This is a genomic window from Pseudomonas thermotolerans DSM 14292 (genome assembly GCF_000364625.1).
In the GTDB taxonomy this organism is placed as follows: domain Bacteria; phylum Pseudomonadota; class Gammaproteobacteria; order Pseudomonadales; family Pseudomonadaceae; genus Aquipseudomonas; species Aquipseudomonas thermotolerans.
Genome location: NZ_KB822605.1, coordinates 113,458 through 168,473, shown reverse-complemented (window position 1 = coordinate 168,473; position 55,016 = coordinate 113,458). Strand labels below are relative to the sequence as shown.

Annotated in this window: 52 protein-coding genes and 2 pseudogenes (1 of these 54 running past the window's edge); 21 read left to right on the top strand and 33 right to left on the bottom strand. The window is 65.8% G+C overall.

The genetic code is table 11. From position 1 onward, the window contains the following. The coding region (locus tag H165_RS0107635; protein ID WP_017938332.1) for an IS5/IS1182 family transposase at nt 1–227 on the top strand (227 nt) is incomplete at its 5' end. 1,053 nt (nt 228–1,280) lie between these two features. Further along, nucleotides 1,281–1,562, top strand: coding sequence for a GNAT family N-acetyltransferase (locus H165_RS0107625; protein WP_017938330.1), 282 nt, complete (start codon nt 1,281–1,283; stop codon nt 1,560–1,562). Between the two features lie 57 nt (nt 1,563–1,619). Here the strand turns inward: H165_RS0107625 and H165_RS0107620 are convergent, their stop codons facing one another. Together H165_RS0107620 and H165_RS18460 are read right to left on the bottom strand one after the other, a co-directional pair. Continuing rightward, on the bottom strand, nt 1,620–2,696 hold the full coding sequence (locus H165_RS0107620; protein ID WP_017938329.1) for a 3-deoxy-7-phosphoheptulonate synthase: 1,077 nt from the start codon (nt 2,694–2,696) through the stop codon (nt 1,620–1,622). Nucleotides 2,697–2,850: 154 nt separating this feature from the next. Then, nucleotides 2,851–3,263, bottom strand: a pseudogene (locus H165_RS18460) (PilZ domain-containing protein). Between the two features lie 2 nt (nt 3,264–3,265). Here H165_RS18460 and H165_RS0107610 point away from each other — a divergent pair. The 5 genes from H165_RS0107610 (at nt 3,266) to cysB (ending at nt 7,309) form a co-directional block, all read left to right on the top strand. Next, nucleotides 3,266–3,649 (top strand): YbbN family protein, encoded by a 384-nt coding sequence (locus H165_RS0107610; protein WP_051059494.1) that lies wholly within the window; start codon nt 3,266–3,268, stop codon nt 3,647–3,649. Further along, nucleotides 3,650–4,603 (top strand): putative 2-dehydropantoate 2-reductase, encoded by a 954-nt coding sequence (locus H165_RS0107605; RefSeq protein WP_017938326.1) that lies wholly within the window; start codon nt 3,650–3,652, stop codon nt 4,601–4,603. A gap of 10 nt (nt 4,604–4,613) precedes the next feature. Further along, nucleotides 4,614–5,519 carry a 5'-nucleotidase gene (locus H165_RS0107600; RefSeq protein WP_017938325.1) on the top strand — a complete coding sequence of 302 codons (906 nt, stop codon included), beginning with the start codon at nt 4,614–4,616 and terminating at the stop codon, nt 5,517–5,519. 193 nt (nt 5,520–5,712) lie between these two features. Beyond that, entirely contained in the window at nt 5,713–6,216 is a 504-nt protein-coding gene (locus H165_RS0107595; RefSeq protein WP_017938324.1) for a universal stress protein, read from the top strand. Between the two features lie 118 nt (nt 6,217–6,334). Then, nucleotides 6,335–7,309: an HTH-type transcriptional regulator CysB gene (cysB, locus tag H165_RS0107590; protein WP_017938323.1), complete on the top strand. Its 975-nt coding sequence runs from the start codon at nt 6,335–6,337 to the stop codon at nt 7,307–7,309. Between the two features lie 93 nt (nt 7,310–7,402). Here the strand turns inward: cysB and queD are convergent, their stop codons facing one another. Together queD and H165_RS0107580 are read right to left on the bottom strand one after the other, a co-directional pair. After that, nucleotides 7,403–7,759, bottom strand: a complete 357-nt coding sequence (gene queD / locus H165_RS0107585) for a 6-carboxytetrahydropterin synthase QueD (RefSeq protein WP_026146446.1) — start codon at nt 7,757–7,759, stop codon at nt 7,403–7,405. Nucleotides 7,760–7,824: 65 nt separating this feature from the next. Continuing rightward, a complete protein-coding gene (locus tag H165_RS0107580; protein ID WP_017938321.1) occupies nt 7,825–8,904 on the bottom strand; it encodes a patatin-like phospholipase family protein in 1,080 nt (359 codons plus the stop codon). Between the two features lie 121 nt (nt 8,905–9,025). Here H165_RS0107580 and H165_RS0107575 point away from each other — a divergent pair, with 121 nt between their 5' ends. Genes H165_RS0107575 through H165_RS0107560 form a run of 4 tightly spaced genes read left to right on the top strand, consistent with a single transcriptional unit; the run spans nt 9,026 to nt 11,654 of the window. After that, nucleotides 9,026–9,331, top strand: coding sequence for a PepSY domain-containing protein (locus H165_RS0107575; protein ID WP_026146445.1), 306 nt, complete (start codon nt 9,026–9,028; stop codon nt 9,329–9,331). Continuing rightward, on the top strand, nt 9,331–9,648 hold the full coding sequence (locus H165_RS0107570) for a PepSY domain-containing protein (protein WP_017938319.1): 318 nt from the start codon (nt 9,331–9,333) through the stop codon (nt 9,646–9,648). Before H165_RS0107575 ends, H165_RS0107570 begins: the two co-directional genes overlap by 1 nt. After that, the gene (locus H165_RS0107565; RefSeq protein WP_017938318.1) at nt 9,649–10,317 is read left to right on the top strand and encodes a response regulator transcription factor; all 669 of its coding nucleotides are present in this window, start codon (nt 9,649–9,651) and stop codon (nt 10,315–10,317) included. It abuts the gene before it with no gap. After that, nucleotides 10,314–11,654: a sensor histidine kinase gene (locus tag H165_RS0107560; protein WP_026146444.1), complete on the top strand. Its 1,341-nt coding sequence runs from the start codon at nt 10,314–10,316 to the stop codon at nt 11,652–11,654. The genes H165_RS0107565 and H165_RS0107560 overlap by 4 nt, the downstream gene beginning before the upstream one ends. 45 nt (nt 11,655–11,699) lie before the next feature. Here the strand turns inward: H165_RS0107560 and H165_RS0107555 are convergent, their stop codons facing one another. Both H165_RS0107555 and H165_RS20320 read right to left on the bottom strand, forming a co-directional pair. Then, entirely contained in the window at nt 11,700–12,296 is a 597-nt protein-coding gene (locus H165_RS0107555) for an NADPH-dependent FMN reductase (RefSeq protein WP_017938316.1), read from the bottom strand. Nucleotides 12,297–12,439: 143 nt separating this feature from the next. Then, nucleotides 12,440–14,584 (bottom strand): methyl-accepting chemotaxis protein, encoded by a 2,145-nt coding sequence (locus H165_RS20320; RefSeq protein WP_017938315.1) that lies wholly within the window; start codon nt 14,582–14,584, stop codon nt 12,440–12,442. A gap of 188 nt (nt 14,585–14,772) precedes the next feature. Here H165_RS20320 and H165_RS0107545 point away from each other — a divergent pair, with 188 nt between their 5' ends. Beyond that, on the top strand, nt 14,773–16,095 hold the full coding sequence (locus H165_RS0107545) for a Na+/H+ antiporter family protein (protein ID WP_017938314.1): 1,323 nt from the start codon (nt 14,773–14,775) through the stop codon (nt 16,093–16,095). A 95-nt stretch (nt 16,096–16,190) separates the two neighbouring features. On the opposite strand, the gene nuoN is transcribed toward H165_RS0107545, so the two are convergent. The 13 genes from nuoN to H165_RS0107480 form a co-directional block, all read right to left on the bottom strand. Continuing rightward, entirely contained in the window at nt 16,191–17,666 is a 1,476-nt protein-coding gene (gene nuoN / locus H165_RS0107540) for an NADH-quinone oxidoreductase subunit NuoN (protein WP_017938313.1), read from the bottom strand. An 8-nt stretch (nt 17,667–17,674) separates the two neighbouring features. Next, nucleotides 17,675–19,204 (bottom strand): NADH-quinone oxidoreductase subunit M, encoded by a 1,530-nt coding sequence (gene nuoM / locus H165_RS0107535; RefSeq protein WP_017938312.1) that lies wholly within the window; start codon nt 19,202–19,204, stop codon nt 17,675–17,677. A gap of 20 nt (nt 19,205–19,224) precedes the next feature. Further along, nucleotides 19,225–21,072, bottom strand: a complete 1,848-nt coding sequence (gene nuoL / locus H165_RS0107530; protein ID WP_017938311.1) for an NADH-quinone oxidoreductase subunit L — start codon at nt 21,070–21,072, stop codon at nt 19,225–19,227. Beyond that, nucleotides 21,069–21,377 carry an NADH-quinone oxidoreductase subunit NuoK gene (gene nuoK, locus H165_RS0107525; RefSeq protein WP_017938310.1) on the bottom strand — a complete coding sequence of 103 codons (309 nt, stop codon included), beginning with the start codon at nt 21,375–21,377 and terminating at the stop codon, nt 21,069–21,071. Before nuoK ends, nuoL begins: the two co-directional genes overlap by 4 nt. Next, nucleotides 21,377–21,883, bottom strand: coding sequence for an NADH-quinone oxidoreductase subunit J (gene nuoJ, locus H165_RS0107520; RefSeq protein WP_017938309.1), 507 nt, complete (start codon nt 21,881–21,883; stop codon nt 21,377–21,379). The genes nuoK and nuoJ overlap by 1 nt, the downstream gene beginning before the upstream one ends. A gap of 12 nt (nt 21,884–21,895) precedes the next feature. Continuing rightward, nucleotides 21,896–22,444 (bottom strand): NADH-quinone oxidoreductase subunit NuoI, encoded by a 549-nt coding sequence (gene nuoI, locus H165_RS0107515; protein ID WP_017938308.1) that lies wholly within the window; start codon nt 22,442–22,444, stop codon nt 21,896–21,898. Between the two features lie 12 nt (nt 22,445–22,456). After that, on the bottom strand, nt 22,457–23,449 hold the full coding sequence (gene nuoH / locus H165_RS0107510; protein ID WP_017938307.1) for an NADH-quinone oxidoreductase subunit NuoH: 993 nt from the start codon (nt 23,447–23,449) through the stop codon (nt 22,457–22,459). Next, complete coding sequence (gene nuoG / locus H165_RS0107505; protein ID WP_017938306.1) at nt 23,446–26,157, bottom strand: NADH-quinone oxidoreductase subunit NuoG; 2,712 nt, start codon at nt 26,155–26,157, stop codon at nt 23,446–23,448. The genes nuoH and nuoG overlap by 4 nt, the downstream gene beginning before the upstream one ends. Before the next feature lie 110 nt (nt 26,158–26,267). Beyond that, nucleotides 26,268–27,620 (bottom strand): NADH-quinone oxidoreductase subunit NuoF, encoded by a 1,353-nt coding sequence (gene nuoF / locus H165_RS0107500; protein WP_017938305.1) that lies wholly within the window; start codon nt 27,618–27,620, stop codon nt 26,268–26,270. Beyond that, a complete protein-coding gene (gene nuoE / locus H165_RS0107495; RefSeq protein ID WP_017938304.1) occupies nt 27,617–28,117 on the bottom strand; it encodes an NADH-quinone oxidoreductase subunit NuoE in 501 nt (166 codons plus the stop codon). Before nuoE ends, nuoF begins: the two co-directional genes overlap by 4 nt. Nucleotides 28,118–28,119: 2 nt before the next feature. Beyond that, nucleotides 28,120–29,901: an NADH-quinone oxidoreductase subunit C/D gene (gene nuoC, locus H165_RS0107490; RefSeq protein WP_026146443.1), complete on the bottom strand. Its 1,782-nt coding sequence runs from the start codon at nt 29,899–29,901 to the stop codon at nt 28,120–28,122. 60 nt (nt 29,902–29,961) lie between these two features. Continuing rightward, on the bottom strand, nt 29,962–30,636 hold the full coding sequence (locus H165_RS0107485) for a NuoB/complex I 20 kDa subunit family protein (protein ID WP_017938302.1): 675 nt from the start codon (nt 30,634–30,636) through the stop codon (nt 29,962–29,964). Nucleotides 30,637–30,646: 10 nt separating this feature from the next. Next, the gene (locus tag H165_RS0107480) at nt 30,647–31,063 is read right to left on the bottom strand and encodes an NADH-quinone oxidoreductase subunit A (protein WP_017938301.1); all 417 of its coding nucleotides are present in this window, start codon (nt 31,061–31,063) and stop codon (nt 30,647–30,649) included. Between the two features lie 482 nt (nt 31,064–31,545). Between H165_RS0107480 and H165_RS19950 the strand changes: the two are divergent. Further along, nucleotides 31,546–31,956 (top strand): annotated as a pseudogene (locus H165_RS19950) (ISL3 family transposase); the annotation flags it as partial. Nucleotides 31,957–32,017: 61 nt separating this feature from the next. On the opposite strand, the gene cspD reads toward H165_RS19950, so the two are convergent. Then, nucleotides 32,018–32,287: a cold shock domain-containing protein CspD gene (gene cspD, locus H165_RS0107475; protein ID WP_026146442.1), complete on the bottom strand. Its 270-nt coding sequence runs from the start codon at nt 32,285–32,287 to the stop codon at nt 32,018–32,020. 226 nt (nt 32,288–32,513) lie between these two features. Here cspD and clpS point away from each other — a divergent pair, with 226 nt between their 5' ends. Beyond that, on the top strand, nt 32,514–32,876 hold the full coding sequence (clpS, locus tag H165_RS0107470; protein ID WP_026146441.1) for an ATP-dependent Clp protease adapter ClpS: 363 nt from the start codon (nt 32,514–32,516) through the stop codon (nt 32,874–32,876). A 31-nt stretch (nt 32,877–32,907) separates the two neighbouring features. Beyond that, a complete protein-coding gene (gene clpA / locus H165_RS0107465) occupies nt 32,908–35,178 on the top strand; it encodes an ATP-dependent Clp protease ATP-binding subunit ClpA (protein ID WP_017938298.1) in 2,271 nt (756 codons plus the stop codon). Nucleotides 35,179–35,238: 60 nt separating this feature from the next. On the opposite strand, the gene infA is transcribed toward clpA, so the two are convergent. The 4 genes from infA to trxB all read right to left on the bottom strand — a co-directional run bounded on the left by infA (nt 35,239) and on the right by trxB (nt 38,058). Next, a complete protein-coding gene (gene infA / locus H165_RS0107460; protein WP_016492441.1) occupies nt 35,239–35,457 on the bottom strand; it encodes a translation initiation factor IF-1 in 219 nt (72 codons plus the stop codon). Nucleotides 35,458–35,619: 162 nt separating this feature from the next. Further along, on the bottom strand, nt 35,620–36,327 hold the full coding sequence (locus H165_RS0107455; RefSeq protein ID WP_017938296.1) for an arginyltransferase: 708 nt from the start codon (nt 36,325–36,327) through the stop codon (nt 35,620–35,622). Nucleotides 36,328–36,381: 54 nt separating this feature from the next. Then, nucleotides 36,382–37,062, bottom strand: a complete 681-nt coding sequence (gene aat / locus H165_RS0107450) for a leucyl/phenylalanyl-tRNA--protein transferase (RefSeq protein WP_017938295.1) — start codon at nt 37,060–37,062, stop codon at nt 36,382–36,384. Nucleotides 37,063–37,110: 48 nt separating this feature from the next. Beyond that, nucleotides 37,111–38,058: a thioredoxin-disulfide reductase gene (gene trxB, locus H165_RS0107445; RefSeq protein ID WP_017938294.1), complete on the bottom strand. Its 948-nt coding sequence runs from the start codon at nt 38,056–38,058 to the stop codon at nt 37,111–37,113. A gap of 148 nt (nt 38,059–38,206) precedes the next feature. On the opposite strand from trxB, the gene ftsK reads away from it, so the two are divergent. The 6 genes from ftsK to cysG all read left to right on the top strand — a co-directional run bounded on the left by ftsK (nt 38,207) and on the right by cysG (nt 45,862). Next, entirely contained in the window at nt 38,207–40,678 is a 2,472-nt protein-coding gene (gene ftsK, locus H165_RS0107440) for a DNA translocase FtsK (RefSeq protein ID WP_420493618.1), read from the top strand. 87 nt (nt 40,679–40,765) lie between these two features. Continuing rightward, entirely contained in the window at nt 40,766–41,392 is a 627-nt protein-coding gene (gene lolA / locus H165_RS0107435) for an outer membrane lipoprotein periplasmic chaperone LolA (protein WP_017938292.1), read from the top strand. 7 nt (nt 41,393–41,399) lie between these two features. Beyond that, the gene (locus tag H165_RS0107430) at nt 41,400–42,722 is read left to right on the top strand and encodes a replication-associated recombination protein A (RefSeq protein ID WP_017938291.1); all 1,323 of its coding nucleotides are present in this window, start codon (nt 41,400–41,402) and stop codon (nt 42,720–42,722) included. Further along, nucleotides 42,719–43,093 carry a fluoride efflux transporter CrcB gene (gene crcB / locus H165_RS0107425; protein WP_017938290.1) on the top strand — a complete coding sequence of 125 codons (375 nt, stop codon included), beginning with the start codon at nt 42,719–42,721 and terminating at the stop codon, nt 43,091–43,093. Before H165_RS0107430 ends, crcB begins: the two co-directional genes overlap by 4 nt. Nucleotides 43,094–43,108: 15 nt before the next feature. Further along, entirely contained in the window at nt 43,109–44,386 is a 1,278-nt protein-coding gene (gene serS / locus H165_RS0107420) for a serine--tRNA ligase (RefSeq protein ID WP_017938289.1), read from the top strand. A gap of 81 nt (nt 44,387–44,467) precedes the next feature. After that, nucleotides 44,468–45,862 (top strand): siroheme synthase CysG, encoded by a 1,395-nt coding sequence (gene cysG, locus H165_RS0107415; protein ID WP_017938288.1) that lies wholly within the window; start codon nt 44,468–44,470, stop codon nt 45,860–45,862. A gap of 43 nt (nt 45,863–45,905) precedes the next feature. On the opposite strand, the gene H165_RS0107410 is transcribed toward cysG, so the two are convergent. The 9 genes from H165_RS0107410 to H165_RS0107370 form a co-directional block, all read right to left on the bottom strand. Next, the gene (locus H165_RS0107410; protein WP_017938287.1) at nt 45,906–46,904 is read right to left on the bottom strand and encodes a glycosyl transferase family protein; all 999 of its coding nucleotides are present in this window, start codon (nt 46,902–46,904) and stop codon (nt 45,906–45,908) included. After that, nucleotides 46,901–47,236 carry a TusE/DsrC/DsvC family sulfur relay protein gene (locus tag H165_RS0107405; protein ID WP_017938286.1) on the bottom strand — a complete coding sequence of 112 codons (336 nt, stop codon included), beginning with the start codon at nt 47,234–47,236 and terminating at the stop codon, nt 46,901–46,903. The genes H165_RS0107410 and H165_RS0107405 overlap by 4 nt, the downstream gene beginning before the upstream one ends. Then, nucleotides 47,233–47,532, bottom strand: coding sequence for a sulfurtransferase complex subunit TusB (tusB, locus tag H165_RS0107400; RefSeq protein ID WP_017938285.1), 300 nt, complete (start codon nt 47,530–47,532; stop codon nt 47,233–47,235). The genes H165_RS0107405 and tusB overlap by 4 nt, the downstream gene beginning before the upstream one ends. Continuing rightward, complete coding sequence (tusC, locus tag H165_RS0107395) at nt 47,532–47,891, bottom strand: sulfurtransferase complex subunit TusC (protein WP_017938284.1); 360 nt, start codon at nt 47,889–47,891, stop codon at nt 47,532–47,534. The genes tusB and tusC overlap by 1 nt, the downstream gene beginning before the upstream one ends. 1 nt (nt 47,892) lies before the next feature. Further along, nucleotides 47,893–48,285 carry a sulfurtransferase complex subunit TusD gene (tusD, locus tag H165_RS0107390; RefSeq protein WP_017938283.1) on the bottom strand — a complete coding sequence of 131 codons (393 nt, stop codon included), beginning with the start codon at nt 48,283–48,285 and terminating at the stop codon, nt 47,893–47,895. A gap of 156 nt (nt 48,286–48,441) precedes the next feature. After that, nucleotides 48,442–49,869, bottom strand: a complete 1,428-nt coding sequence (locus tag H165_RS0107385; RefSeq protein WP_017938282.1) for an efflux transporter outer membrane subunit — start codon at nt 49,867–49,869, stop codon at nt 48,442–48,444. Continuing rightward, nucleotides 49,866–53,036 carry an efflux RND transporter permease subunit gene (locus tag H165_RS0107380; protein WP_017938281.1) on the bottom strand — a complete coding sequence of 1,057 codons (3,171 nt, stop codon included), beginning with the start codon at nt 53,034–53,036 and terminating at the stop codon, nt 49,866–49,868. Before H165_RS0107380 ends, H165_RS0107385 begins: the two co-directional genes overlap by 4 nt. A gap of 112 nt (nt 53,037–53,148) precedes the next feature. Further along, complete coding sequence (mexE, locus tag H165_RS0107375; RefSeq protein ID WP_017938280.1) at nt 53,149–54,378, bottom strand: multidrug efflux RND transporter periplasmic adaptor subunit MexE; 1,230 nt, start codon at nt 54,376–54,378, stop codon at nt 53,149–53,151. A gap of 166 nt (nt 54,379–54,544) precedes the next feature. Next, nucleotides 54,545–55,016, bottom strand: partial view of a LysR family transcriptional regulator gene (locus tag H165_RS0107370; protein WP_017938279.1) — the 3' portion only. The gene runs 443 nt beyond the window's last position; 472 of the gene's 915 nt are visible here — the last part of the coding sequence; its start codon lies off the right edge, out of view; its stop codon occupies nt 54,545–54,547.

Here is a 55,016-nt window from a genome sequence, read left to right as displayed (position 1 = left end):
GCAGCGCCCTGTACAAAGCCAAGCGCAAGATCGAGAAGGCCAAGGCACAAGTGCGAGCGAAGGTCGAGCACCCGTTTCGAGTGATCAAGCGCCAGTTCGGTTACGTGAAGGTGCGCTTCCGTGGCCTGGCCAAGAACACCGCTCAGCTGGTGACGCTGTTCGCGCTGTCGAACCTATGGATGGCGCGCCGACATTTGCTGACTACCGCAGGAGAGGTGCGCCTGTAATGCGGAAAATGGCTGCTGCGAGGTGCTCGCGGCGGCCAAAAAAGGAGAAATGAGTGGGCTATCTGGCCGGTTTTTGATCGACGGCCCGCTTTCAAAAGCAGCGAGGGCTGAAGTCGACCGGAAATACAGGGCTACTTCAGACCTTCCCTAATTGCTTAATCGTTACCTTGGACACTCTCTACCCCTAGTACAATTCCTCGCGCCCGAATTTTGTGCCACTTTTGTGCCACCGAATTGCATAGCTGGTGGTGGACGGTATTGGACGCTGTTGGATGCAAGATTAGCCTGTAAGCCCCGTATTTACTAGGCTTAAGCCTGTCTAGTAGTGTCCGATAGGATCTATGGGAATCCACTAAATAAGCGCATGGGGTGCAAGGGGTCGAGTGTTCGAATCACTCCGTCCCGACCAAAACCTAAAAAGTCCAGCCACTTAGCAGTGGCTGGACTTTTTTCATTTCGGCGCCCTTCGGGGAAGGGGCCTTGATTTCCGGGAAGAAGTAGAGCTGGGCTTGGAAGTCTGCGTTTGATCACCTTGATGCGGTTGTTCACGCCTTCAAGGAGGCTGGCGTGCGGGGGCGTTGTAGTGGTGCTAGGCCGCCGTTCCGGGCGTGCCGCAGCCAGGCCCGCCAGCCCTCCTGCACGCTGAGGCGTACCAGATTTCCTTTGGCGCATCCTTGAGAACGTAGGCTGTGCCAGTGGCTGGTTGGCCGCGAGCAGCTCCTACGACTGTACGGCGTCTATCCTTGGGGGCGGTTGCGCAGCAGCAGTCGGCAAGCTTTGCTTGACCATCTTGCTCGCTGGTTTGTTTTCGCGCTGGAGGTTGACCTGGTCGACCGGGATCAGGTCGATCAACCTGCGCTACTATGTGAAACATGGTTGTATACCACCTCGGTCTGAGGGCAATGCCGTTTTACTGCTCGGCCGAAGACCATGAGGTGGAGAACGGAATGGCCCATCTGACTGTCCAATTCGGCACGGGTGCCGCGGAGATGTTTCTCCGGGTGGAAAAGATTGATAAGGTGAGGGTCTTTAGACCCAGTAAGGAGTAGGGTGATGAGCGAGGTGTTGTCGATCAACCATGATAAGGCCGGTCACCGGTTCGAAGCCGTCGTGGATGGCGATCGAGCGTACCTGGCCTACATGGATCTGGGACAGCAGACTCTGGACATCTACCGCACCTTCGTGCCGACTTCCCTGCGCGGGCGCGGCATCGCCGCGGCGCTGACCGAGGAGGCACTGGCCTACGCGGACCGCATGGGCTACACGGTCATCCCATCCTGCTCCTACGTCGAGCGCTACATGGAGCGTCGCCGACAGCAGGAAGCCAAGGGCTGAGGTTCTCCTGAAAAAAAGAACGCCGGGCAGTGCCCGGCGTTTTCGTCTTTGCTCCGATCAGTTGCGCGACCTCTTGGGCAGCACCTCTTTGAGCTTGGCGTGCATGGCGCGCACGCTCTTGTCGGTGGTGTCCCAGTCGATGCAGGCGTCGGTGATGGAGACCCCGTACTTGAGCTGGCAGAGATCCTTCGGAATGGGCTGGTTGCCCCAGCCGAGGTGACTTTCCACCATCAGGCCGATGATCGAGGTGTTGCCCTCGAGGATCTGGTTGGCGACGTTGTCCATCACCAGCGGCTGCAGGGCCGGATCCTTGTTGGAGTTGGCGTGGCTGCAGTCGATCATGATGTTCGGACGGATGCCGGCTTTGACCAGTTCCTGCTCGCAGAGCGCCACGCTTACCGAGTCGTAGTTCGGCTTGCCGTTGCCGCCGCGGAGCACCACGTGGCCGTAGGCGTTGCCCTTGGTGGTGACGATGGACACGCCGCCCTGCTGGTTGATGCCGAGGAATCGGTGCGGCCGGGACACCGACTGCAGGGCGTTGATGGCTACTGTCAGGCTGCCGTCGGTACCGTTCTTGAAGCCCACGGCGGAGGACAGGCCGGAGGCCATCTCGCGGTGGGTCTGGGATTCGGTGGTGCGCGCGCCGATGGCCGACCAACTGATCAGGTCCTGCAGGTACTGCGGGGAGATGGGATCGAGCGCCTCGGTGGCGGTCGGCAGGCCCATTTCGGCGAGATCCAGCAGCAGCTTACGGCCGATGCGCAGACCATCCTCGATCTTGAAGGAGTCGTCCAGGTAGGGGTCGTTGATCAGACCCTTCCAGCCCACGGTGGTGCGCGGTTTTTCGAAGTACACGCGCATCACCAGGTAGAGGGTATCGGAGACTTCGTCGGCCAGCGCCTTCAGGCGCTCGGCGTATTCGTGGGCGGCCTTGATGTCATGGATCGAGCAGGGGCCGATCACCAGGAACAGGCGGTGATCCTTACCGTCGAGGATGTCACGGATCACCTGGCGACCGGAGGAGACGGTGCGCTGGGCGGCTTCGGTCAGGGGAAGGTCGCGCTTGAGCTGATCGGGAGTGATCAGGGTCTCGTTGGAGGCGACGTTGAGATCGTCGATCGGTAAATCAGCCATCGTGCAATTCATCAGCTCAGAGTTCACGGGGTCCGCCACTGAGCCATTTCCCCGAGGGGGTTAGCGTCAAGGGCGTGACAGGGGATCGCACCTTAGCGCGTACGGGGCGCTTCGACAATGGGGCGAAAGTCCTGCCTCTGGCCGAATGCCGGCTTCAGCCCGGTTGCGGGAAGTCCGCGGCATAGCGCTCGACCCATTGGCGGGCGACGTCCTCCACCGCCAGGGAGTGCCCGGCCTGCTGCTCGCACTGCTGTCGGTAGCGCTCGATCTGGCAGACCTGCTCGACCATCCGCGCGCGGAACAGCGATTCAGCGTCGAGGAAGGCGATGCCGATCAGGTAGTCATCGGCCTGCTTGCGACACCAGGCGACCACGCCCTTGCAACGCGCCGTCTCGCCGAGCACGGGAATGCGCAGTTCGATGGGGGGCCGCGGCGGAAGGCCCGGTTCGAGTTGCAGGCCACGCCGCCCAGGCTGATATTGTGCAGCCGCATCTTGGGGAGAAAGCGTTGTTCGCGCTCGGCCAGCTCGACCGGCAGCTCACTGGGATGACGCATGTACTGACGCATCGATGACCGGCTCCGGGGGATGGCAATTGGATAGCGCCTTGAACAGTATAGTGGCCGAGCTGGAGCTCACCGATCTGGACGCCGATCGATGTCTGCTGGAGCTGCCGGGGATCTCTCTGGTGATCTTCACCAGCGCCGGTTGTGCTGCCTGTCGCTGGGCCAGGCGCCAGCTACCGACCCTGGAACTGCCGATAGACCGGCTGTGCTGGATCGATGCCGGCCGCAATGGCGGACTGGTCGAGCGCTATGCTGTGTTCCATCTGCCGGCCCTGTTCCTGGTGCGTGATGGCCGGTTCCTCGGAGCCCTGCAGGCGTGTCTGGAGTCGACCGGATTGTCCGCTGCCATTGCATCGGCCCTGAATGGGCCTGAAGAGGAGCTTCCCTGAATGTCCGCATCCCCGCGTCCGCGTATCGGTATCATCGGTACCGGTGCCATTGGTGGCTTCTACGGCCTGCTGCTGGTGCGGGCCGGTTTCGAGGTGCATTTCCTGCTGCGCAGTGAGTTCGCCGCGGTCGCCGAGCGTGGTCTGATTCTTAATAGCGTCGTGCATGGCACCCTGGCCCTGCAGCCAGTGCGGGTCTACCGTTCCGCCGTCGAGATGCCGCCCTGCGACTGGCTGCTGGTGGGTACCAAGACCACCAGCAACGCCGCGCTGGCCCCGGCGATCATCCAGGCTGCAGCGCCGCGGGCGCGGGTGGTGCTGATGCAGAACGGCCTGGGCATGGAGGACGAGCTGCGCCCGCTGCTGTCGGAGGGTCTGCACTTGCTGGGCGGGTTCTGCTACATCTGCGTGCACCGTACCGCGCCTGGGGTGATCGAGCACCAGGCGCTGGGCACGGTGAATCTGGCCTATCACTCCGGACCGGCGGCCGAGGCGGAACGCCTGGCGATCGTCGAGGAAGGGGCGAGCCTGTTCCGGGCCGCGGGCATCGACTCGAAGGCGATGCCGAACCTGGAACAGGCGCGCTGGCAGAAGCTGGTCTGGAACGTGCCCTACAACGGCCTGTCGGTGCTCCTCGATGCCGGCACCGCGGCGCTGATGGCCCAGGGCGAGAACCGTGCGCTGATCGCGGCGATCATGGACGAGGTGGTGCAGGGCGCGCAGGCCTGCGGACAGGCGATTCCCGCAGGCTTCGCGGCGCAGCTGCTGGCTGCCACCGAGCGTATGCCAGACTACCTGCCGAGCATGTACCACGACTTCGCCCGGCGCCGGCCGATGGAGCTGCGGGCGATCTACACCGCGCCGCTGGAGGCGGCGGCCCGTGCCGACTGTGCCATGCCGCGCACGGAGATGCTGTACCGGACGCTACGTTTCCTTGAAGAACGCAACCTGGGCTGAGGCTGAAACCATGGGAAAGGGGCTGGGTGACAAGCTGGTGCTGGCGATTTCCTCGCGGGCACTGTTCGACCTGACGGAGAGCCATCGGGTCTACGAGACCGAAGGGGTGGAGGCCTACCGTCAGTACCAGATCGAGCACGAGGAGGAGATCCTCGCCCCCGGCGATGCCTTCCCGCTGGTGGAGAAGCTGCTCGGCCTCAACCAACTGCTCGGCGAGCCGCGCGTCGAGGTGATCCTGGTGTCGCGCAACAGCGCGGATACCGGCCTACGCGCCTTCAACTCGATCCAGCACTACGGGTTGGCCATCTCCCGCGCCGCCTTTGTCGGCGGGCGCAGCCCGGATCCCTACCTGGCGGCCTTCGGCTGCCACCTGTTCCTCTCCACCCACGCCGAGGACGTGCGCAACGCGCTGCGTTCGGGCTTCGCCGCGGCGACCATCCTTTCCGGCGGGGCGCGCCGGGCGGCCAGTACTGAGTTACGCATCGCCTTCGACGGCGATGCCGTGCTGTTCTCCGACGAAGCCGAGCGTGTCTACCAGAAGGGCGGGCTGGCCGCCTTCCAGGACCACGAGCGCCAGGCGGCTCGAGAACTGCTCCACGGCGGCCCTTTCAAGCCGTTCCTCGCCGCGCTCAATCGCCTGCAGCAGGAATTCCCCGACGAAACCTGCCCGATCCGCACGGCCCTGGTCACCGCTCGCTCGGCTCCGGCCCACGAGCGGGTGATTCGCACCCTGCGTGAGTGGGACATTCGCCTGGACGAGTCCTTCTTCCTCGGTGGCCTGGAGAAGTCGGCGATCCTCGAGGCGTTCGGTGCCGACGTATTCTTCGACGACCAGTTGGGCCACTGCGAGAAGGCTCGCGAGCGGGTCGCCACCGGCCACGTGCCGCACGGGGTGAGCAACGAGCCCCTGCCTTGAGCGCCCGCCGGCCGGTCCTTGCGCTTGTCAGGGCGCTGCTAAGCTCAAACAAGACGCGTTAACTCCGGGCTGTCCTGTCCGCAGATCCCGCCGAGGCAGGTGGGCGCACTTCGCCTATGGCCCTTGCTCTCGTGCAGCGACGGGCTCCGATGCGGCCGCAGAGTCCTTGACAGGCCAAGGAATGGGAGGGTGCATGATCCGTTCGATTCTCTACGCGACCGACCTTGGTTTGTATGCCCCCTACGTGCTCCAGCATGCCCTGGCCCTGGCCCAGGCCTTCCGTGCCCCGCTCAACGTGGTGCATGCCGTGGAGCCGATCAGCCTGCTGGCCGAGTCGGTGCTGAAGAGCTATCTGGATCATGACACCCTCGAGGAGATTCGCAGCAAGGGGCTGAGCACCGTGATGTCCAGCATTGAACGGCGCGTGCTGGAAACCTTCCGCGAAGAACTGGACGAAACCGGCGAGGACGTCACGCTGATCCGCGCGGTGCGCGTTCTGCAGGGGGACCCGCCACAGGTGATCCTGGCCGAGGCCAAGCGTCTGGCGGTCGATCTACTAGTGATCGGCAGCCACAGCCAGACCCTGCGCATGGAAGTGCCCATGGGGCGAACGGCTCAGCGCCTGCTGCAGCTGGCGGAGATACCAGTCTACCTGGTACCTATCCTCCAGCCCCACGAGCAGGGGGCGGCCGAGTAGCTAGACAAAAGGCATGCAAATCTGAAAAAAACGCCTAGTTTTATTCATCTAACCATTAATATGGTTATATGGCGTCGCTGGCCGTCCCAGCGCCGTATTTTCGCTCCGAGGGAAATCTATGAAGCTTCAGCAACTGCGTTACATCTGGGAGGTAGCGCACCACGACCTCAACGTGTCCGCTACGGCCCAGAGTCTCTACACCTCGCAGCCCGGCATCAGCAAGCAGATCCGCCTGCTGGAGGATGAGCTGGGGGTCGAGGTCTTTGCCCGGAGTGGCAAGCATCTGACCCGGGTGACGCCGGCTGGTGAGCGCATCATCAATACGGCGGGGGAGATCCTGCGCAAGGTCGAGAGCATCAAGCAGATCGCCCAGGAGTTCTCCAACGAGAAGAAGGGCACGTTGTCCATCGCCACCACCCACACCCAGGCGCGCTATGCGTTGCCGCCGGTGATCAGCGGCTTCATCAAGCAGTACCCCGAAGTGTCCCTGCACATGCACCAGGGGACCCCCATGCAGATCGCCGAGATGGCCGCGGACGGTACCGTGGACTTCGCCATCGCCACCGAGGCGCTGGAGTTGTTCGGCGACCTGGTGATGATGCCGTGCTACCGCTGGAACCGCTGCGTCATCGTGCCCCAGGGCCACCCGTTGGCCAAGCTGCCCAAGCTGACCCTCGAGGCCCTGGCCGAACACCCGATCGTCACCTACGTGTTCGGCTTCACCGGGCGCTCCAAGCTGGACGAGGCCTTCAATCGCAAGGGCCTGTCGCCCAAGGTGGTGTTCACCGCCGCCGACGCCGACGTGATCAAAACCTACGTACGTCTCGGCCTGGGAGTGGGCATCGTTGCCAAGATGGCGGTAGATGCCAAGCTGGATTCCGACCTGGTGGTGCTGGATGCAAGCGACCTGTTCGAATCCAGCGTGACCAAGATCGGTTTCCGCCGCGGCACCTTCCTGCGCGGCTTCATGTGCGACTTCATCGAACGCTTCGCTCCGCACCTGAACCGCGACATGGTGACCAGAGCGGTGCAGTGCCACAACAAGACCGAATTGGAAGAGCTGTTCCAGGACGTCGAGCTGCCCACCTACTGAGCCCCGAAAACGCAGAATCCGCTGCCGGCGGCCTGGCAGCGGATTCCACGGGATGGATCGCCACCGTGTGGCGATTTTCTTTTCGGGCCGGACTCAGTCACCCCGGTATTCGCAACCGCTGGTGCAGGTTTCGTGGACCCGAACCCGGGACAGCTCGGGGAGCAGCGGTTTCAGCTGCTGCCAGATCCATCTGGCGAGCACTTCGCTGGTCGGGTTCTCCAGGCCAGGAATATCGTTCAGGTAGTTGTGGTCGAGCTGCTCGTAGAGCGGCTTGAAGATCGCCTTGATCTCGGCGAAGTCGCGGACCCAGCCGGTATGCGGATCTACGTTGCCCTGGATGTGGATGGCAACCCGGAAGGAATGCCCGTGCAGTCGGCCGCACTTGTGGCCCGCGGGCACGTGAGGGAGGCGATGCGCCGCCTCGAAGGTGAATTCTTTGAACAGTTCCACGCTCTTGCACTCGTCGATCGGGGCCCGGCAGGGCCCGTGGGAAGGGCACTCTAGCAGCTTTGCCATCAGAGCGGCTGCAGACGCTGGGCCAGGCGGCCGGAGTCGGCCAGTTCGAGGAATTCCTCGCCGAGCCTACGGCTCTCGTCCATGGCCTTGCGCCAGTAGCGCTCGCGGCCTTCGTTGTCGCCCAGATAGCGCTTGAAGTCCTTGCGGTCCGGCAACTTGCCGTGGGGCAGGCGGGCCAGGTACTCAGCCGAGGGGGCGAGCAGCAGCACATCCTGCAGTCGCTCGCCGTCGCTGCGGCGCCAGGGCAGCGCCTTGTCGAACCAGCCGGGGATGACCTTGTCGGTGAAGTGCGGGTAGAGCACCACACCATCGCCGTGGTAAGGCAGATCAAGGTGGTAGTCGAGCAGGCCGCCATCGCGGTAGGTGCCGGCCCCGGCTCCGGGGATGTCGCGCACCCCCTCCATAACCATGGGGATGGAACCGGAGGCCAGCAGGGCATGGCGCAGGTTGCCGCTGTCCAGCGGCAGGTAGCGCGAGGGGAAGTCCCTGAGCTCGCCCAGCGGCGGCGCGCTGCGCGCGTCGTGGAGGATGACCCGCTCGAAGTGTCGGGCCAGACGCGGTCGGCCGAGCAGGTTGTCGGCGATCACCGAGGACAGGCCGAGGCCGAGCCGCCGGCGCTGGTCGTGGGCGAGCAGGCCGTGGCTCTTCACCACCACCACGTTGAGGCGGTAGTGGGGATTGGCGAGGATCTGCGCGTCCTGACCGGCGAGAAGGTCGTCCAGCATGCGGCGGCATGTGCGCGAGACCTCCGCGATGCTCGCCTTGCTGCCGAAGCGTTGGCTGGTGTAGAGCTCGCCGAGCCGGCGGAGGCCCTCGGCGGCATCCGGCAGGCAGGCGCTGGCAAACCGCCAGGCCCCGATGGAAGCGCCGATCAGCGCGCGTTCGCGCGGCGCGCGCGGCAGCCATTCGCCGAACAGCGCCAGGTCCAGGCCCTGAATGCCGAGGGCCTTGGGGCCGCCAGCCGCGCCGGGCAGGATACCTACCTCAGCAGGCTGCAGGCCACGCTCGCGGATGCGCTGCAGGGCCCGGCGGCCGGCCTTGAGGGTCAGGGCAGGGAACTTGATGTGGATAGCGCTCATGCCGGCCTCCGCTGAATCGAGGCCGCCGATTATAGGGGATTGGCGATTCAGGTTGAGTTAAGTCCCCGGCGCTAAGGTGGTTCCCGTAGACAACAGACTGCTTCTGCAGGAGATTACCGCCATGAAAAAAACGACTGCTTTGCTTGCCCTGGCCGCCCTGGCCCTGTCCTTCGGCGCGCAGGCCCGTGACCTGGGGCCCGACGAGGCCCTGCGCCTGCGCGACGCCGGCACCATCCAGTCCTTCGAGCAGCTCAACGCCGCGGCGATCGCCCTGCACCCCGGCGCTACCGTTCACGAGAGCGAGCTGGAGGAGGAGTACGGCCGCTACATCTACCAGGTGGAGCTGCGTGATCCGCAGGGCGTCCGCTGGGACGTCGAGCTGGATGCCACCAATGCCAAGGTTCTGAAGGATCACCAGGACGACTGATGAAACCGCTCATCCGCTACAGCGGCATCCTGGCCCTGATCCTGGCCCTTCTGCTGCCGAGCTGCGGCAGCGAGGCACGGGATCTGGATCAGGATGAGGCCCTCAGGCTACGGGAGGCCGGGATCATTCAGCCTTTCGACCGGCTGTGGTCCGCGGTCATGGCCCGCTATCCGGGCTCGCGCCTGCTGGAGGTGGAGCTGGAGGAGGAGAAGGGCATCTATGTTTATGAAGTGGAGCTGATCACTCCTGCGGGTGTGGTACGGGAGCTGGAACTGGATGCCCGGGACGGGCGCATCCGAAAGGACGAGGAAGACTAGATGCGTTTGCTGCTGGTGGAGGATCACGTACCCCTGGCCGACGAACTGCTGGCCGGCCTGGGCCGGCAGGGCTATGCGGTGGACTGGCTGGCCGACGGCCGCGACGCGGCTTATCAGGGGGCGACCGAGCCCTACGACCTGATCATTCTCGACCTGGGGCTGCCAGGCAAGCCGGGCCTCGAGGTGCTCAGGGAATGGCGCGCCGCGGGGCTCGCCACGCCGGTGCTGATCCTCACCGCGCGCGGCTCCTGGGCAGAACGCATCGATGGCCTGAAGGCCGGCGCCGACGATTATCTGACCAAGCCCTTCCACCCCGAGGAGTTGCAGCTGCGCATCCAGGCGCTACTGCGCCGCGCCCACGGCATGGCCAACCAGCCATGCCTGGAGGCGGCCGGCTTGCAGCTCGACGAGGCGCGCCAGTGCGTCAGCCAGCGCGGCCGCGAGATCGACCTGACCGCCGCGGAGTTCCGCCTGCTGCGCTACTTCATGCTGCATCCCGGGCAGATCCTCTCCAAGAGCCATCTGGCCGAGCATCTCTACGATGGCGAGAGCGAACGGGATTCCAACGTCATCGAGGTGCACGTCAACCATCTACGTCGCAAGCTGGGCCGCGAGGTGATCGAGACCCGCCGCGGCCAGGGCTACCGCTTCCACGGGGTTGCCGGGTGAGCTCGATCCAGCGCCGGTTGAGCTTTGGACTGCTCGGCGTGCTGCTGGTGGTCGGCCTGATCGTCGCCCAGGGCAGTTTGTGGCTCGCCGATCTCGGCTTGCGCCGCTATCTGGAAGGCTCGTTGCGCTACGACACCGAGAGCCTGCTGGCGGCCATGGTACGCGGGCCGCAGGGCATCCAGCTGGATGAGCAGCGCCTGATGGCCAGCTACCAGCGGCCCTTTTCCGGTCACTACTTCCGTATCGACTTCGACTCCCAGAGCTGGCGCTCCCGCTCGCTGTGGGACCACGAGCTGCCGGCGCCGGGCCAGACCGGTCTGCAGAAGGCCCTGGGCGACGGCCCGGACGGCCAACTGCTGCTGGTCTACCGTGTCGACTACCGGCGCTTCGGCCAGCCGATCAGGATCACCGTGGCGCGCGACTACAGCCCGGCGCTGAACAGCCTGCGCGGCTTCCAGTGGCTGATGCTGGGCGTCGGCGGCGGGGCGTTGCTGCTGATCCTCTTCCTTCAGCGGCTGATCGTCCGCCGCGCGTTGCTGCCTCTGGAGCGCACCCGCCAGCAGATAGAGCAGCTGGAGGAGGGGCAGCGCACGGTGTTGGACAGCTCGGTGCCGCTGGAGCTGGAGCCGCTGGTACGGCAGATCAACCATCTACTGACCCATACCGAGGAGACCCTGAAGCGCTCGCGCAACGCCCTGGGCAATCTCGGCCATGCGCTGAAGACACCGCTGGCGGTGCTGCTCAGCCTGGCCGAGCGTGACGAGCTGAAGGCCCATCCCGAGCTGCATGAGTCGCTGCGCCAGCAGCTGGCGTTCATCGAGCAGCGCCTGGGCCGCGAGCTAGGCCGCGCACGGCTGGCCGGCGAGCCCCTGCCGGGCGCCTATTTCAATTGCGACGAGGAATTGCCGGGGCTATTCGAGACCCTGGCGATGATTCACAACCGCGGCCTGCAGCTGGACTGGCAGGCGCCCTTGGGGCTACGTCTGCCCTACGATCGAGAGGATCTCCTCGAACTGCTTGGCAACCTGCTGGACAACGCCTGCAAGTGGGCGCGGCGGCGAGTACGCCTGAGCATCGAGGTGGACGAAGGGGGTTACCGGCTGCTGGTGGACGACGATGGTCCGGGGGTCAACGCCGAACAGCGCGAGGAGATCCTCTGCCGCGGCACGCGTCTGGACGAGCAGGTCGCCGGCCATGGTTTGGGCCTGGGCATCGTGCGGGATATCGTGGAGAGCTGGCGGGGGCGACTGCTGCTGCAGGATAGCCCGTTGGGCGGCTTGCAGGTGCGGGTGGAGCTCCCGCGGGACCTGTCGCGCTCCCGGCGCGCGGGGCAGTGAGGCGTAGCCCAGGTACCGCCCCGCGGACCGGTTCATCCGGCCATGTCACATGCCGTTGGCGAACGCCGGGTTGCTCATGTCGATGGCAGCACGCACCGGCTTCAGAGCCTCGGCGTACCGGGCGAGGATGTCCAGGTCGTAGTCGATGCGGGCGCGTAGCAGAGCATCGTCCTCGCTGGCCGGCTCGCCTTCGTTCAGCACCTTCTCGGCGCGACGCACGATCAGGTGCTCGGGGATGTAGCACAGCCGGCAGTTCTTGTAGCCGGAGGATCGCAGCTCGCTGATCGGGTAGGCACCGCCGATCCCGGAGGACACGCCGACCAGCAGGGCCGGCTTGTGGGCCAGCTCGGTCTTGCTCGCGTAGAGGAAGAAGTTCTTGATCGCCGGGCAGGCCATGCCGTGCCATTCCGGGGCGATGACGATCACCGCGTCGGCGACCTGCAGCAGTTCGGCGTACTGGCTCCACGGACCGGTGTCTTCCGCCGGCCAGAGCGGTAGCGGGTTCTGGCCGAGGTCGATGACCTGGCTGAGGTCTTCGCGGGTCTTGCCCAGCTCAATCAGGCGCTGGCGCAAGTAGCGGGCGACCTTGGCGGACTGGCTGTTGGCCCGGCCGGAGCCGGAGACGATGGCGTAGTTGAGCATGTTTCAGGTTCCCTTCATGCAAAGACGCGCAGCTCGAGGTTGCGCGGGAATGTTCGGCAACGCGAGGCATGCAGGCCGGTAGTCGGATGACGCCGGCTCTGTTGGGCGGGTGTGGCCGGGCGAGCCGGCCACCAAGCCTGCCACTATACGCGGAATTGATCCATCAAGCCCTGTTGGTGGTTGGCCAGCTTGTTCAGCGACTGACTGACCTGCGCTGATTCCTCGGCCTGCTGGGACAGCGACTCGGTGACGTCGCGGATGGTCGCCACGTTGCGGTTGATCTCCTCGGCCACCGCGCTCTGCTCCTCGGCGGCGCTGGCGATCTGCAGGTTCATGTCGGTGATCACCGAGACTGCCTCGCCGATGCGGCGCAGCGCGGCCACCGCCTGCTCGACCTGGGCGACGCTGCCCTGGGCCTGCTGATGGCTGCTGTGCATGGAGTCGACCACCTCACGGGTGCCGTGTTGCAAGCCTTCGATCACCTGGCGGATCTCTTCCACCGAGTCCTGGGTGCGCTTGGCCAGGTTGCGGACCTCGTCGGCGACCACCGCGAAGCCGCGTCCAGCTTCGCCGGCACGGGCCGCCTCGATGGCTGCGTTGAGGGCCAGCAGGTTGGTCTGCTCGGCGATGCCGCGAATCACCTCCAGTACCGAACCGATCTGCTCGCTGCTGGCGGCCAGGCCTTCCACCTGGCTCATGGCACTGGTCATGTTGCGCGCCAGGTCGTCGATGGCCGCGGTGGTGCGGTCGATGACGCTGAGCCCCTCGCGGGTCGCCTGGTCGGCCCCCCGGGCGGCGTCGGCGGCCTGAGCGGCGCTGCGGGCGACGTCCTGGGCGGTGGCGCTCATCTCGTTGGAGGCGGTGGCCACCTGTTCGACTTCGCGGAACTGCTGCTGCATGCCGGAGCTGGTCTGGGTAGCGATCGCCGCGGACTGGTCGGCGGTACTGCGGGCGTCCTGCACGCTGCGCTTCACGTCGGCGATGATCGGCTGCAACTTGTCGAGGAAGCGGTTGAACCAGCCGGCCAGCTCGCCGAGTTCGTCCTTGCGCTCGTAGTCGAGGCGGCGGGTGAGGTCGCCTTCGCCGCTGGCGATGTTGCGCAGCATGCCGGCCACGCTGAGGATCGGCCGGGTCACGCCGCGGGCGGTCAGCCACATCAGCACCAGACCACCGAGTACCGCGGCCAGACCGAGGCCGAGGGAGACCAGGCTGTCGTCCACGCGACGCGCATCCAGTTCGCTCTCCAGGCGCAGTGCCGGTTCGTGCAGCAGGTGCTGGGGCACTTCCAGCAGCACGCTCCAGGGCTTCGACTCGGGGATCGGCTGCAGCGGGGTAAGCACGCGCAGCATCTCTTGGCTGTCCAGCACCTGGGCCTGGTTCTGGGCGGTGAGGCGGATCAGTTCGCCGCCTAGGTCGGCGAAGGCGCTGTCGGCGGACTTGCCGAGAATGGTGGCATCCCGGCTGTGGCCGGCGAGGTAGCCCCGCGGACTGAGGATGCTGACGTGGCCCTGGCCGTCGAAAAGCTCCTGGTTGCCCTGCAGGCTGATGTCCTGGAGGCTATCGAGGGTGATGTCCAGGCCCAGCACGCCGATCACCTTGCCATCCTTCTTCAGCGGATAGGCGATGGTGGTCATCAGGATGGGCTTGCCGGTGGCGGTGTCCAGGTAGGGATCGATCAGGCAGATGCTGCCGCTGTCGAACGGACAGGTGTACCAGGTGTTGTAGGGCTGGCCGCTAGTGGAGGGGGTAGTGTCGTGGATCATCGCCTCGCTCACGGCTTCGCTCGACAGCTGGCCGGGAGTGGTCTGGGTCCAGTAGATGGCGAAGCGGCCCTGGTCATTGCTACCCAGCTCGGACTGTTCGACGAAGAGTTCGTCCTTGCCGTCCAGCCCGTTGGGTTCGAAGACCACGTAGAGGCCGAGCAGGCCGGGGTTGGCCTCCAGGGCGGTGCGCACCTGGCGGGTCAGATCCTCGCGCAGGTCGAAGGCATCGAGAAAACGCTTCTCCGCCTGTTCGCGGAGGAACAGGATCTGCCGTGAGAAGCCCTTGCCATACTGGTAGGCATCCATGAAGAAACGCTGGATGCGCAGGGCCTGGGTTTCGCCGCGCGCCTGCATGCGCAGGCGTGCGGATTCCTCTAGCATCTGCGAACTCGACGCCTTCACAACTTCGGCGCTGCGCTTGGCCTGATACAGCGAGGCGCCCACCAGCAGGGTGACTATCGCCAGCAGGGACAGACCGGCCAGCAAGCAGATCTTCCATTGGATGGACAGACGGCTAAAGAGCATTGCGACACACCTTCTAATTGAAATTGTTAGATGGGACTGTTTACCGGTTATCGACCGGACGTCGTTTTTCTTGACTGCCAAAGTCCGCCGCTGGTCATTCATTGCTCCGTCGGGAAGCTTTGACGGCAGCCGAAGGCTTCGGCAAAGTGGCGCCTTTTTGCGCTGCTCGACCGTTAATCGGAGGACATATGAATGCAGTGGTAGTGGCGGTCGCCATCATGCTGGTGCTGAGCCTGTGCCGTGTGCACGTGGTGATCGCCTTGATCGTCGGGGCCCTGGCCGGCGGTCTGCTGGGCGGCCTGGGGCTGGAGAACACCCTCAAGGCCTTCAACGACGGCCTGGGGGGCGGGGCCACGGTGGCGCTGTCCTATGCGCTGCTCGGCGCCTTCGCGGTGGCCATCGCCAAGTCCGGCTTGGCCCACGCACTGGCGGACAAGGCCTTGGCCCTGGTCGGCAAGGAGAATGGTGACGGCGCTGGCGCCGGCATGCTGAAGATGCTGCTGATCCTGCTGGTGCTGGCCGTGTCGATTTCCTCGCAGAACATCCTGCCGATCCACATCGCCTTCATTCCGCTGCTGATCCCGCCGCTGCTCTACGTGTTCGCCCGCTTGCAGATCGACCGCCGGCTGATCGCCTGCGTGATGACCTTCGGCCTGATCACTCCCTACATGTTTCTGCCGGTGGGCTTCGGCAACATCTTCCTCAACGAGATCCTGGTGGCCAACGTGGTCCGCAACGGCGTGGACGTCAGCGAGGTGAGTGTCACCGAGGCCATGAGCATTCCGGCGCTGGGGATGGTCTGCGGCCTGCTGCTGGCCCTGTTCAGCTACCGCAAGAAACGCGAATACGCCGTGGAGCGCATCGCCCAGGTGGAGCAGGTGGTCTCCCGCTACGAGCCGCGCAGCCTGCTGGTGGCCGGGGCGGCTGTGGCGCTCGCCTTCATGGTGCAGCTGTGGCTGGATTCGATGATCGTCGGCGCCCTGGCTGGCTTCGTGCTGTTCTCCCTGTCCGGTGTGGTGCGCTGGCGAGAGGCCGACGACCTGTTCACCGAAGGGATGAAGATGATGGCCATGATCGGCTTCATCATGATCGCTGCCGCCGGCTTCGCCGAGGTGATGAAGGCCACTGGCCAGATCCAGGCGCTGGTCGACGCCTCGGTGGCCTGGATCGGCAATAGCAAGGCACTGGGTGCGCTGCTGATGCTGCTGGTGGGGCTGCTGGTGACCATGGGCATCGGCTCGTCGTTCTCAACCGTGCCGATCATCGCGGCGATCTTCGTGCCGTTGAGCGTCGAGCTGGGCTTCAGCCCGCTGGCCATTGTCAGCATCGTCGGTACCGCCGGTGCCCTGGGCGACGCCGGCTCACCAGCCTCCGACTCGACCCTCGGCCCCACCTCCGGTCTGAACGTCGACGGCCAGCACCACCATATCTGGGACACCGTGGTGCCGACCTTCCTGCACTACAACCTGCCGTTGCTGGTGTTCGGCTGGGTGGCGGCCATGGTGCTGTAGGCACGGAGAGGGCAGGGCGGCGAGCCCTGCCGGCTGAACGCCAGACACAAAAAAACCCGGCCTGAGTGCCGGGTTTTTTGTTGGCGATCTGCGGGTCAGCCGGCGAAGGCCAGGCCGGCGTGCTGCACAAGGTCCAGCAGCGGCTGCGGGTAGACGCCGAGGACGAAGGCCAGGACCGCCACGCACAGCAGCATGATGCCGCCGGCGCGCTGGGCCCAGCGCATGGGCGCGTCGTGGCGGTGCAGGTTGGGCTCGACCAGGAACATCGCCACCATCACACGTAGGTAGTAGTAGACGCCGATCGCACTGCCGACGATCAGGGCGGCCAGCAGCCACCACTGGCCGGACTCGACACCGGCGGCAATCACGTAGAACTTGCCGATAAAGCCGGCGGTCAGCGGAATGCCGGCCAGCGACAGCATCATCACGGTAAGCACTGCGGTGAGGTAAGGACGGCGCCAGAACAGGCCACGGTACTCGTACAGGGCATCCGCATCGCGGCCGCTGTAGGGAGTGGACATCAGGGTGATGACCCCGAAGGCGCCCAGGCTGGTCAGGGTGTAGGTGGCTAGGTAGACGCCGATGGCCTCCACGGCCAGGCCCTTGCTGGCGATCACCGCGATCAGCAGGTAGCCGAAGTGGGCGATCGAGGAGTAACCGAGCAGACGCTTGAGATTGCTCTGGATCAGCGCCAGCAGGTTGCCGATCAGGATCGAGGCGATGGCGATGGCCGACAGCACCAGATTCAGCAAGCCCTCGTTGGCCACCGGGGAGATTTGGAACAGGCGCAGCAGCACGGCGAACACTGCAACCTTGCTGGCAGTGGCCAGGAAGGCGGCGACCGGCGCCGGGGCGCCTTCGTAGACGTCCGGGGTCCACAGGTGGAAGGGCACCAGCGACAGCTTGAAGGCCAGGCCGACCAGCATCATGCCCAGGCCGAGCTGGGCCATGGCGCTGGGCAGACCGTTGGCGGCCAGCTGGGTGCCGATGCCGGTGAAGTTCAGGGTGCCGGCGTCGGCATACAGCAGCGCCATGCCGAACAGCAGGAAGGCCGAACCGGCGGCCGACAGCACCATGTACTTGATGCCGGCTTCCAGCGAGCGCTTGTTGAAGAAGGCGTAGGCCACCATGCCGTAGACCGGCACCGAGAGCAGCTCCAGGCCGATGAACAGGCCGGCAAGGTTCTGTGCGCTGACCAGCAGGATGCCGCCGGCGGCGGCCAGCAGGGTCAGCAGGTAGAGCTCCTCGCGGTTGCCCGGGTAGCCCTTGCCGTCGTCGTGCTCGCCTAGATAGGCGTGGGCGAGGGTCACGCAGGCCAAGGTGGCGATCAGGATCAGCGCGGTGTAGAAGCAGGCGTAGCGGTCCACCTGGACCATCTCGGTGACCGCCAGCGGGGTGGCGCCGAGAGCCGGGATGATGGACAGCAGGGCCAGGTTGAGGCCCAGCACCGACAGCACATAGGTGAGGGTGTGGTTGCGGCGCCAGGCGATGCCGAGCATCACCACCACCGCGGTGGCACAGGTCACCAGCAGTGGCAGCAGGGCGATGAGGTGTTGAGTGGTGAATTCCATAGCGCTACTTACCGAGCCGAAGCGAATTGAGTGAAGGCGGTTCCGAACCACTGCTGCACGCCGTGCATGCTGGCGGCAGAGGTATCGAGCACCGGCTGCGGGTAGATGCCGAGCAGCACCAGCAGCACCGCCAGACCGAGGACCATGCCCAGCTCACGGGGACGCAGGCCGGCGAGCGGGCTGTCATCCTTGGCCGGCCCGAAGTAAGCGCGGTGGATCATGATCAGCGAGTACACCGAACCAAGCACCAGGCCGCTGGTGGCCAGCACGGCGATCCAGGGCACGTACTGGAAGGAACCGATGAGGATCAGGAATTCGCCGACGAAGTTGCCGGTGCCCGGCAGGCCCAAGGCCGCGGCGGCGAAGAACAGGCTCACCGCCGGCAGGTAGGGCATGCGTGCCCAGATGCCACCCATCTGGCGCATGTCACGGGTGTGCAGGCGCTCGTAGAGCTGGCCGCAGAGGATGAACAGCGCAGCGGCGGACAGGCCGTGGGCGACCATCTGCACCACCGCGCCCTGCAGGGCGATTTGGCTGCCGGAGTAGATGGCGATCAGCACGAAGCCCATGTGCGACACGCTGGAATAGGCCACCAGGCGCTTGATGTCGGTCTGCGCGAAGGACAGCAGGGCGCCGTAGACGATGGCGAACACCCCCAGCCACATGACGATGGGGGCGAACTCCGCCGAGGCGTTCGGGAACAGTGGCAGGGAGAAGCGCAGCATGCCGTAGGCTGCGGTTTTCAGCAGGATGCCGGCGAGGTCCACGGAACCGGCGGTCGGCGCCTGGGCGTGGGCGTCCGGCAGCCAGGAGTGCAGCGGCACCACCGGGAACTTCACCGCGAAGGCGATGAAGAAGCCGAGCATCAGCAGGTACTCGGTGCGCGGTGCCAGCTCGGCCTTCAGCAGATCGGCGTAGTTGAAGGTCAGCACGCCAGTCTGGCTGTAGTTGACCAGTACCAGGCCGAGGATCGCCACCAGCATCACCAGGCCGCTGGCCTGGGTGTAGATGAAGAACTTGGTGGCGGCGTTGATGCGGGTCTTGCCTTCGCTGCCGCTATGACCCCAGAGCGCGATGAGGAAGTACATCGGCACCAGCATCATTTCCCAGAAGAAGAAGAACAGGAACAGGTCGACGGCCAGGAAGACGCCGACCACGCCGCCGAGGATCCACATCAGGTTGAGGTGGAAGAAGCCGATGCGGTGCTGGATCTCGTTCCAGGAGCAGAGCACCGAGAGCACGCCGAGCAGGCCGGTGAGGACGACCATCAGCATCGACAGACCGTCCAGCGCCAGGTGGATGGTGATGCCGAAGCGCTCAATCCATGGCACCTGGAACTCGCTGGCCCACTGCGGGGCGACGCCCGGCGCGGGAGCCAGGGTGAAGTCGCCGGTGGCCCACAGCCAGAGGCCGAGGCCGAACAGCAGGAGCATGCTCAGCAAGGCGATCCAGCGGGGCAGGGTAGTGCCGAAGCGCTCACCGTACCAGCACAGCAGGCCGCCGATGAAGGGAATCAGGATTAGCCAGGGCAGAATCATGACGGGCTGTGTTCCTTAATTCAGAAAATCATGAGGGTGGCGAGCAGCAGTACGGTACCGCCGACGATGGACGCTGCGTACCAGCGCAGGTTGCCGGTCTCCGTGAGACTCATGGCATGGTGTCCGCCACGTGCCAGGCGCGGGATGACGCCGATGGTGCGGTCGATCGGGTCACGGCCGAGCAGCCGGCAGAGCAGCAGGTAGGGCTTGACGAACAGCTTGTCGTACAGCCAGTCGAAGCCCCAGGCGGCGAACCACCAGGTCGACAGGAAGCGACCCGGGGCGCTGGCAGCGATGGCGCTGACCAGGCTGCGCTTGCCGAGGAACAGCAGGGCGGCGAGCAGGATGCCGGCGACCGCGATGGCTCCCGAGGCGATTTCCAGGCTGTGTTTGCCCTCGCCGCCGGCGTGACCGATGCTCTCCGGCAGCACTCCGGCCAGCGGCGGGGTGATCAGCGCGCCGACGAAGGTGGAGAGAACCAGCAGGGTCAGCAGCGGCAGGTTGTGGGCGATGCCGTGGCCCGGATGCACCTCGGTCTTGGCCTCGCCGTGGAAGGCGATGAAGATCAGCCGGAAGGTGTAGATCGAGGTCAGGAAGGCGCCCAGCAGGCCGGCGTAGAGCAGGCCGTTGTGACCGCTGGCGAAGGCTTCCCAGAGGATCTCGTCCTTGGAGTAGAAGCCCGCGGTGAGCAGCGGCAGGGCTGCCAGAGCGGCGCCGCCGACGATGAAGCTGGCGTAGGCCAGTGGCAGCTTCTTCCACAGCCCGCCCATCTTGAAGATGTTCTGCTCGTGGTGGCAGGCGTTGATCACCGAGCCGGAGGCGAGGAACAGCAGGGCCTTGAAGAAGGCGTGGGTCATCAGGTGGAAGATCGCCGCGCTCCAGGCACCCACGCCCAGAGCGAGGAACATGTAGCCGATCTGGCTCATGGTCGAGTAGGCGAGGATGCGCTTGATGTCGGTCTGCACCAGGGCGGCGAAGCCGGCCAGAACCAGGGTCACGCCGCCGACGATGCCGACCAGCTCGAGGATTTCCGGGGTGAGCAGGAACAGGCCGTGGGTGCGGGCGATCAGGTAGACGCCGGCGGTCACCATGGTCGCCGCGTGGATCAGTGCGGAGACCGGGGTCGGACCGGCCATGGCGTCGGCCAGCCAGGTCTGCAGCGGCAGCTGGGCGGACTTGCCGACCGCCCCGCCGAGCAGCATCAGGGTCGCCACCCACAGCCAGCTGTCGCCGGCCGCGTACTTCTGCGGTGCCAGCACCAGCAGCTCTTGGATGTTCAGGGTACCGAGGTGCAGGAACAGGATGAACAGGCCGATGGCCATGAACACGTCGCCGATGCGGGTGACGATGAAGGCCTTGAGTGCCGCGTTGCCGTTCGGCACGTGCTTGAAGTAGAAGCCGATCAGCAGGTAGGAGCACAGGCCCACGCCTTCCCAGCCGAAGTACAGGAACAGCAGGTTATCGCCGAGCACCAGGAACAGCATGCTGGCGATGAACAGGTTGGTGTAGGCGAAGAAGCGCGAGTAGCCCTCTTCACCGCGCATGTACCAGCTGGCGAACAGGTGGATCAGGAAGCCGACGCCGGTGACCACGCCGAGCATGGTCAGCGACAGGCCGTCCAGGTACAGGGTGAAGCTGGGGGCGAACTCGCCCACGCTCATCCACTGCCAGAGTACCTGGGTGTAGGCGCCGCCTTCCGGCGGGTTGACGTTGAACTGCCAGATGACCCAGGCGGCGACCAGGGCGGACAGGCCGACCGAGCCGACGCCGATCACGGCAGAGGTGTTTTCCGAGAAACGTCCGCGGGAGAAGGCCAGCACGAGCCAGCCAATCAGCGGGAAAAGGCAGGTGAGGAATAGTAGGTTCATCCGCGCATCTCGCTGGCAGCGTCGATATCGAGGGTGTGGAAGCGGCGATAGAGTTGCAGCAGGATCGCCAGGCCGATGCTGGCCTCCGCGGCCGCCAGGGTGATGATCATGATGAACATCACCTGGCCGTCGGGTTGCGCCCAGCGGCTGCCGGCGACCACGAAGGCCAGGGCGGCGGAGTTCATCATGATTTCCAGGCTCATCAGCACGTAGAGGATGTTGCGGCGCACCATCAGGCCGAGCAGACCTAGGCAGAACAGCACGCCGGCGACGGCCAGACCGTGCTCCAGGGGGATCGAGTTCATCATGGTTCCTTGGCCTCGTGGCGTCCGAGGTGGAAAGCCGCGACCAGAGCTGCGAGCAGCAGCAGGGAAGCGAGTTCGACGAGCAGCAGGTAGGGGCCGAACAGGCTGACGCCCACCGCCTTGGAGTCGATGGTGCTCAGGCCCAGGGCCGCGCCGGTGTCAGACTGGCCGAACAGCACGTAGAGCAGCTCGGCTAGCAGGGCCGCGGCGAGGATCGCCGGCCCCGTCCAACTGCTCGGCTGCAGCCACTGGCGCTCCTGCTGGACGATGGTCTGGCCGAGGTTGAGCATCATCACCACGAACACGAACAGCACCATGATGGCGCCGGCGTAGACGATGATTTCCAGCGCGCCGGCGAAGGGCGCTCCCAGGCTGAAGAAGCACATGGCTACCGCCAGCAGGGAAATGATCAGGTAGAGCAAGGCGTGGATCGGATTGCTGTTGGTGATCACCCGCAGCGTGGATATCACGGCAACGCCTGCGGAGAAATAGAAAGCGAATTCCATCTTCTTTCGTCCTTAGGGCAGCAGGCTCTTCACGTTGATCGGTTCGGCTTCGTTCTGTGCCGCGCCTTTCGGCTTGCCAGCGATGGCCATGCCGGAGACGCGGTAGAAGTTGTAGTCCGGGTTCTTGCCGGGGCCGGAGATCAGCAGGTCTTCCTTCTCGTAGACCAGGTCCTGGCGGCGGAACTCGGCCATCTCGAAGTCCGGGGTCAGCTGGATCGCGGTGGTCGGGCAGGCCTCCTCGCAGAGGCCGCAGAAGATGCAGCGCGAGAAGTTGATGCGGAAGAACTCCGGATACCAGCGGCCGTCCTCGCGTTCAGCCTTCTGCAGGGAGATGCAGCCCACCGGGCAGGCCACCGCGCAGAGGTTGCAGGCCACGCAGCGCTCGTCGCCGTCGGGGTCGCGGGTCAGCACGATGCGCCCGCGGTAGCGCGGCGGCAGGTACACCGGCTCTTCCGGGTACTGCAGGGTGTCACGCTTGCGGAAGGCGTGGCCGAAGATCATCACCAGGCTGCGCAGCTGGGTGTAGGTGCCGTGCAGGATGTGGAGGATTTCTTTGAACATGGTGGTTCCTCCTTACTGGGACGCGGCCAGCACGAGCGCGCCGGTCACCAGCAGGTTGAGCAGGGTCAGCGGCAGGCAGACCTTCCAGCTGAAACTCATCACCTGGTCATAGCGCGGGCGCGGGACGGAGGCGCGCAGCAGGATGAACAGCATGATGAAGAAGGCGGTCTTCAGGGCGAACCAGACGAACGGGATCTGCGGGAGCAGGCCGAACGGGCCGTGCCAGCCACCGAAGAACAGGGTGACCAGCAGCGCCGAGATGAACACGATGCCGATGTACTCGCCGACGAAGAACATGCCCCATTTCATCCCGGCATACTCGATGTGGTAGCCGTCGGCCAGCTCCTGTTCCGCTTCCGGCTGGTCGAACGGGTGACGGTGGGTCACCGCGACGCCGGCGATGAAGAAGGTGCAGAAGCCGAGGAACTGGGGAATGATGAACCACAGGTGCTGGGCCTGGTAATCGACGATGTCGCGCAGGTTGAAGGAGCCCACCTGGGCCACCACGCCCATCAGCGCCAGGCCCATGAACACCTCGTAGGACACCGTCTGCGCCGAGGCGCGCAGGGCGCCGAGCAGGGCGTACTTGTTGGCGCTGGACCAGCCGGCGAACATCACCGCGTAGACCGATAGGCCGGCCATGGCGAAGAAGAACAGCAGGCCGATGTTCAGGTCCGCCACGCCCCAGGTCGGGGTGATCGGAATCACCACGAAGGCGATCAGCAGGGCGCTCATGGCCACCACGGGGGCCAGGGTGAAGATTGGCTTGTCGGCGAACGGCGGGGTCCAGTCCTCCTTGAAGAACATCTTGATCATGTCCGCGCCGAGCTGGAAGGCACCGAACGGGCCGACCCGGTTGGGACCGTAACGGTCCTGCCAGAGGCCCAGCAGGCGGCGTTCCACCCAGCTCAGCAGGGCGCCGCAGATCACCACGGCGAGGAGGATCACGATGGCCTTGAGGACCGCGATGATCACTTCGACCACTTCGGGAGTCAGCCAGCTCATTGCGCGACCTCCTGCAGAGCGGTGGCCGTCTGGCCGTAAAGCCGCGGCGGAATGCCAGGTAGCCCAACGGGCAGGGCGACCAGGCCGACCGCCAGCTCCTCATCGACGCGCACCGGCAGGCGCAGGCTCTGGCCGCCGACCTGCAGGCTGAGCAGCGCGCCGTCGGCGACGCCTAGGCGCTGCGCCTCGGCGCTGGCGAGGGCCACGTAGCTCGCGGGGATGCGGGTCTCGAAGGCCGCCGCGCGGGCGCTGGTCTCCTCGCTGCCGAACAGGTGGTAGAAGGGCACCACCTGCCAAGTGCCGGGCGCCGGGTTGAAGGGCGCCGGGACGGCGGTGAACCATTCCAGGCGATCGCCGTGCGGCTCGATCAGGCGCACGCCGGGGTCGCCGGCGCGCAGGTGGCCGCCCACCTCGTCCTGGAACTTGTTCCAGGCCTGCGGCGAGTTCCAGCCCGGGGCCCAAGCGAAGGGGATCTGCTGGCGCGGCTCGGCGGTGCCGGAATAGCCTTCCATGGAGAAGGCGAAGGGGCTGTCCGGATCCTGCGGAGCGCGCGGTTCGTGCACGCTGATGTTGGCGCGCATGGCGGTGCGCCCGCTGTAGCGCAGCGGCTCACGGGCCAGCTTGAGGCCCTTGATGCGGAATGCGGCGGACGGCGCGGCATCGCGGATGCCGGCGAGCAGCGCGTTGCTGGCGGCGCAGGCGGCGGTGACCTGATCCAGCTGGGTCCAGTCCACGGCCTTGCCCTGCAGCGTACTGTGTAGCGCGTGCAGCCAGCGCCAGCCTTCGCGGATGAGGATCTCGGCGTCGTAGTAGGAGGGCTCGTAGACCTGGAAGAAGCGCTGGGCGCGGCCTTCCTGGCTGACCAGGGTGCCGTCGCCTTCGGCGAAGCTGGCCGCCGGCAGCACCAGATGGGCGCGCTCGACGGTCGGGGTCAGCTGGTGGTCGGCAACGATCACCGCCTTGGCGGCGGCGAGAGCGGCATCCACCCTGGCGGCGTCGGCGCGGCGGTACAGGTCGTTCTCCAGTACCACCACGGCATCCGCCTGGCCGGAGGTCAGGGCGTCCAGCGCCGCGTCCACGGACTCACCGCCGAACAGGGCCAGACCCAGGCTGTTGGCTTCCGGCACCACCAGGCTGATGGAGCCGTTCTTTTCGCGGGCCTTGAGCGCCTTGGCGATGTTGGCGGCGGCCTCGATCAGTGCCTTGTTGCCCAGCGAGGTGCCGGAGATCACCAGGGGGCGCTTGGCGGCCAGCAGGGCCTCGGCGATGCGCTGGGCCAGCTCGGCGGCCTCGCGCTCCAGGCCGACCACCGCCGGGGCGCTGGGGTCGATGGCGTGGGCCACGGCGAAGCCGAGGCGGGCCAGGTCGTCCGGTGCGGCGTGCACGCACTCGGCGGCGACGTCGTCCAGTCGGGTGGCGCTCAGGCTAGCGATGAACAGCGGGTTCTTGGCGTGCTGGGCGATGGTCTTCACCGCGGCGTCCAGCCAGGGCTGGATCTTCAACGCGGCAGCCATTTCCTCGCCCTTGCCTTTGACCGACTGGCGCAGCGCCAGGGCGATGCGCGCGGCGGTCTGGGTCAAGTCTTCGCCGAGCACGAAGACTGCGTCGTGGTCCTCGATCTCGCGGATCGACGGGATCGGCAGCGGGCTGTCCTGCAGGACGCGGAGCACCAGGCGCAGGTTTTCCAGCTCGTCGGCGGCGATGCCGCTGTAGTAGTTGTCTTCGCCGACCAGCTCGCGCAGGGCGTAGTTGCTTTCCAGGCTGGCGCGCGGCGAGCCGATGCCGATCACCCGTTTGCCCTTGAGCAGCTCGGCAGCCTTGTCCAGGGCGGCGTCGATGCCCAGCTTCTGGCCATTGAACAGCGGCTGGCGCGGGCGGTCCTTACGGTTCACGTAGCCGTAGCCGAAGCGGCCGCGGTCACAGAGGAAGTAGTGGTTCACCGAGCCGTTGTAGCGGTTCTCGATGCGCCGCAGCTCGCCGTAGCGCTCGCCGGGGCTGATGTTGCAGCCGCTCGAACAGCCGTGGCAGATGCTCGGCGCGAACTGCATGTCCCACTTGCGGCTGTAGCGCTCGGAATGGGTCTTGTCGGTGAACACCCCGGTGGGACAGACCTCGGTGAGGTTGCCGGAGAACTCGCTCTCCAGCACGCCGTCCTCGATGCGCCCGAAGTAGACGTTGTCGTGGGCGCCGTAGACGCCCAGGTCGGTACCGCCGGCGTAGTCCTTGTAGTAGCGCACGCAGCGGTAGCAGGCGATGCAGCGGTTCATCTCGTGGGCGATGAACGGGCCGAGGTCCTGGTTCTGGTGGGTGCGCTTGGTGAAGCGGTAGCGGCGCTGGTTGTGGCCGACCATCACCGTCATGTCCTGCAGGTGGCAGTGGCCGCCTTCCTCACAGACCGGGCAGTCGTGGGGGTGGTTGGACATAAGCCATTCGACCACGCTCTTGCGGAAGGCCTTGGCTTCCTCGTCGTCGATGGAGATCCAGGTGTTGTCGGTTGCCGGGGTCATGCAGGACATGACCAGACGACCGCGTTTGTCGTTTTCGTCGGTGTACTGCTTGACCGCGCACTGGCGGCAGGCGCCGACGCTGCCGAGTGCCGGGTGCCAGCAGAAGTAGGGGATGTCGAGGCCCAGTGACAGACAGGCCTGTAACAGGTTGTCCGCCCCGTCGACCTCTAGCGTCTTGCCGTCTACGTGGATAGTGGCCATGGTTCAGTCTTCATCTACCCGTCGAAACGGGTTTGGCTAATGGGAATTCTTGTACTGCGGCACGCAGGGGAATGGCCTGACCAACGTCCTGCGTGCCGTCCAGCTAATCGCTAAGCGCCAACCGCCTGCGGCTTGGCTTCGGCCGAACCCTGCGGCCGGGCCACGCCCGCCTCGAACTCGTGCCGGAAGTACTTGATCGCACTGCCCAGCGGCTCCACGGCGCCGGGGGCGTGGGCGCAGAAGGTCTTGCCCGGGCCCAAGCAGTTGACCAGGTGCAGCAGGGTGTCGAGGTCTTCGGGGGTGCCCTGGCCGCGCTCCAGGGCGCGGAGGATTTTCACGCTCCACGGTAGGCCGTCGCGGCACGGGGTGCACCAGCCGCAGGACTCGCGGGCGAAGAACTCTTCCATGTTGCGCAGCAGCGAGACCATGTTCACGGTGTGGTCCACGGCGAGTGCCAGGCCGGTGCCCATGCGGGTGCCGACCTTGCCGATGCCGCCGGCGTACATCTGCGCATCCAGGTGTTCCGGGAGCAGGAAGCCGGTACCGGCGCCGCCGGGCTGCCAGCACTTGAGCTGATAGCCGTCGCGCATGCCGCCGGCGTACTCCTCGAGCAGCTCGCGGGCGGTGATGCCGAAGGGCACTTCCCAGACGCCCGGGTTCTTCACCTTGCCGGAGAAGCCCATCAGCTTGGTGCCCATGTCCTCGCTGCCCGGACGGGCCAGCGACTTGTACCAGTCCACGCCATTGCCGACGATGGCCGGCACGTTGCACAGGGTCTCGACGTTGTTCACGCAGGTCGGCTTACCCCAGACGCCGACGGCGGCGGGGAAGGGCGGCTTGGAGCGCGGGTTGGCGCGACGGCCTTCCAGGGAGTTGATCAGCGCCGTTTCCTCGCCGCAGATATAGCGGCCGGCACCGGTGTGGACGAACAGTTCGAAGTCGAAGCCGCTGCCGAGGATGTTCTGGCCGAGCAGGCCGGCGGCCTTGGCTTCCTCGACGGCGCGGTTGAGGTTGCGCGCCGCGTCCACGTATTCGCCGCGTAGGAAGATGTAGCCACGGTAGGCCTTGAGGGCCCGGGCGCTGATGATCATTCCCTCGATCAACAGGTGCGGCAGCTGCTCCATGAGCAGGCGGTCCTTCCAGGTGTTCGGCTCCATCTCGTCCGCGTTGCACAGCAGGTAGCGGATGTTGAGGGATTCGTCCTTGGGCATCAGGCCCCACTTGACCCCGGTGGGGAAGCCTGCGCCGCCACGGCCCTTGAGACCGGAGTCCTTGACCACCTGGACGATGTCGTCGGCGGCCATCTCGGCTAGCGCCTTGCGCGCCGCTGCGTAGCCGTTCTTGGCCTGGTATTCCTCCAGCCATACCGGCTGGCCGTCCTCGCGCAGGCGCCAGGTCAGCGGGTGAGTTTCCGGGCTGCGGGCCATCAGGTTGGCCGGCCCGAAGGAAGTCAGTTTCTTCATGGGTAGGCCTCCAGCAGTTGCGCCACGCTGCCCGGCTCGACGTTGCCGTAGGTGTCGTCGTCGATCATCAGCGCCGGGGCCTTGTCGCAGTTGCCCAGGCAGCATACCGGCAGCAGGGTGAAGCGGTCGTCGGCGGTGGTTTGGCCGAGGCCGATACCGAGCTCTTTCTGGATCGCCTGCAGGACGGACTCGTGACCGCCGATGTAGCAGACCATGCTGTCGCAGACGCGGATGATGTGGCGGCCCACCGGCTGGCGGAATATCTGGCTGTAGAAGGTAGCCACGCCTTCCACGTCGCTGGCGGGAATGCCGAGGATCTCGCCGATCGCCGGGATGGCGCCGTCCGGCACCCAGCCGCGGTGCTTCTGAACGATCTTCAGGGCCTCGATGGACGCCGCGCGGGGGTCCTCGTAGTGATGCATTTCGTGCTCAATGGCAGTGCGTTCGCTGTCGCTGAGGACGAAACGGTCGGTCTGAATGAGAGTTGCCTGGCTCATGGTTAGCGGTCCACGTCGGCCATAACGAAGTCGATGCTGCCCAGGTACGCGATCAGGTCAGCCACCATGCTGCCGCGGATCACCGAGGGAATCTGCTGCAGGTGCGCATAGCTGGGCGTACGGATGCGGGTGCGGTAGCTCATGGTGCCGCCATCGCTCGTCAGGTAGTAACTGTTGATCCCCTTGGTCGCCTCGATCATCTGGAAGGACTCGTTGGCCGGCATCACCGGGCCCCAGGAGACCTGCAGAAAGTGGGTGATCAGGGTTTCGATGTGCTGCAGCGTGCGCTCTTTCGGCGGCGGCGTGGTCAGCGGGTGGTCAGCCTTGTAGGGACCTTCCGGCATGTTTTTCAGGCATTGCTCGATGATGCGGATGCTCTGGCGCATCTCCTCGACACGGACCATGCAGCGGTCGTAGGCGTCGCCGTTGTGGCCGAGCGGCACTTCGAACTCGAAGTGCTCGTAGCCGGAGTAGGGGCGGGCCTTGCGCAGGTCGAAGTCGAGGCCGGTGGCGCGCAGGCCGGCGCCGGTGACCCCCCACTCCAGGGCTTCCTTGGTGTTGTACTGGGCGACGCCGATGGTACGGCCGCGCAGGATGCTGTTCTGCAGGGCGGCCTTCTCGTATTCGTCGAGGCGTTTGGGCAGCCAGTCGACGAACTCCTTGACCAGCTTGTCCCAGCCGCGCGGCAGGTCATGGGCCACGCCACCGATGCGGTACCAGGCCGGGTGCAGGCGGAAGCCGGTGATCGCCTCGATCACCTTGTAGGCACGCTGACGGTCGGTGAAGGTGAAGAACACCGGGGTCATGGCCCCGACGTCCTGGATGTAGGTGCCGAGGAACAGCAGGTGGCTGGTGATGCGGAAGAATTCGGCGAGCATCACGCGGATGACGTTGACCCGGTCCGGCACGGTGATGCCGGCCAGCTTCTCCACTGCCAGGACGTAGGGCAGGTTGTTCATCACCCCGCCGAGGTAGTCGATGCGGTCGGTGTAAGGGATGAAGCTATGCCAGGACTGGCGCTCGGCCATCTTCTCGGCACCGCGGTGGTGGTAGCCGATGTCCGGTACGCAGTCGATGATCTCCTCGCCGTCCAGCTGCAGGATGATGCGGAAGGCGCCGTGGGCGGAGGGGTGGTTGGGGCCGAGGTTGAGGAACATGTAGTCCTCATGCTCGCCATGGCGCTTCATACCCCAGTCTTCCGGCTTGAAGCGCGCCGCTTCCTCTTCCAGCTCCAGCTTGGCGCGGGTCAGGGTGAAAGGATCGAATTCGGTGGCGCGCGCCGGGTAGTCCTTGCGCAGCGGATGACCTTCCCAGGTCGGTGGCATCAGGATGCGCGACAGGTGCGGGTGGCCGGTGAAGCGGATGCCGAACATGTCCCAGACTTCACGCTCGTACCAGTTAGCGTTGGGCCAGATGGAGGTGACGCTAGGCAGGTTGAGGTCGTTCTCGGACAAGGCGACCTTGATCATTACGTCACTATTACGCTCCAGCGACATCAGGTGGTAGAACACTGAGAAGTCGGCGGCCGGTAGACCGCGGCGCTGGGTGCGCAGACGCTCGTCGACCCCGTGCAGGTCGTAGAGCATCACATAGGGTTTGGGAAGCTGGCGCAGGAAGGTCAGGACTTCGATGAGCTTCTCGCGCGGCACCCAGAGAACCGGCATGCCGGTGCGAGTCTCCTGAACCGTGAAAGTTTCGGCGCCGAAGCGGGAGTTGAGTTCAACGACGACGTCTTGATCGTCAGCCTTGTAGGGCGGAATGTACAGAGCGCTGTCTGCAGTCATGGTCTCGGTCGCTATCAGTCAACGTAAAGGGTGAGCGGGCTTTCTTGTGGAAAGCCGATGTCACACTTCGTCGGGGCTGCGCAGGTTGGTTACCTGGATACGCTGTTCACGGCGCTGTTCCCTCTGCGACGGCATTTCGGCACGGTAGATGCCTTGGTCGCCGACGACCCAGGACAGCGGGCGGCGCTCCTGGCCGATGGAGTCCTGCAGCAGCATCAGAGCCTGCAGGAAGGCCTCGGGGCGTGGAGGGCAGCCGGGTACGTAAACGTCCACAGGGAGGAACTTGTCGACCCCCTGAACGACCGAGTAAATATCGTACATGCCACCGGAATTGGCACAGGAACCCATGGAAATGACCCACTTGGGTTCGAGCATCTGCTCGTAGAGACGCTGGATGATGGGCGCCATCTTGATGAAGCAGGTGCCGGCAATGACCATGAAGTCAGCCTGGCGGGGTGATGCACGGATCACCTCGGCGCCAAAGCGGGCGATGTCATGCGGCGCGGTGAAGGCGGTGGTCATCTCCACGTAACAGCAAGACAGGCCGAAGTTGTACGGCCACAGGGAGTTCTTGCGGCCCCAGTTGACGGCATTGGTCAGCACGTCCTGGAGCTTGCCCATGAAGATGTTGCGGTGGACCTGACCCTCGAGGGGATCTGCTACGGTCTCCCGCTCGCCGATCGGATACTGCTCGTTGGGCGCATCCGGATCGATCCTGGTGAGTTTGTATTGCATCGCCAAAGCCTCATTGTTTTAGCTTCGCCTGCCGCTTGCGACGCCCTTCGGGAGCCCAGTCGAGCGCCCCGATGCGCCAAAGGTAGACAAGACCTGCCAACAGAATTGCTATGAAAACGGTAGCCTCGATCAGGCCGGCCCAGCCGCTTTCGCGTACGGACACCGACCAGGCGAAGAGAAACAGGGCTTCGACGTCGAAGATCACGAAGAGCATCGCGACCAGATAGAACTTTGCAGAAAGGCGCAGACGAGCGCTGCCGACTGGGAGCATGCCGGACTCGAAGGGCTCGTTCTTGCTGCGGCCCCAAGCCTTGCTGCCGAGGAGGCTGGAGACGCCGAGCATGAAGGCACACAGGCCGATGACACCCAACAGGAAAATGGCGAGGCCCCAGTTCTGGGACATGGCAGCAATAGCTTCAGCGGACATGCCGTGGCTCCTTAAAAACAAGAGGCGGCGAATCGAGATTCGTAATTATCTTTTTGACGGGGTCTGCTAGCCGTCGATCTAAGCTTCTAATTCTATGCGTGTCTGCCGCGACAAGTAAATTTTTCCTTATAAAAAATTAACTTGACGGTCCAGTTGATGCCCGCCAGGCAGGCACAAGGCCAGAAATGACGGGCCCTACGGGCAAAATCCTTCCTTAGTAGTATGGTCGTGTTTTAGCCGGGATGGTCCGGTTTTGATTATGGAGAATGATATTTATTCTTACTTGCGGCTCTTCTTTGGTTCTTCGCGCAATCCGGGGGGGGGGGGGGGGTAGTGGTTGGCGGTTCGGAGGTTGGTGGATTGGCAGTCGCCAGGCCAGTCGATCTCCTTCCTATGCCCCGCCATGCGTGATGCTGTGTTGAGCGTGGTCTTCTGGGGCTGCGCCTCTCTGAAGCCCTTCTTACCGTCCGCATGTGGTCGCTCACACTATCAAGTGCGTCGACCATCGGCGTTTGCAGGTCCGTCACGGTGCTTTCGATGCGCAGGGCGTGCGTCGGTTGGTGATGGACGAGTTCGCGCTGCACAAGGGGCACCGCTACGCAACGGTGATCATGGATGCCGAGTGTGCTGTGGGTGGACAAAGGCAACGGTCGCGAGGCGATCCGGCCATTTCTTCGAAGGGCTGGGCAAAGAGGGCTGGGGACATATCGAGGCGGTCGCGATGAATATGAGTACCGTGTTCGATCTGGAAGCGCATGCCCAGTGCCCGAGCGTCGAAGTGGTCTATGACCTTTTACGGCATTGCCCGCTAGGTGATCGAGCGGGTGCGCGTCGATCAGGCCAATGCCTTGCGCAGTGCGCCCGCACAACGTCAGGTCATCAAGCGCTCGCGCTGCAGGACTCGGCACTCATCCCCCGGAGCGCTGGGTAGGGGGCAGGTGGCGGAGCAGGAGATCAGGCCTCGACGGTAGAGTCCTGCTTCTGGGGAGCAGCAGCTGTTGCCGGCGTTTCGCTGGTGGCGGGGGTCGTGCAGATGTTCACTGCGTGCAGCCCCTTCGGCCCCTGGACGATATCGAATCTTACCGGCTGGCCTGCCTTCAGTGTCTTGTAGCCCTCCATCTGGATAGCCGAGTAGTGGGCGAACAGGTCCTCATCTCGGCCGTCTGCCAGGATAAATCCGTAGCCCTTGGCGTTGTTGAACCACTTGACCTTACCGCTAAGCATTCTGATATCCCTCTGCAAAGGACTCCATCGCTGGAGTATCATCCACAATGATTCCGCTCAACTGACCGCTTGGGATGAGGCGCGGAACTCCTGATACCCATGTATGGGTATCTCTGTTTGTAACACCCTTTTGCCGATAGTCAAGGCGAGGCGACGAGTGCCCGCCACATGGATCAGAATCCCATCTGCAGCCTTGATTACCCCGACATCGACCTTTCAAGCAGCCATGCGTTCAACTAGCCAGATTCGACTAACATTCAATCAGGATCATCCTGCGTCCCACGGGGACGACTCCACCGGACTGGCAGTGCAGGAGGCCAAGCCGAAACTGCAGGCGCCACCGCTGTACAAGGTGATCCTCCTGAATGACGACTACACCCCAATGGACTTCGTAGTTGAAGTGCTGGAGATGTTCTTCAACATGAATCGGGAACTGGCGACCAAGATCATGTTGACGGTTCATACGCAGGGGCGGGCCGTATGTGGGGTCTTCACTCGCGACATTGCTGAAACCAAGGCCATGCAGGTCAATCAGTACGCCCGAGAGAGCCAGCATCCGCTACTGTGTGAGATAGAGAAGGACGGTTGATTCGCGACCGTTTGGGGTATGAGGTGAAGCCATGTTAAACCGCGAGCTCGAAGTCACACTCAACCTGGCCTTCAAGGAGGCGCGTACCAAGCGTCATGAGTTCATGACGGTCGAGCACCTTCTGCTGGCTCTGCTCGACAACGAAGCCGCAGCCAGCGTCCTGCGCGCCTGCGGTGCCAATCTGGACAAGCTTCGCCACGACCTGCAGGAGTTCATCGATTCCACGACTCCGCTGATCCCGCAGCATGACGAGGAGCGCGAGACCCAGCCGACCCTCGGCTTCCAGCGCGTCCTGCAGCGCGCCGTGTTCCACGTGCAGAGCTCCGGCAAGCGCGAGGTGACCGGCGCCAACGTGCTGGTGGCGATCTTCAGCGAGCAGGAAAGCCAGGCGGTGTTCCTCCTCAAGCAGCAGAACATTGCCCGCATTGATGTGGTCAACTTCATCGCCCACGGCATTTCCAAGGTGCCCGGCCACAACGAGCACAACGAACACGACCAGGACACGCAGGACGAGGATGGCGGCGAGACTTCCACTGCGGGCAATCCGCTGGACGCCTATGCCAGCAACCTCAACGAGCTGGCCCGCCAGGGGCGTATCGACCCGCTGGTCGGCCGTGAGCACGAGGTGGAGCGGGTGGCGCAGATCCTCGCCAGGCGGCGCAAGAACAACCCGTTGCTGGTCGGCGAGGCCGGCGTCGGCAAGACAGCCATTGCCGAAGGTCTCGCCAAGCGCATCGTCGACGGCCAGGTGCCCGATCTGCTGATCGACAGTGTGGTCTATTCCCTGGACCTGGGCGCGCTGCTGGCCGGCACCAAGTACCGTGGTGACTTCGAGAAACGCTTCAAGGCACTGCTCAACGAGCTGCGCAAGCGACCGCACGCCATCCTGTTTATCGACGAGATCCACACCATCATTGGTGCCGGGGCGGCTTCAGGCGGGGTGATGGACGCCTCCAACCTGCTCAAGCCGATGCTCTCCTCCGGGGAGATCCGGTGCATCGGTTCGACCACCTTCCAAGAGTTCCGCGGCATCTTCGAGAAGGACCGGGCCTTGGCCCGGCGCTTCCAGAAGGTGGACATCACCGAGCCATCGGTGGAGGACACCGTGGGCATCCTGCGCGGTCTCAAGGCGCGCTTCGAGCAGCACCACAACATCGAGTACAGCGACGAGGCGCTGCGCGCCGCCGCCGAGCTGTCTGCACGTTACATCAATGACCGGCACATGCCGGACAAGGCCATCGACGTGATCGACGAGGCGGGTGCCTACCAGCGCCTGCAGCCGCCGGAAAAACGCGTGGCGCGTATCGATGTGGCCCAGGTGGAGGACATAGTCGCGAAGATTGCGCGGATTCCGCCGAAGAGCGTCACTAGCTCCGACAAGGAGCTGCTGCGCAACCTCGACCGCGACCTCAAGCTCACCGTGTTCGGCCAGGATGCGGCGATCGACTCGTTGTCAACGGCGATCAAGCTGTCGCGGGCCGGCCTGAAGGCCCCGGACAAGCCGGTGGGCTCCTTCCTGTTCGCCGGCCCTACCGGGGTCGGCAAGACCGAGGTGGCCCGCCAGTTGGCTCGCGCCCTGGGCATCGAGCTGGTGCGCTTCGACATGTCCGAGTATATGGAGCGACATACCGTCTCGCGGCTGATCGGCGCGCCTCCGGGCTACGTCGGTTTCGACCAGGGAGGCCTGCTCACCGAGGCGATCACCAAGACTCCGCACTGCGTACTGCTGCTCGACGAGATCGAGAAGGCCCACCCGGAAGTCTTCAACCTGCTGCTGCAGGTGATGGACCACGGCACCTTGACCGACAACAACGGGCGCAAGGCGGACTTCCGCAACGTCATCCTGATCATGACCACCAACGCCGGTGCGGAAACCGCGGCACGGGCTTCGATCGGTTTCACCCTGCAGGATCACTCCAGCGATGCCATGGAAGTGATCAAGAAGAGCTTCACTCCGGAGTTTCGCAACCGTCTGGATGCCATCATTCAGTTCGGCCGCCTGAGTCATGAAGTGATCAAGAGCATCGTCGACAAGTTCCTCACCGAACTGCAGGCGCAACTGGAGGACAAGCACGTCACCCTGGAAGTCAGCGATGCGGCGCGTGGCTGGTTGGCGGAGAGGGGCTACGACGCGCAGATGGGCGCACGGCCGATGGCGCGACTCATCCAGGACAAGATCAAGCGTCCGCTGGCGGAGCAGATCCTCTTTGGCGAGCTGGCCGAGCATGGCGGCGTGGTGCACATCGACCTGAAGGGCGACGAGTTGAGCTTCGAGTACGAGATAGTCGCCGAGCCGGCCTGAGCCGTATTGTCGCCTGAATGAAAACGCCCGGCATGTGCCGGGCGTTCTTTCGACTGGCGTTCAGCGGGCGCGGTAGGTGATGCGACCCTTGCTCAGGTCGTATGGGGTCAGCTCGACGCGGACCTTGTCGCCAGTCAGAATTCGGATGTAGTTCTTGCGCATCTTGCCGGAGATGTGCGCGGTTACGACATGCCCGTTCTCCAACTCCACGCGGAACATGGTGTTGGGGAGGGTGTCGATGACAGTACCTTCCATTTCGAAGCTGTCTTCTTTCGACATGCAATAGTGCCCTCGGTATTCAATGAATGGCCCGGGATGCTGATTTTTCGGGCCAAAAATGCGGCGTGCATTGTGCACGAAACGAGCTTCTGCGCCAAGGCCCCCTGGTTCGCTGGCTCCCGCCTTCGCTGGCGATGGGTGGAACCTTGCGGCCCGCGGGTTTCAGGTCAGGGTGACCCAGCGTTGGTTGACGAACAGTTCGATCGGCCGGTACTGGGTCTTGTAGCTCATCTTCCGGCAGTTCTTGATCCAGTAGCCCAGGTAGACCGCATGCAGGCCGAGGCGGGCGGTTTCGGCGATCTGCCAGAGGATGGCGTAACGCCCAAGGCTGCGGCGCTCCTCCTGCGGATCGTAGAAGGTGTAGACCGCCGACAGGCCATTGGGGAGCACGTCGGTGACGGCGATGGCCATCAGTCGTCCGGCGAGGCGGAACTCGTAGAAGCGCGCGAAGGGCAGGTCGCGGACCAGGAAGGTGCAGAACTGGTCGCGGCTCGGTGGATACATGTCGCCGTCGGCATGTCGCTGCTCGATGTAGCGCATGTACAGCGAGTAATACTCCTCGTTGAAGGCTGGGCGCACGGCGCGTACCTGTAGATCGGCATTGCGCTTGATGATGCGCCGCTGCTGGCGGTTGGGGGTGAAGCCGGTGGCCGGAATTCGCGCCGGGATGCACGCGGTGCAGCGCTGGCAATGCGGGCGGTAGAGGTGGTCGCCGCTGCGCCGGAAGCCCAGCTCGGAAAGTTCGGCGTACAGGTTCACGTCCATCGGCTGGCTGGGGTCGAGGAACAGGGTGGTTGCCTGCTCATCGGCCAAGTAGCTGCAGGGGTGGGGCTGAGTCGCGTAGAACTTCAGGCGGGCCAGTTCGGTCATGGTCGTGCCTCGGATTGACCTCGTCCTAAGTGTAGGTCAGGGGGTGGGGCTCGCCTAGACGGCCCAGTCGGCGCCGCTGGGAGCATCCAGGTGGCGGGCCAGCCAGGCGGCGAATTCGCGGCGGGGAATGGAGCGGGCGCCCAGACTGTGCAGGTGCCGGCTGGGCATCTGGCAGTCGATCAGAACGAAGCCCCAACTCTTTAGCTGCTCGACCAGGGCCACGAAACCGACCTTAGAGGCGTTGTCGGCGCGGCTGAACATGGATTCGCCGAAGAACAGCTGGCCCATGGCCAGGCCGTAGAGTCCTCCGACCAGATCGTCGCCGCGCCACACCTCGACCGAGTGGGCGATGCCCAGGCGGTGTAGCTCCACGTAGGCTTCGCGCATCTCGTCGGTGATCCAGGTGCCGTCGGCATAGGCGCGCGGCGCGGCGCAGGCGCGAATCACGGCGGGAAAGTCGTGGTCGAAGGTCACCCGGTAGTGCTCCTGGCGGATGAACTTGCGCAGGCTGCGCGAGACGTGCAGCTCGGCGGGAAACAGCACGGTGCGCGGGTCGGGAGACCACCAGAGGATCGGCTGGCCGGCCTGGTACCAGGGGAAGCAGCCGTGCCGGTAGGCGCGGATCAGCCGCTCGGCGCGCAGATCGCCACCGGCGGCGAGCAGGCCGTTGGGCTCGCGCAGGGCTTTCTCGAGAGGCGGAAACTCCAGGGAGTCGCGCTTCAGCCAGGTCAGCATGGGCGAAGGGCAGGGGAGGGCGGACGCCGTAGCGCCCGCCGCGACCACTTAGGCGTCGAGGTAGCGTTCGGCGTCCAGCGCCGCCATGCAGCCAGAGCCGGCCGAGGTGATGGCCTGGCGGTAGACGTGGTCGGCCACGTCACCGGCGGCGAAAACGCCTTCGATGCTGGTGGCGGTGGCGTTGCCTTCGCTGCCGCCCTTGACCACCAGGTAGCCGTCGCGCATTTCCAACTGGCCCTTGAACAGCTCGGTATTGGGCTTGTGGCCGATGGCGATGAACACTCCGGCCAGCTGCAGCTCAGAGGTTGCGTCGGTCTCGATGTTCCGGATGCGCACGCCGGTGACGCCGCTGGCATCGCCGAGAACCTCTTCTAGGGTGGTGTTCCAGTGCAGGCGGATGTTGCCGTTGGCGGCCTTGTCGAACAGCTTGTCCTGGAGGATCTTCTCGGCGCGCAGCTTGTCACGGCGGTGGATCAGGTGGACTTCCTTGGCGATGTTGGACAGGTAGAGGGCCTCTTCCACGGCAGTGTTGCCGCCGCCCACCACGCAGACCACCTGGTTGCGGTAGAAGAAGCCGTCGCAGGTAGCGCAGGCCGAGACGCCCTTGCCGGCGAAGGCTTCCTCGGAGGGCAGGCCGAGGTACTGGGCGGAAGCGCCAGTGGCGATGATCAGCGCGTCGCAGCTGTAGGTGCCGCTGTCGCCTTTGAGGACGAACGGGCGCTGCTGCAACTCTGCGGTGTGGATGTGGTCGTAGACGATCTCGGTATCGAAACGCTCGGCGTGCTTCTGCATGCGCTCCATCAGCCCTGGGCCGGTGAGGCCTTCGACGTCGCCCGGCCAGTTGTCCACTTCGGTGGTGGTGGTGAGCTGGCCGCCGGGCTGGATGCCGGTGATGAGCAAAGGCTTGAGGTTGGCGCGCGCGGCATATACGGCGGCGGTGTAGCCTGCCGGGCCGGAGCCCAGGATGATCAGGCGTGAATGCTTGACTTCACTCATAAAAACACCTCATAAGCCTTTGTCACTAAAGGGGTTGCATGCTCAAATCGAGCCGCATCGACGTTGTTGGCGACTTATGCTACACGAAGCGGGATCGGAGCGAGAGTCTCGGGGATTCGACATGGCATGTCGCGGCTAAAGCCGTACAATAGGCCACGCCTCGGCCTTCCCGGGCCGCAGTGCGCGCAATGAGTGCAGGAAAACACGCGTTTTGAAGAAATCGAACACCAACGTCCAGGTGCCGGCCTGGCGGCAGCAGCTTTCCATTCGTCTCAAGGAAGGGGCGCTCATCGCTCTGGGGGCTCTGTGTCTCTATCTGTGGATGGCCCTGCTGACCTACGACCAGAACGATCCGGGCTGGACCCATACCAGTAACGTCGAGCAGGTGCAGAACGCTGCCGGTCGCGCCGGGGCCTGGTTCGCTGACATCCTGTTCATGGTGCTGGGCTATTTCGCCTACGTGTTCCCGCTGCTGCTAGTGGTGAAGACCTGGCAGGTCTTCCGTAACCGCCACGAGCCCTGGCAGTGGAGCGGCTGGCTGCTGTCCTGGCGAACGCTGGGGCTGGTGCTGCTGGTGCTCTCCGGGGCGGCGCTGGCCTACATCCATTTCAATGCTGCCACCCATCTGCCGGCCTCGGCCGGCGGCGCCCTGGGCGAGAGCCTCGGCCAGCTGGCGGTAGCGGCTCTCAACGTGCAGGGCAGCACCTTGCTGTTCATCGCCCTGTTCCTGTTCGGCCTGACGGTGTTCACCGACCTGTCCTGGTTCAGGGTGATGGACCTGACCGGCAAGATCACCCTGGACCTCATCGAACTGATCCAGGGGCTGATCACCCGCTGGTGGAACGCCCGCCAGGAGCGCAAGCAGCTGGTGGCCAAACTGCGTGAAGTGGACGAGCGGGTCCACGAGGTGGTGGCCCCGGTGGTGCCGGACCGCCGCGAGCAGGCCAAGGTCAAGGAGCGCATCATCGAACGCGAGGAATCCCTAAGCCGGCATATGAGCGAGCGGGAAACCCGCCCGGCGCCGGTGATTGCCCCGCCGCCACCGCCCAAGCCGGCCGAGCCCAGCAAGCGGGTGCTCCGCGAGAAGCAGGCGCCGCTGTTCGTGGACAGCGCGGTGGAGGGTACCCTGCCGCCGATTTCTCTGCTCGACCGCGCCGAGAAGAAGCAGAAGAGTTTCTCGCCGGAGTCCCTGGAGGCCATGTCGCGACTCCTGGAGATCAAGCTCAAGGAGTTTGGCGTCGAGGTCACCGTGGAGTCCGTGCATCCCGGCCCGGTGATCACCCGTTTCGAGATCCAGCCGGCGGCCGGCGTGAAGGTTAGCCGTATCTCCAACCTGGCCAAGGACCTGGCGCGCTCCCTGGCGGTGATCAGCGTGCGTGTGGTGGAGGTGATCCCCGGCAAGACCACCGTGGGCATCGAGATCCCCAACGAGGACCGGCAGATCGTGCGCTTCTCCGAGGTGCTCGAGTCGCCCGAGTACGACGAGGCCAAGTCGCCGGTCACCCTGGCCCTCGGCCACGACATCGGCGGCAAGCCGATCATCGCCGACCTGGCGAAGATGCCGCACCTGCTGGTGGCTGGTACCACCGGTTCCGGCAAGTCGGTGGGGGTCAACGCCATGATCCTGTCGATCCTCTTCAAGTCCACGCCGGAAGAGGCGCGGATGATCATGATCGACCCGAAGATGCTGGAACTGTCCATCTACGAGGGCATTCCGCACCTGCTTTGCCCGGTGGTGACCGACATGAAGGAGGCCGCCAACGCCCTGCGCTGGTCGGTGGCCGAGATGGAGCGCCGCTACAAGCTGATGGCGGCCATGGGGGTGCGCAACCTGGCTGGCTTCAACCGCAAGGTCAAGGAAGCCGAGGAGGCCGGCGCGCCGCTGCATGATCCGCTGTACAAGCGCGAGTCGATGGACGACGAGCCACCGTACCTCAAGCCGCTGCCGACCATCGTAGTGGTGGTCGACGAATTCGCCGACATGATGATGATCGTCGGCAAGAAGGTCGAGGAACTGATCGCCCGCATTGCCCAGAAGGCCCGTGCGGCCGGCATCCACCTGATCCTCGCCACCCAGCGCCCGTCGGTGGACGTGATCACCGGCCTGATCAAGGCCAACATTCCGACCCGCATCGCCTTCCAGGTGTCCAGCAAGATCGACTCGCGGACCATCCTCGACCAGGGCGGCGCGGAACAGCTGCTCGGCCACGGCGACATGCTCTACCTGCCGCCGGGCACTGGCCTGCCGATCCGCGTGCACGGCGCCTTCGTCTCCGACGACGAGGTGCACCGCGTGGTGGAGGCCTGGAAGCTGCGCGGCGCGCCGGATTACATTGAGGATATCCTCTCCGGCGCCGAGGAGGGCGGCAGTGGCGGCGGCTACGAGGGCGGCTCCGGCGAAGGCGGCGAGGGAAGCGAGGACGACCCGTTGTACGACGAGGCGGTGCGTTTCGTCACCGAGTCGCGCCGGGCTTCCATCTCTGCGGTGCAGCGCAAGCTGAAGATCGGCTACAACCGCGCCGCGCGAATGATCGAGGCGATGGAAATGGCCGGCGTGGTATCGCCGATGAACAGCAACGGCTCGCGGGAAGTCATAGCCCCGGCGCCGGTCCGCGACTGAAACATCCCGCGCGTTGTCGGGCAGGCAATGCGCGGCGACTCCCGGTAAACTCCGTTCCTTGCATTCTTCGCTCGAGAGAGGACTTCCATGCGTCTGATCCGCCTGTTGTTGATCGCCACGCTCGGCTTCGCCAGCCTGCCGGCCCTGGCTGACGGCCAGGCTTCCGTGCAGCGTCTCACCGAGCTGTTGGGCAAGGCGCAGACCATCGCCGGGCGTTTTTCGCAGCTGACCCTGGACGGTTCGGGTACCCAGCTGCAGGAAACCGCTGGGGAGATGCTCCTCAAGCGTCCCGGGCTGTTCCGCTGGCATACCGACGAGCCCATGGAGCAGCTGCTGGTCTCCAACGGCGAGAAGGTCTGGCTGTACGACCCGGATCTGGAGCAGGTGACCATCCAGAACCTCGACCAGCGCCTGACCCACACTCCGGCGCTGCTGCTGTCCGGCGACGTCTCGAAGATCAGCGAGAACTTCGAGATCAGCCACAGGGAAGCCGGCGACGTGGTCGACTTCACCTTGAAGCCGAAGGCCAAGGACACCCTGTTCGACAACCTGCGGCTGTCCTTCCGCAAGGGTGTGATCAACGACATGCAACTGATCGACAGCGTCGGTCAGCGCACCAACATCCTGTTCTTCGGGGTGAAGATGAACCAGCCGGTGGACGCCGGCCAGTTCGACTTCAAGGTTCCGGAAGGCGTCGACGTCATCCAGGAATGAGCCCGTCATGGATCTGTTCGGCAACGCCCCCGTCTCCCAGCCACTGGCCGCCCGTCTCCGCGCGACCAGCCTGGACGAGTACGTCGGACAGGAACACCTGTTGGCCCCCGGCAAACCGCTGCGCGAGGCCCTGGAGCAAGGCGCGCTGCACTCGATGATCTTCTGGGGGCCGCCGGGAGTGGGTAAGACCACCCTGGCGAAGCTTCTCGCCAAGGTCTCCGACGCCCATTTCGAGACCATCTCCGCGGTGCTCTCCGGGGTCAAGGAGATCCGTCAGGCGGTGGAGGTGGCCCGCCAGCAGGCCGCCTACGGGCGCCGCACCATCCTCTTCGTCGACGAGGTGCACCGCTTCAACAAGTCCCAGCAGGACGCCTTCCTGCCCTACGTGGAAGACGGCACCCTGATCTTCATCGGCGCGACCACCGAGAACCCGTCCTTCGAGCTGAACAACGCGCTGCTCTCGCGGGCCCGCGTATACGTGCTGAAGAGCCTGGACGAGGCGGCCATGCGCAGGCTGGTGGCCCGCGCCCTCACGGAGGAGAAGGGGCTCGGCACGCGCCACCTGAGCCTGCCCGAGGAGAGCTTCCAGATCCTCATGGCCGCCGCCGACGGTGACGGCCGACGCCTGCTCAACCTGCTGGAGAACGCCGCTGACCTGGCCGAGGACAACGGCCCCATCGGCCCGGACCTGCTGCAGAATCTGCTCGGCGACAGCCGGCGGCGCTTCGACAAGGGCGGCGAGGCCTTCTACGACCAGATCTCCGCGCTGCACAAGTCGGTGCGTGGCTCCAACCCGGACGCCGCCCTCTACTGGTTCGCGCGCATGCTGGATGGCGGCTGCGATCCGCTGTACATCGCCCGTCGGGTGGTACGAATGGCCAGCGAGGACATCGGCAACGCCGACCCGCGAGCCCTGACCCTGTGCCTCAACGCCTGGGACGTGCAGGAGCGCCTGGGCAGTCCGGAGGGCGAGTTGGCGGTCGCGCAGGCCATCGTCTATCTGGCTTGCGCGCCGAAGAGTAACGCGGTGTACATGGCCTTCAAGGCGGCCATGCGCGATGCCGCCGAGAACGGCTCGCTGGAGGTGCCGCTGCACCTGCGCAATGCGCCGACCAAGTTGATGAAGGAGCTGGGCTACGGCGAGGAATACCGCTACGCCCACGACGAGCCGGACGCCTATGCCGCCGGCGAGGACTATTTCCCCGAAGCCCTGGAGCCGCGCCGCTACTATCAGCCGGTGCCCCGTGGTCTGGAGCTGAAGATCCGCGACAAACTGGAACACTTGGCAGCACTCGACAGGGCCAGCCCTCGGCAACGGAGGAAGTCATGATCGGCGTGGTACTGGCCGTGGCGGCGGGCGGAGCGCTCGGTACCTTGCTACGCTATTGCGCCGGCAACTGGGTCAATGCCCACTGGCCGCAGCACTTCTACCTGGCTACCCTGGGGGTCAACTTTGCCGGCTGCCTGCTGATCGGCTACCTGTACGGCTTGTTCCTGCTGCGCCCGGAGGTGCCGCTGGAGCTGCGCGCGGGGCTGATCGTCGGGTTTCTCGGCGGGCTGACCACCTTTTCATCCTTTTCCCTCGACACGCTGCGCCTGCTGGAGAGTGGGCAGTTGCCCACGGCCCTGGGCTACCTGGGTGCCAGCGTGTTCGGCGGCCTGATCGCCACCTGGGCGGGGCTGACTTTCGCCAAACTCTGACAGACGAGAACCGACATGCTCGATCCGAAACTGATTCGTAACGAACTGCCGATGGTGGCCGAGCGCCTGGCGACTCGCGGCTTCCAGCTGGACGTGGCGCTCATCGAGAGCCTGGAAGCCCGCCGCAAGGCCGTGCAGACCCGCACCGAGCAGCTCCAGGCCGAACGCAACGCGCGCTCCAAGTCCATCGGCCAGGCCAAGGCCCGCGGCGAGGACATCGCCCCGCTGATGGCCGACGTCGAGCGCATGGCCAACGAGCTGGCTCAGGGCAAGCAGGAACTGGACGCCATCCAGGCCGAGCTGGACGCCGTGCTGCTCGGCCTGCCGAACCTGCCCCACGAATCGGTTCCGGTGGGCGCGGACGAGGAACAGAACGTCGAAGTGCGTCGCTGGGGCACCCCGCGCCAGTTCGACTTCGCGATCAAGGACCATGTGGCCCTCGGCGAGCGTCACGGCTGGCTGGACTTCGAGACCGCCGCCAAGCTCTCCGGTGCGCGCTTCGCCCTGCTGCGCGGGCCCATCGCCCGGCTGCACCGCGCCCTGGCGCAGTTCATGCTCGACCTGCACACCCGCGAGCATGGCTACCAGGAGGCCTACACCCCCTACCTGGTGCAGGCCCAGACCCTGCAGGGCACCGGCCAGCTGCCGAAGTTCGAGGAAGATCTGTTCAAGATCAAGCGCGGCGAGCAGGCCGACCTCTACCTGATCCCCACCGCCGAGGTGTCGCTGACCAACATCGTCGCCGGCGAGATCCTCGAGGCCAAGGAGCTGCCGATCAGGCTCACCGCCCACACCCCGTGCTTCCGCAGCGAGGCCGGCGCCTCCGGCCGCGATACCCGCGGGATGATCCGCCAGCACCAGTTCGACAAGGTGGAGATGGTGCAGATCGTCGAGCCGGCCAAGTCCTTCGAGGCTCTGGAAGAGCTGACCGGTCACGCCGAGCGGGTGCTGCAGCTGCTCGAACTGCCGTACCGGGTGATGGCCCTGTGCACCGGCGACATGGGCTTCAGCGCCACCAAGACCTACGACCTGGAGGTCTGGATTCCCAGCCAGGACAAGTATCGGGAGATTTCTTCCTGCTCCAACTGCGGCGACTTCCAGGCCCGCCGCATGCAGGCGCGCTGGCGAAACCCGGAAACCGGCAAGCCGGAGCTGGTGCACACCCTGAACGGTTCCGGCCTGGCCGTGGGCCGTACCCTGGTGGCGGTGCTGGAGAACTACCAGCAGGCCGACGGTTCGATCCGTGTGCCCGAGGTGCTCAAGCCCTACATGGGCGGCATCGACGTCATCTGAACCCGTAACCCGCTGCAAGCTCCAGGCTGCAAGTCGCTTCAGCTCCGCTTGCAGCCTGGCCTGCCGCCCGGAGCTGTCGCCATGGACTTTCTCCCGCTGTTCCACAACCTCAAGGGCCGCCCGGTGCTGCTGGTCGGCGGCGGCGAGGTGGCTCTGCGCAAGGCCCGGCTGCTGGCGGGGGCCGGCGCCGCGCTGCGGGTGGTGGCCCCGGAAGTCCATGACGAGCTGCGTGGCCTGGCGACCGAAACCTTGCGGCGCGGCTACCAGGCCAGCGATCTGGACGGCGTGGTGCTGGCCGTCGCCGCCACCGACGATCCGGCGCTGAACGCCCAGGTGTCCACGGATGCTCAGGCGCGCAGCATTCCGGTCAATGTGGTGGACGCGCCGCAGCTGTGCACGGTGATCTTCCCGGCCATCGTCGATCGCTCGCCGCTGCTGGTGGCAGTGTCCAGTGGCGGCGATGCGCCGGTGCTGGCGCGGCTGATACGCGCCAGGATCGAGACCTGGATTCCCGCTGCCTACGGGCAGCTCGCCGTTCTGGCGAAGAAGTTCCGCGGCAAGGTCAAGCAGCTGCTGCCAGACGTTCAGCAGCGCCGGGTGTTCTGGGAAGAGGCGTTCCAGGGCCGGGTGGCCGAGAGCGTCTTCGCCGGCAAGCCCGCCGAGGCCGAGCGGCTGCTTGAGGAGCGGCTGGCCGGCGCCGCGCCGCGCGCCCTGGGTGAGGTTTATCTGGTCGGGGCCGGGCCGGGCGACCCGGATCTGCTCACCTTCCGCGCCCTGCGTCTGATGCAGCAGGCCGACGTAGTGCTCTACGACCGCTTGGTGGCCCCGGCGATCCTCGACCTGTGCCGCCGCGACGCCGAGCGCCTCTACGTCGGCAAGCGCCGCGCCGAGCACAGCCTGCCGCAAGAGCAGATCAACCGGAAGCTGGTGGAGCTGGCCCGGCAGGGCAAGCGGGTGCTGCGCCTGAAGGGTGGTGATCCCTTCATCTTCGGCCGCGGTGGCGAGGAGATCGAGGAACTGGCCGCCCACGGCATTCCCTTCCAGGTGGTGCCGGGGATCACCGCAGCCAGCGGCTGTGCGGCCTATGCGGGAATTCCGCTGACCCATCGCGATCATGCCCAGTCGGTGCGTTTCGTCACCGGGCACCTCAAGGACGGCAGCACCGATCTGTCGTGGGCGGACCTGGTTGCGCCGGGGCAGACCCTGGTGTTCTACATGGGTCTGGTCGGCCTGCCGGTGATCTGCGCGCAGTTGATCCGCCACGGCCGGGCCGCGGATACTCCGGCGGCACTGGTGCAGCAGGGCACCACCAGCCAGCAGCGGGTGTTCACCGGCACCCTGGCCGACCTGCCGGAGCTGGTGGCGCGCCATGAGGTGCATGCGCCGACCCTGGTGATCGTCGGCGAGGTGGTCAGGCTGCGCGACAAGCTGGCCTGGTTCGAGGGCGCCCAGGGCGGCGACGCCCAGATTTCCTGAAATGCGAAACGGCCGCCGGATGGGCGGCCGTTTCGTTTTGCGCTCAGAGCGAGCGGTCGCGGCTTTCCCAGTACTGCGTGGCCAGGGCCAGGGCCTCGTCCCGCGGCGTGCCCAGGCCGCGCAGGGCCAGGGCCATGGTGGCCTGCACGGCCAGCCGGCCGTAGTCGTCTTCCACCTCGCCGTGCCAGAAGGCCTGCAGCCGGGCCGGGTCGAGTCGCTCGGGCTTGACGTGGCGCTGCGGCGACAGCGGCGGCCATTCCTCGTCCCAGCTCTGCCCGCCGGCGGTGCCGTAAAGATGGCTGCTGGCGTCCGGGTTGATCTCGATCTCGCCGCCTTCGCCCTTGATCACCAGGGCGGTGTCGCCGAGCAGGCGGCTGGCCTCGCGGTGCTGCTCCTGGTAGCCGGGGTGGAAGATGCTCTGCAGGCAGCAGCGCGCGCCGAGCGGGTTGAGGATGCGTGCCAGGGAATGGATCGGCGAGCGCAGGCCGAGGGTGTTGCGCAGGTCGATCATCCACTGCAGGCGCGGCATCCAGTCCACCAGCGGGGCGAAGGCGATGCCCCGGGCGTCCAGGGCGCGGGCGGCCTCGTCCCAGTCGCGGCACAGCGGGATGCCCAGCCGCTCCAGCAGTTGCTCGCTGTACAGGCGGCCTGCGGTGTGCGCGCCGCCGCCGTGCATGAGGATGCGCAGGCCCTGGCCGGCCAGGCATTTGGCAGCCAGCAGGTACCAGGGCAGGTGGCGCTTCTTGCCGGCGTAGCTGGGCCAGTCCAGGTCCACGGCGATGTCTCGCTTCGGCAAGCGCTCGCGCACCGCCTCGGTGAAGCCGGCCAGCTCCTCGGCGTTCTCCTCCTTGTGGCGCAGCAGCATCAGGAAGGCGCCCAGCTGGGTGTCCTCCACCGTGCCGTCGAGCAGCAGGCCCATGGCCTGACGGGCTTCCTCACGGGTCAGGTCGCGGGCACCACGTTTGCCCTTGCCGAGGATGCGGACGAACTGGGCGAAGGGATGTTCCTCCGGGGTGACCAGAGTGAGCGGTGCGGGATTCATAGGCAGTTGGTCGGCTTCGGCAGGCCCGCCAGCTTGGCGGCGAGTTTCGCGGGAGTGCCCTTGAACAGGGCGTTCAGGTGCAGGCTGTTGCCTTTCTCAGGGCCGAGCTTCTGGGCGGCGTAGCGGATCAGCGGGCGGGTCGCCGGCGACAGCTGGAACTCGGCGTAGAAGTCGCGCAGCAGTCCGAGGATCTCCCAGTGTTCGGGGGTCAGGGTCAGGCCTTCCTGGGCGGCCAGGGCCTCGGCCACCTCGGGCGACCAGTCGTTCCGGTCGACCAGGTAGCCGTCCTTGTCCAGAGGAATCTGGCGCTCGCCAAGGCTCAGCATGCTCATAGCCAGCTGTTCACCTTGGCGTAGCGGCCGCACAGCTCGACGAAGGCCGGGTAGTCCACGGCCTGGACGCGCGCCGGCACTGGCAGGGCGCGGGCCTGCAGGTCTTCTTCGAGCACGTAGAGGGCGATGCTTGCAGGCAGCTGCTCCAGGATCTGCAGCTGGGTGGTGCCGGGCTGCAGGGCATAGACGGCGTCGCCGCACAGCAGCAGGCCGTCGGCGGCGCCGAGCAGGCGCAGGCAGCTGTTCAGGCGGCCGTCGGCGAAGGGCGAATGGGAAAGCAGGTGCAGGGTAGCCATCAGAGGGTGATCACCTGGTCATATTGGTCGAGCAGGGCAGCGAGGCCGGTATCGTCGAGCACCTGCACCGGCAGGCTCAGAGCTTCCTCCGTCAGTCCGCGCTCGGCGAGGCTGTGCCGCGCGGCGTACAGGGATTCGATGCCGAACAGTGGCAGGGCCTGGAGGTTGGCGCCCAGGTCCTTCTGCTCGATGCGCTGCGGCTGCTGGCCGGCGACCAGCTGGAATACGCCGTCGTCGAGGAACAGCAGGCCGATGGGTAGATCGAAGGCTCCTCCGGCCAGAGCGATGTCCAGGGCCTCGCGGGCGGCGGGGCCGGCCCAGGGAGCCTGACGGCTGACGATCAGCAGCGACTTGGCCATCTCAGTTGCCTCCGAAGCAGACCAGGCGGTCCGCCAGTTGGGCCGCCTCGTGCAGCTGGCCGAGGCCGGACAGCTCCCAGGGCGCCGGCAGGTTGGCCGCGTCACGCTCGTAGCGGCGCGCTTCCTCTTCGTTCAGCACGCCGCGGCGCAGTGCCGCGGCGATGCACACCACGCCATCCAGCTGGTGCCGGCTGACGAAGGCGCGCCATTCGGCGGCGCTGTCCAGCTCGTCCTGGGGGGTGACCACGCTGGCCGAGGCGCTGTGCACGCCGTCCTGGTAGAAGAACAGGCGGACGATCTCGTGACCGCCGTCCAGCACCGCTTGGGCGAAGCGCAGGGCGCGGCGCGAGGCGGGCGCATGGGGCGGGGAGAAGAGGGCGATGGCGAACTTCATGGGCGGTCCGGTGCAGGCTGTGGGGCGGAATGATACCGGAGATCGCGGCGGAGAAATCCCCGCGGCGGCTTTTTCTGCCCCCCCAATGGCGCCGCGCGGGCACAAAAAAGCCCGTGGCGGGGAATCGGACCACGGGCAAGGGCGGGAGGGAATAGCTCAGGAGGTGGGCTGGGCGTTCCAGCCGCCGCCGAGTGCCTTGTAGATGGCAACGATGCCGCGATACAGCTCAACTTCCGCCTGGGCCTGGGCATCCTCGGCGGCCAGGCGTTCGCGCTCGGCATCCAGCAGCACCAGGAAGTCCACGGTGCCTTCCCGGTAGCGGATTGCCGCCTGCTCGGCCGCGGCGCGGCTGGCTTCGCTCTGGCGGACCAGGGAGAGCAGGCGCTGCTGGCGCTTGGCGTAGTCGCTGAAGGCGTTCTCGGACTCCTCCAGGGCCAGCAGCACCTGCTGCTCGTACTCGGCCAGGGCGCCGTCGGCCTCGGCCCTGGCGCCGCGCAGGCGGGCTCGTACGCTGCCGAGGTCGAAGGCCGCCCAGGTGATGCTCGGCGTCACGCTCCAGGCCCGCGCCGCGGAGGAGCCCAGCTGCGAACCGCGCCCGGCGGTGAAGCCGAGGAAGCCGGACAGGCTGACCCGCGGGAACAGGTCGGCGGTAGCCACCCCGACGTTGGCGGTGGCCGCGGCGAGCCGGCGCTCCGCGGCGCGGATGTCCGGACGGCGGCGCAGCAACTCGCCGGGATCGCCGATCGGCAGGGCCTTGGCGATGGCCGGCAGGGGCCGCGGCGACAGGTCCACGCTGAGCTGTTCGGGACGCTGGCCGAGCAGGGTGGCGATACGGTTGCGTGCCCGCACGGCCTCGGCCTGCAGCTGCGGCAGGCTGGCCTCGGTGGCGGCCAGGCGGGCATCGGCGCGCAGTACGTCCAGCTCGCTGCCCACGCCGGCTTCGTAGAGGCGCTCGGTGAGCTGGCGGGACTCGCGCTGGTTCGCCAGGTTGTCGCGGGCGATCTGTTCGCGCAGCTGAGCACCACGCAGGCTGCCGTAGGCATCCACCAGTTCGGCGATCAGGCTGACCTGCAGCTGCTGCAGCTCGGCCGCGGCGGCGCCGATCTCCGCCTCACTGGCCTCGATCTGGCGCTGGATGCGGCCGAACAGGTCGAGCTCCCAGGCCATGTCCAGGCCCAGGTCGTAGCGCTCGCTGTTCACCCGGTCCTCGCCGAGGCCGGGCTGCTGGCCCTTGCCGATGGTGGCACCGACGCCGCTGGTGATCACCGGCAGCTGGTCGTTGCCGACATCGTCGCGGATCGCCCTGGCCGCCTGCAGGCGGGCGAAAGCCAGGCGCAGCTCGCGGTTCTCGCGCAGGGCCTGGTCGACCAGGCTGTCCAGGGTCGGGTCCTCGAACTGCCGCCACCAGGACGCCTCGAAGCGTGCTCGGTCGTACTGGTCGGAATCGGCGCTGGTCAGCCGGGCCGGCTCGATATCCGGCTCGCGGTAATCGGGGCCGACCGCGCAGGCGCCGAGCGCTAGGGCCAGGGCGCCGAGGCCCAGGACGCGCAGGCCCGCGCGGGGGGAGAAGGCTACGACGGTCATGCTTGTACCTCCAGCAGTCGGGCCTTGCGGGCCTGGCGCCCGGCCACGAAGTCACGAATCAGTACGTAGAACACCGGGGTCAGCAGCAGCCCGAAGAAGGTCACCCCGATCATCCCGCTGAACACCGCCACGCCCATGGCATGGCGCATCTCGGCACCGGCCCCGGTGGACAGCACCAGCGGTACCACGCCCATGATGAAGGCGATGGAAGTCATCAGGATCGGCCGCAGCCGCAGGCGGCAGGCTTCCAGCACGGCGTCCCAGGGGGGCAGGCCCTCGGCCTCCTTGTCCTTGGCGAACTCGACGATGAGGATGGCGTTCTTGCACGCCAGGCCCACCAGCACGATCAGGCCGATCTGGGTGAAGATGTTGTTGTCGCTGCCGGCCAGGATCACCCCGGTGATCGCCGAGAGCAGGGTCATGGGCACGATCAAGATCACCGCCAGCGGCAGGCTCCAGCTCTCGTAGAGCGCGGAGAGCACCAGGAACACCAGCAGCACGCAGAGCGGGAAGATGTAGATCGCCGAGTTGCCGGCGAGGATCTGCTGGTAGGTCAGATCGGTCCATTCGTAGGTCATGCCGTTGGGCAGTTCTTGCTCCAGCAGCCGTTCCATCGCCGCCTTGGCCTGCCCGGAGCTGTAGCCCGGGGCCGCGGCGCCGTTGATCTCGGCGGTGATGAAGCCGTTGTAGTGCATCACCCGGTCGGGTCCGGAGGTGTCGCTCACCTTGATGAAGGTGGCCAGCGGCACCATTTCGCCGCGGTTGTTGCGCACCTTGAGCTGGCCGATCTGCTCGGGCTCGAGGCGGAACTGCTGCTCGGCCTGGACGTTGACTTGGTAGGTGCGCCCGAAACGGTTGAAGTCGTTGGCGTACAGCGAGCCCAGGTAGACCTGCAGGGTGGTGAAGATGTCATCGATCTCCACGCCGTGGGTCTTGGCCTTCTCGCGGTCGATGGCGGCATCCACCTGGGGCACGTTCACCTGATAGGTGGTGAACAGGCCGGCCAGCTCGGGCACCTCGCGGCTCTTGGCAATGACGTTCTGCACCTCCTGGTACAGCGCCTCGTAGCCCAGGCCGCCGCGGTCCTCGACCTGCACTCGGAAGCCGCCGATGGTGCCAAGACCGCGCACCGGTGGTGGCGGGAAGATGGCGATGCGGGCTTCCTGAATGTCGGCGAACTGCCGGTTGAGCTCAGCGGCGATGGCCGCCCCGCTCAATGCGGGATCACGCCGCTCCGCGAAGGGCTTCAGCGGAGTGAACACGATGCCGCTGTTCGGGCTGTTGGTGAAACCGTTGATGGACAGCCCCGGGAACTGCACGGTGTTCTCGATGCCCGGATGCTGGCCGGCGATCTCCGCCATGCGCTTGATCACCGCCTCGGTGCGGTCGAGGGTCGCTGCGTCCGGCAGTTGGGCGATGGCCACCAGGTACTGCTTGTCCTGAGCCGGCACGAAGCCGGTCGGCGTGGTGCTCAGGCCCAGCCAGGTGAGGGCCAGCAGACCACCGTAGAGCGCGACGGCGATGCCGCTCTTGCGCAGGACCTGCTGCACGATGCCGACGTAGCCGTGGCCGGTGCGCTCGAACAGGCGGTTGAAGGGCCTGAACAGCCAGTTGCCGAGGAGCCGCTCGAGCAGCTGCGAGAAACGGTCCTTGGGCGCGTCGTGGCTCTTCAGCAGGATGGCGGCGAGGGCCGGGGAGAGGGTCAGCGAGTTGAACGCCGAGATCACCGTGGAGATCGCCACGGTCAGCGCGAACTGCTGGTAGAACTGCCCGGACAGGCCGGAGATGAACGCCGTCGGCACGAACACCGCGCAGAGCACCAGGGCGATGGCGATGATCGGCCCGGTGACCTCGCGCATGGCGTCGCGCGCCGCCTGCACCGGCGTCTTGCCAAGGCCGATGTGCCGCTCGACGTTCTCCACCACCACGATGGCGTCGTCCACCACGATGCCGATCGCCAGCACCAGGCCGAACAGCGATAGGGCGTTGAGGGAGAAGCCGAACAGGTGCATCACCGCGAAGGTGCCGATCAGCGACACCGGCACCGCGGCCAGCGGGATGATCGAGGCGCGCCAGGTCTGCAGGAACAGGATCACCACCAGCACCACCAGGACGATGGCTTCCAGCAGGGTATGCACCACCGCCTCAATGGAGCCGCGCACGAAGACGGTTGGATCGTAGACGATCTCGTAGTCCATGCCTTCCGGGAAGCTCTGTTTGAGCTCGGCCATCTTGGCGCGCACCCGGTTGGAGATGTCGATGGCATTGGAGCCGGGGCGCTGGAATACCGGGATGGATACGGCCGGCTGGTTGTTGAGCAACGAGCGCAGGGAGTAGCGGTTGGAGCCCAGCTCGACCCGGGCGATGTCGCGCAGCCGGGTGATCTCGCCGTGCTCGCCGACGCGGATGATGATGTTCTCGAACTCCTCCTCGGAGACCAGCCGCCCCTGCGTGTTGATCGACATCTGGAAACTGATGTCGGATGGGGCCGGCGGAGCGCCGAGGACCCCGGCGGCGACCTGGCGGTTCTGCTCGCGAATGGCGGCGACCACGTCGCTGGCGGTGAGGTTGCGCGAGGCCACCTTGTTCGGATCGAGCCAGACGCGCAGCGAGTAGTCGCCCATGCCGAACAGCTGCACGTCGCCCACGCCGTCCAGCCTGGCCAGCTCGTCCTTGATGTTGAGCACGGCGTAGTTGGACAGGTAGAGCATGTCGTAGCGGTCATCCGGCGAAGTCAGGTGCACCACCATGGTCAGGTCGGGGGAGGCCTTGTCCACGGTGATGCCCAGGCGCGTCACTTCCTCAGGCAGCTGCGGCTCGGTGCGGGTGACCCGGTTCTGCACCTGTACCTGGGCGTTGTCCAGGTCGGTGCCGAGGGCGAAGGTGATGGTCAGGGTCATCCGGCCGTCGGCGGTGGATTGCGAGGACATGTAGAGCATGCCTTCCACGCCGACGATGGCCTGTTCCAGCGGTGAGGCGACGGTCTCGCCGATCACCTTGGGGTTGGCGCCGGGATAGTTGGCGCGCACCACCACGGTGGGCGGAACCACCTCGGGGTATTCGCTGATCGGCAGCTGGAACACCGCGATGGCTCCGGCGATCAGGATCATCAGCGACAGCACGGCGGCGAAGATCGGGCGCCGGATGAAGTACTGGGAGAAGTTCATCGTCTTTTACCTGGCAAAGGGCGAGCGGCTCCGCCGGGGGCGGAGTCGCATTGGGGTGTTTCGGTGCTCTTCCACTTCCCTCTCCAGTCAGGGGAGAGGGGTGATGGCGCCGTCAGCCGCGCGGACTGGCCGGTTTCGGGTGTTGGGCGACGCGGTCCGGCAGGCTCTCGTCCACCGCCTGGCGCTGGCGGGCCAGATTGGCGAGGGTCTGCTCGTCGGCCATGGGCACGTCCTCGGGGGTCACCTGCATGCCCGGCCGGGCGCGCTGCAGACCGTTGACGACGATCTTCTCGCCCTTGCGCAGGCCCTTGCGGACGATGCGCAGGCCCTCGAGCCGCGGTCCCAGCTCGACGGCCCGGTAGGCCACGGTGCCGTCGTCGGCGAGGGTCAGCACGAACTTCTTGCCGAGATCGGTGCCGACCGCCTCGTCCTTGATCAGCGCAGCGTCATAGGTGGCGCTGCCGACCAGGCGCAGGCGGACGTAGAGGCCGGGGGTGAAGCGCCCGTCGCGGTTGTCGAAAACCGCCCGGCCGCGGATGGTGCCGGTGCGCGGGTCTACCTGGTTGTCCATGAAGTCCATGCGCCCCTCGTGGGGAAAACCGTCCTCGTCGGACAGGCCGAGGTAGACGGGGGTGGAGTCGCTGCGCTGGCCATCGCGGGAGAGTTCCTGGTACTTCAGGTAGATGCGTTCGTCGGCATCGAAGTAGGCGTACACCTTGTCGGTGGAGACCAGGCTGGTGAGGCGGGTTTCTCCCGCATTGACCAGGTTTCCGGTGGTCACCTCAGCGCGGCTGACGCGGCCGTCGATGGGCGCGGTGACCCGGGTGAACTCCAGATTCAGACGCGCCGCCTCCAGGCCGGCCTGGATCGCCGCCACCTCGGCCCGCGCCTGCAGTGCGGCGCTGGCCCGGGCGTCGGCCAGTTCGGCCGAGATCGCGTTGCTGGCGCGCAGGCGCTCGCCGCGGCGGGCCTCGTTCTCGGCCTGGGCGAGGTTGGCGCGGGCCTGCTGCAGCTGGGCCTCGAGGCGCCTGACCTCGGCCTCGAAGGGGCGTGGATCGATCTGGAACAGCAGGTCGCCCTTCTTCACCAGGGCGCCCTCGGTGAAGGCCACCCTGTCGATGTAGCCGGAGACCCGCGGGCGGACCACCACGGACTCCGGCGCCTCCAGGCGGCCGGTGAGCTCGTCCCATTCGTTGATCGGTTGCTGGATCACCGCTGCGACGCTCACCTTGGGCGCCGGCGCTCCGCCGGCGCTGGTGCTCTGACCCTGACCGCAGGCGGCCAGGAGGATCAGCGGCAGGGCGGCAAGGGTGAAGCGCAAGGTCTTGATCGACTGTTCCATCGGTGACTCCGCCGTAGGTTGTTTTCTGGAATGGGGCGAAGTCTGCGGTCGTCACGAGACGAGGACGAATCGAACGGGACGAAGTTGACTATCAATGGGAATGATGGACCGACCGGTTATATCGATAGGGTCGTATGGAATGTCGCCGAAAGCTCTGGGAACGAGGTTACAGGCTGTCCGGGTCGGAGCAGAACATCTGGATGCGCGAGCGCAGCCAGCGTTCTGCCGGGTCGTTGTCCTGGGCGCCGCGCCAGGCCATGTGCAGTTCGAAGCTGGGCGTCTCCAGGGGCAGGTCCTCGACGCGCAGGCCGCCGGCGGAGGCCAGGGCAGCGGCGGTGTAGTCCGGCACGGTGACGAGCATGTCGGTACCCGCCAGCAGGCTGCCGAGACCGTTGAACTGCGGCACGGCGAGAACCACCTTGCGCTGCCGGCCGAGCTTGGCCAGCTCCTCGTCGATGAAGCCGGTCAGGTTGCCGGCGAAGGACACCAGGGCATGGGGCCGCGTGCAGTAGTCGTCGAGGCTCAGCGGCCCGGGAATGCCGTCGGCGCGTAGCAGTTTGGGCTTGCTGCGGCGCAGCACCTTGCGCTTGGCGTTGGCGGGCAGCTCCTCGGTGTAGGAGACGCCCACCGAGATCTCC

Coding starts and splice junctions, on each gene's coding strand:
- H165_RS0107625 (WP_017938330.1), top strand. CDS start 1,281: ATGAGCGAGGTGTTGTCGATCAACCATGATAAGGCCGGTCACCGGTTC.
- H165_RS0107620 (WP_017938329.1), bottom strand. CDS start 2,696: ATGGCTGATTTACCGATCGACGATCTCAACGTCGCCTCCAACGAGACC.
- H165_RS0107610 (WP_051059494.1), top strand. CDS start 3,266: ATGACCGGCTCCGGGGGATGGCAATTGGATAGCGCCTTGAACAGTATA.
- H165_RS0107605 (WP_017938326.1), top strand. CDS start 3,650: ATGTCCGCATCCCCGCGTCCGCGTATCGGTATCATCGGTACCGGTGCC.
- H165_RS0107600 (WP_017938325.1), top strand. CDS start 4,614: ATGGGAAAGGGGCTGGGTGACAAGCTGGTGCTGGCGATTTCCTCGCGG.
- H165_RS0107595 (WP_017938324.1), top strand. CDS start 5,713: ATGATCCGTTCGATTCTCTACGCGACCGACCTTGGTTTGTATGCCCCC.
- cysB (WP_017938323.1), top strand. CDS start 6,335: ATGAAGCTTCAGCAACTGCGTTACATCTGGGAGGTAGCGCACCACGAC.
- H165_RS0107580 (WP_017938321.1), bottom strand. CDS start 8,904: ATGAGCGCTATCCACATCAAGTTCCCTGCCCTGACCCTCAAGGCCGGC.
- H165_RS0107575 (WP_026146445.1), top strand. CDS start 9,026: ATGAAAAAAACGACTGCTTTGCTTGCCCTGGCCGCCCTGGCCCTGTCC.
- H165_RS0107570 (WP_017938319.1), top strand. CDS start 9,331: ATGAAACCGCTCATCCGCTACAGCGGCATCCTGGCCCTGATCCTGGCC.
- H165_RS0107565 (WP_017938318.1), top strand. CDS start 9,649: ATGCGTTTGCTGCTGGTGGAGGATCACGTACCCCTGGCCGACGAACTG.
- H165_RS0107555 (WP_017938316.1), bottom strand. CDS start 12,296: ATGCTCAACTACGCCATCGTCTCCGGCTCCGGCCGGGCCAACAGCCAG.
- H165_RS20320 (WP_017938315.1), bottom strand. CDS start 14,584: ATGCTCTTTAGCCGTCTGTCCATCCAATGGAAGATCTGCTTGCTGGCC.
- H165_RS0107545 (WP_017938314.1), top strand. CDS start 14,773: ATGAATGCAGTGGTAGTGGCGGTCGCCATCATGCTGGTGCTGAGCCTG.
- nuoN (WP_017938313.1), bottom strand. CDS start 17,666: ATGGAATTCACCACTCAACACCTCATCGCCCTGCTGCCACTGCTGGTG.
- nuoM (WP_017938312.1), bottom strand. CDS start 19,204: ATGATTCTGCCCTGGCTAATCCTGATTCCCTTCATCGGCGGCCTGCTG.
- nuoL (WP_017938311.1), bottom strand. CDS start 21,072: ATGAACCTACTATTCCTCACCTGCCTTTTCCCGCTGATTGGCTGGCTC.
- nuoK (WP_017938310.1), bottom strand. CDS start 21,377: ATGAACTCGATCCCCCTGGAGCACGGTCTGGCCGTCGCCGGCGTGCTG.
- nuoJ (WP_017938309.1), bottom strand. CDS start 21,883: ATGGAATTCGCTTTCTATTTCTCCGCAGGCGTTGCCGTGATATCCACG.
- nuoI (WP_017938308.1), bottom strand. CDS start 22,444: ATGTTCAAAGAAATCCTCCACATCCTGCACGGCACCTACACCCAGCTG.
- nuoH (WP_017938307.1), bottom strand. CDS start 23,449: ATGAGCTGGCTGACTCCCGAAGTGGTCGAAGTGATCATCGCGGTCCTC.
- nuoG (WP_017938306.1), bottom strand. CDS start 26,157: ATGGCCACTATCCACGTAGACGGCAAGACGCTAGAGGTCGACGGGGCG.
- nuoF (WP_017938305.1), bottom strand. CDS start 27,620: ATGAAGAAACTGACTTCCTTCGGGCCGGCCAACCTGATGGCCCGCAGC.
- nuoE (WP_017938304.1), bottom strand. CDS start 28,117: ATGAGCCAGGCAACTCTCATTCAGACCGACCGTTTCGTCCTCAGCGAC.
- nuoC (WP_026146443.1), bottom strand. CDS start 29,901: ATGACTGCAGACAGCGCTCTGTACATTCCGCCCTACAAGGCTGACGAT.
- H165_RS0107485 (WP_017938302.1), bottom strand. CDS start 30,636: ATGCAATACAAACTCACCAGGATCGATCCGGATGCGCCCAACGAGCAG.
- H165_RS0107480 (WP_017938301.1), bottom strand. CDS start 31,063: ATGTCCGCTGAAGCTATTGCTGCCATGTCCCAGAACTGGGGCCTCGCC.
- cspD (WP_026146442.1), bottom strand. CDS start 32,287: ATGCTTAGCGGTAAGGTCAAGTGGTTCAACAACGCCAAGGGCTACGGA.
- clpS (WP_026146441.1), top strand. CDS start 32,514: ATGCGTTCAACTAGCCAGATTCGACTAACATTCAATCAGGATCATCCT.
- clpA (WP_017938298.1), top strand. CDS start 32,908: ATGTTAAACCGCGAGCTCGAAGTCACACTCAACCTGGCCTTCAAGGAG.
- infA (WP_016492441.1), bottom strand. CDS start 35,457: ATGTCGAAAGAAGACAGCTTCGAAATGGAAGGTACTGTCATCGACACC.
- H165_RS0107455 (WP_017938296.1), bottom strand. CDS start 36,327: ATGACCGAACTGGCCCGCCTGAAGTTCTACGCGACTCAGCCCCACCCC.
- aat (WP_017938295.1), bottom strand. CDS start 37,062: ATGCTGACCTGGCTGAAGCGCGACTCCCTGGAGTTTCCGCCTCTCGAG.
- trxB (WP_017938294.1), bottom strand. CDS start 38,058: ATGAGTGAAGTCAAGCATTCACGCCTGATCATCCTGGGCTCCGGCCCG.
- lolA (WP_017938292.1), top strand. CDS start 40,766: ATGCGTCTGATCCGCCTGTTGTTGATCGCCACGCTCGGCTTCGCCAGC.
- H165_RS0107430 (WP_017938291.1), top strand. CDS start 41,400: ATGGATCTGTTCGGCAACGCCCCCGTCTCCCAGCCACTGGCCGCCCGT.
- crcB (WP_017938290.1), top strand. CDS start 42,719: ATGATCGGCGTGGTACTGGCCGTGGCGGCGGGCGGAGCGCTCGGTACC.
- serS (WP_017938289.1), top strand. CDS start 43,109: ATGCTCGATCCGAAACTGATTCGTAACGAACTGCCGATGGTGGCCGAG.
- cysG (WP_017938288.1), top strand. CDS start 44,468: ATGGACTTTCTCCCGCTGTTCCACAACCTCAAGGGCCGCCCGGTGCTG.
- H165_RS0107410 (WP_017938287.1), bottom strand. CDS start 46,904: ATGAATCCCGCACCGCTCACTCTGGTCACCCCGGAGGAACATCCCTTC.
- H165_RS0107405 (WP_017938286.1), bottom strand. CDS start 47,236: ATGAGCATGCTGAGCCTTGGCGAGCGCCAGATTCCTCTGGACAAGGAC.
- tusB (WP_017938285.1), bottom strand. CDS start 47,532: ATGGCTACCCTGCACCTGCTTTCCCATTCGCCCTTCGCCGACGGCCGC.
- tusC (WP_017938284.1), bottom strand. CDS start 47,891: ATGGCCAAGTCGCTGCTGATCGTCAGCCGTCAGGCTCCCTGGGCCGGC.
- tusD (WP_017938283.1), bottom strand. CDS start 48,285: ATGAAGTTCGCCATCGCCCTCTTCTCCCCGCCCCATGCGCCCGCCTCG.
- H165_RS0107385 (WP_017938282.1), bottom strand. CDS start 49,869: ATGACCGTCGTAGCCTTCTCCCCCCGCGCGGGCCTGCGCGTCCTGGGC.
- H165_RS0107380 (WP_017938281.1), bottom strand. CDS start 53,036: ATGAACTTCTCCCAGTACTTCATCCGGCGCCCGATCTTCGCCGCCGTG.
- mexE (WP_017938280.1), bottom strand. CDS start 54,378: ATGGAACAGTCGATCAAGACCTTGCGCTTCACCCTTGCCGCCCTGCCG.